We start from the raw sequence: 57,671 nt of genomic DNA, 5'->3' as shown, positions 1-57,671 counted from the left end.
AAGACCGAACCTGTGCCGGTGCGCCGGCTGGTGGGGATCGGCCCGCGGCGGGCCCTGGTCGGACGCGCGGAGGCCGGCCTGGTCGGTCGGTGCCGGGAGATGGCGGCGGTCGAGGAGATCGTGGACCGCGCCATCGGTGGCCGGGGTGGTGTGGTGAATGTGGTGGGAGCGCCGGGCATCGGCAAGTCGCGGATGGCGCGGGAGGCGACCGCGATCGCGGCCGCTCGGGGGGTCGAGGTGATATGGACGTTCTGCGAATCCCACGCCCGTGACATTCCGTTCCATGCGGTGACCGCCATGCTGCGTGAAGGTCTCGGCGTTGCCGACCTGGACGCGCCCCTGGCCCGCGCGCGGGTGAGGGAACGAGTGCCCGACGGCGACCAGCAGGATCTGCTGCTGCTCGATGATCTACTCGGCATCGCCGACCCCGAGGTGTCGCTGCCCCGATTCGACCCGGAGGCGCGGCGTCGGCGGGTGATCACGCTGATCAACGCCGTGTCGCTGGCCCGTACCGAACCGGTGCTGTTCGTCGTCGAGGATGCCCAGTGGATCGACGAGGTGAGTGAATCCATGCTGGCCGACTTGCTCGAAATCATCCCGCAAACCCTGTCGGTGGTGCTGATCACCGCCCGCCCCGAATATCGGGGAGCGTTGACGCAGGTGCCCGGCGTTCGGACGATAGCGCTTGCCCCGCTGAGTGATTCGGAGACCATGGAGCTCCTGAACGAGCTTCTGGGAACCGACGGCTCAATCGCGCCGGTCGGGACCCTCATCGCCGAGCGAGCCGCCGGGAACCCGTTTTTCGCCGAGGAAATGGTGCGCGAGTTGGCCGAGCGCGGCGTGCTGGTCGGCCGGCGCGGCAGCTATGTGTGTGGCGCCGATGTCGCCGATGTCGCCGATGTCTCGGTGCCCGCCACGGTGCAGGCCGCCATCGAGGCACGTCTCGACCGGCTGAGCCCACAGGCGAAGCAGACGATAAGCGCAGCGTCGGTGATCGGCGCCCGCTTCGACGCCGGGCTGCTGGCCGCGCTGGGCATCGATGCGCTGCCCGACGAGTTGCTGGGCGCGGAGCTGATCGACCAGGTGCGTTTCAGCCCCGATGCCGAATACGCCTTCCGCCACCCGCTGATCCGGTCGGTGGCCTACGAATCACAGCTCAAGTCCGACCGCGCCCGATGGCACCGGCTCCTGGCCACCGCGATCGAGTCGGGCAACCCGGACTCGGCCGACCAGAATGCCGGGTTGATCGCCGAACACCTCGACGCAGCAGGCGAACTGCACGCCGCGTATGGCTGGCACATGCGGGCCGCCGATTGGGCGACGACCCGCGATGTCTTCGCTGCACGGTTCAGTTGGGAACGTGCCCGAAAAGTCGCCGACGCTCTGCCCGGCGACGACCCCGGCCGATTGTCGATGCGCACCGCCCCCGCACCATGCTGTGCGCCACCGACACTTACAGCCCCGCACTCCAGGAATCTCGCGACCGCTTCGCGGAGCTGCGGGAGCTGTGCGAGGCGTCCGGGGACAAGCTCTCGCTGGCCATCGGCATGAGCGCGCCGGCAGTCGAGCTTTTGTACGCCGGGCGGGTGCGAGAGGGCTCGCGGCTGGTATCCGAACAGACGGAGTTGCTCGAATCGATCGGCGATCCCACCGCGACTGTGGGATTGGCGACCGTCGCGTTCGCCAACTGGTTGGAGGCCGGCGAATTCGGCAAGATCTTGCGTTGGTCGCAAACCGTCATCGACCTGGCCGCCGGCGAGCCCGCCATGGGCGCCGGCTTCGGCTTCGGATCACCACTCGCGGTCGCGGTGGCATTCCGTGGCACTGCTCGGTGGTGGCTGGGTCTTCCCGGGTGGCGTCAAGACCTGGACGACGCCGTCGCGATGGCCCGACACAGCACTCCGACAGCTCATTGCGTTGTCGTCATGTGGACCTACGGCTTCGCGTTCCTCTTCGGGGTGTTGCGGGCCGACGACACCGTGATGCGCGTGATCGAAGAGGCGGTGCAGACCGGCGAAAGCGATGGCAACGACGTCGTGAGCCTGGCCGAGTTCGCGCTGGGTGTCGGGCTGCTGAGCCGGGACACCGCGAGCGACCGCCGCCGGGGGCTGGAGGCGATGATGCAGGCCCGTGACGTATGGCGGCGCAGGCAGGTTGCTCGTCAAATGGCCCCGCTCGTCGAGATCCTGGCGGCCGGTGAGAGTGCCGGGCGCGGTGACCGCGATGCTGCGATACCGGTGCTGCGCCGAACTGTGAACGAGATGTTCGAGGCAGGACGGCCCTTCGTCGGCCTCGTCGGCACCGGCGTTCTGGTGGAGACGTTGCTCGAGCGAGGCACCGAGGACGACCTGGCCGAAGCCCGAGCCGCGATCGCCCGGTTGTCGAAGGTGCCGGCAACAGAACGCTGGGCGATCCGCGAGATCACCCAATTGCGGCTGCGTGCACTGCTGGCCCGGGCCCAGGGCGACGACGCCTACCGAGACCTGGTCGGCCGGTATCGCGCGCTCGCGGAATCACTCGGCTTCGAAGGACACCTCGCGTGGGCCCGGGCGATGTAGGCCCGACTCTGCCGGCCCGCAGCACCTCGACCGTCTCCCCGACGGTCCCCTCACAGCACTGGCTGTGGCGGATACATGCTGCGGTCACAGCCGATACATCTCGCGTGCCATGGCGGAGTGCTCTTCTGCGTCGGTCAGCAGCGGTGGATAGTGACGCCGTGCGGGCCGTGCATCCGTGGACGAACTCACGAAGATTGCGCGCAGAGCGCCGATCATCCTGCCGATCGGATTCGTATGTGGGAACGCCAGAGCCGACGGATCGGCGGATGCGGCCACGAATTCAGACATTGTGCGCCTCCTGTCTCCCACGCTGTGATCGATCGTCACTCCCGAGCGCTGGACAGAGCGCAGTAGCGAGCCACTGCAATTTCACGTGGTCCGGGCGGGGCACTACTCGACCGGCGGCGCCGTACTCTCCACCCTCAGGGGGCGGTGTTCACTTGGTTCGCGCCCTTCGGCGCGGCAACAGGGCGGCGAGTTCGTCGCGGCTGGTGGTTCCGGTCTTCGTCATGGCCCGGTAGATGTGGCTCTCGACAGTGCGTACGGAGAGGGTCAGTCGACCGGCGATTGCTCGATTCGACAATCCCTCACCGATCAGCATCACGATCTCTCGTTCGCGATCGGTCAGCGGCAACGACGTGGTGGCCAGACGGAGGGCCGGGGTATCGGCGCCGCCACATTGTTCGGCGAGGGCATCTGCGCGCGCCGAGCATCCCAAGGCCGATCCACGTCGTTCTTGGATGCGGTACGCGAGGGCGGCATGGGCGGCCGCATCGACAGCGGCAACCATATCGCCCATGTGCTCGAAGTCCGTTGACACCGACTCCAATTCAGCACCGTCGCCGCGCCGGAGGGCGGACGCGAACCGGGCTGCCAGACCGACACGTGGACCCTCGACGATCGACTCCAGTCTGTGCAATCGGGGTGCCCCGGTGTGGTCCCCGAACTGGACGGCCGTCTGCAGACAGATCACTTCGGCCCCGAATTGTCCTTTGGCTGCCGCAGTTTCGGCCGCCGACAACAAGACGGTGATCGCCTCGCTGACGGCGCCCTGGCATGCGGTTGCCCACGCCCGGGCAAGGCTGCGCTCGTAGTCCAGAGTCCGAAAGGAACGTCGTAGTTTGTCGAGCGCGGTGAGCGCCTCGCTCGACGAACCGCGCATCGCGAGTGCAGTTGCGAGCGGGACCCGATAGCGGTACCCCCAGCCGATGGCATGGCCCGAGGCGGACAACGATACGGCTGTCGGGTCCAGCGTCGAACATGCGGTGTCGAGGTGACCCGCCCCGAGGGCTGCCCTCGCCGCGATCGCAGCGCCGAGTAGATGAGCCGCCCCCGGAAGATCGGCCGCTTGTCTGCGTACCCGCTCGGCCACCTCGACGGCTTCGCTCACTCGGCCGGATAGCAGCAAGGCGCTGACGTGTGCGTCGGCGATGTTGAATCGCATATGCGGAGCGTCGAAAGAGCGAGCCGCAACGTCGTAGCCGTCCTCTGCGACCGCCACGGCGTCGCCGGTGCGCCCGGCGTCGGCATATATGGAAGCAAGCACCCAGGCAACCTCGGCGCCGACGACCGGAGGCAGGTCGTCCGGCGCCAGCCTCTCCGCAGCTTGCATTGCCCTGTCCGGCTGGTCCATCGCAAACCGGTACACCGTGAGGAACGCGTCGATGAAGTGGCGGGCCTGCGGTGGTGTCGTGCACGACGCATCGTCGATGACTTGCTTCGCGCGCGCCGGGTCGCCGAGCGTCCACAGAAGGTTGCTCGCCCGCAGGAATGCGAATCTGGCCTTCTCGCTGTCCGTCAACCGGCCGGTGTGAATTGCGGTGAGTACGGAATCGGCTTCCTCGCCGCGACCCGACCAGGAAAGTGCATGCGCCCGGACGAAGGCGGGTTCCGGTCCGGCCCCGGCACGAATCGCTGCCTCCGCGAGTCGATCGGCGAGGGGCAGGTCTCCCAACCAGACAGCGCCCCGGGCGGCCCTGACGAGCAGTTCGGCGTCCGATGCGACGTCGGAGTCGAGGCTCAATGTGCCGCGGCGCACAACCACTCGCATGTCGTCCCGGTCATCGGATTCGGCGAGTTCTGCGGCGACCAGTCCGCGTAGCCGTCGAAGCCGAGTGGGTGCCGTGCGCCTGCGCCGTACCTCGGCGTAAAGCGGGTGCGCCACCCGTACCGCCATACCACCACCGACGGGTTCGAGTGTGATGAGACCGCGGGTGTCGGCCTCCTCGACCGCCGCTGGGTCGGCGATCCGGTTCAGGGCCGCCAGTTCGATCGGCTCCCCGACAGCCAGCGCGTCGATCACGTCGCCAACCTTCGCGGGAAGGGTGCCGATCCGGGTTTCGATCAGCTGGATCAGGCCCGACGGCATGGTCGGTTCGCCGATCCACCGCCAGCATCCGTGTTGCTGCACAATTCGGTGGTCGGCGACCTCCTGCTCGACGATGTTACGTAGATACAGAACGTTGCCACGAGTAAGGTTCCACAGCCGTCGGACCGCATCCGGATCCACCGATCCGTCGAGGGCAGCCGACAGCAGCGTGCCGGTCTCGTCGAGTGTCAGCGGCTGCAGGTCGAGGTGGTCGAACCGGCCGACCTTCCATATGTCCTGTGCCGCGGCAGGAATCGGTTCACCGTCGAGAACGGTGAGCAATACTTTCGCTGCACCGCGGTGCACGATCTGATGTATCACGAATGTCGACAGATCGTCGAGAAGTTGCACATCGTCGACGGCCACTACCACCGTGGCGCCGAACGATGTGGCGGTCAGCGCTTCGATGACCCCCCGGAGCAACTGAACGGTGTCGGTGACGCCCGACTGCGCCCACGCCGTGACTGCGCCCAGCGGAATTGCCCGCCCCGAAGACGTGCCGACCACCAGACGGCTGATGCAACCCTTCGACTCAGCAGCCGACAAGGCTTCGCGGGCGAGCCGACTCTTGCCCACACCGGCCCCACCGTGGACGACGATCCCGGAAACATCCGACGCCTCGATGACGGCCTCGATGGTTCGCATCTGCTCCGAGCGGCCGATCAACGGCCACGACGCACGCACCCGAGAAGCCTATCCCGACCTCTGGCTTTCACGTCCGGAAACCTCCTCGATGATCCAGGGTGGCGAGACGGTGGCGTGGTCGGCAGGTGCGGATGAGGTCCCGACGGGGTGGAGGGTCCGCGGCTCAGCTCAGGGTGACGGTGCACCCGGGCTGCAGGGTGACGACCGTATCGCGGCACATGATCTCGATCGATTCCTGATTCCCGGGCTCGGCAGCGACTTCGACCGTGCGTCCGCTGACCGTCAACCACAGCTTGCGGCCGCGGTAGTAGATCGGAAACTCGAGGGCGCCCAGGGTATCCGGCCATTGCGGACCGAGGACGAGACGGTCGCCGCGGACTTCGAGTCCGGTGAAGCACCGCTGCAGCAGGTCGATGCTGCCGGCCATGGCCGCGAGGTGGATGCCTTCCGACGTCGTCCCGCCCTGGATGTCGGTGATGTCGGAGGCGAGGACCTGCTCGAAGTACTCCAACGCCCGCTCGCGGTGGCTACGGGCGAGCACCCACGAATGCACCACGGCGCTCAGCGTCGAACCGTGGGAGGTCCGGGCCAGGTAGTAGTCGATCGTTCGGTGGATGGTTTCGGATTCGAGGCGATACCCGAGTTGTTCGAACAGTTCCCGTAGTTCGTCGGCGGAGAGGAGATAGAACAGCATCACGACGTCGGCCTGTTTCGACGCCTGGTAGCGGTTGACGTCGTCGCCTTCCGCTTCGAGGATCCGGTCGAGGCGCCGGATGTCCGGGTACTTCGCGCGGTACCGGTCCCAGTCGAGTTCGGCCAGTTCGCCGTAGCCTTCGAACTGGCTGATGACCTCGTCGTGGAACGGCACGAACATGCGGTGCCCGAGATCCGACCACAGCGTCATCTCCTGGGCGTCCAGGTGGAGACGATCGACGAGTTCGGCGCGATTGTGCTGGGGGATGGCGGCGAGCGCCTCGATGGCCCGCCGGATCACCCAGACGGCCATGACGTTGGTGTACGCGTTGTTGTCGATGCCCGAGTACGGCGCGTCGGGGTAGCCGGAATGGAACTCGTCCGGTCCCATCGCCCCGCGGATCACGTAGCGGGACTTCGCCCGGTCGTACGACGCCAGACTGGCGAAGAACCGCGCGATCTCCACCAGCATCTCCGCTCCGAAATCGCCGAGGAACTCCACGTCCCCGGTGACCTGGTAGTACTGCCACACGTTGTAGGCGATGGCGATGCCGATGTGGTACTGGCGCCAACTCGGATCGGGCAGCCATCTTCCGGAATCCGGGTTCAGGTGCAGTTGCTGGCTCTCCTCGCGGCCGTCGCTGCCGGACTGCCACGGGAACATCGCGCCCCGGTATCCGGCGGCGGTCGCGGCGCGGCGCGCCTCGGGGAGGCGACGGTATCGGTACTGCAGCAGCGACCGGGTCAGGGCCGGTTCGCGCAGGTTCAGCACCGGGAAGACGAACACCTCGTCCCAGAAGATGTGGCCGCGGTAGGCCTCTCCGTGGAGTCCGCGCGCCGGAACCCCTACGTCGAGGTCGGCGGTGTTGCGCGAGACGGTCTGCAGCAGGTGCAGCAGGTGGAAACGCACGATCCGGGACGCTTCCTCGTGACCGGCGAGGTCGATGCCGACCCGGTCCCACAGGTGTTCCCACGCCAGGACGTGGCCGTCCAGGATCTCGTCGAATCGCCCGAGCCCCTCGAGCAGCCGGGTTGCCGCCTCGGCGGGGCCGGAGACCGCGTGGTCTCGGCCGGTGAACACGGTCACCGCCTTCTCCGCCGTGACCGAGGAGCCTGCCTCCACATCGACGGTGAGATGATGGCCGACGCTGCCGTCCTCGTCGAAGAATCGGTAGCTGCAGGTGTTGCGGTTCCCGTCGGACCAGACGGTGGTCCGGGCCGCCACCGAGACCGGGATGCGCGACTGGTTCGTCTGCACCGTCAGAACCACCGAGTCGTGTGCCGCCTCCCGCGCCTCGACGAGTTCGAGGTGGTCACTGGCCAGATCGCGATACCGCTCGACGAGCGTGTTGCGGACCGCGCCGTCGATCGCCGTGCGGAACTCCACGCTGCCGCTCCAGTCGTGGGCCACGATCGTGGTCTGCAGCGCCCCCACGTGGGGCAGGTGCATCGCGACGAACCGGCGCTGGATCACGGTCGTCGTCCGGCCCTGCGGGTCGCGGTACCGCACCCGACGGGTGAGAACGGCGCGGCGCAGATTCAGGTACTGGCGGTAGTCCATCAGTTCGACGGAGTCGATGTCGAACCAGGGCCCGCCGTCGATGCGGAAGGTCATCGGCAGCCAGTTCGGGGCGTTCACCAGGCTTTCGTTCGTGATCGCCGTACCCGCGCGGTCGTCGTGCAGCCGGTTGTACAGACCCGCGATGTAGGTGCCGGGGTAGTGCCACCGTCCGGCCACGGATTCCGGTGAGCACCCACGGGTGGCGAAGAATCCGTTGCCCACCGTGCACAGTGCCTCGCGCAGCTTTTCGCTCGGCGGATCGTAATCGTCGTAGTACAGCATCCATCCACCCGCGCGGGACGGGCTCGCGGGGTCGCGGTCGACCAGATCGGCCAGGCGCTGGAGCAATTCGCGAACCTGCACCGGATCGTTCACGGCGAACCGCGCGGCCGACCGGCGATTACCGGGCTCCTCGCTGCGGACCACGATCCCGATCCCCTCGGGAGACAACGCGTCGAACGCGTCCTCGTCCGAGGGATCGTCGCCGATGTACAGCGGCAGCAGCCCTTCCGCGCCGGTGACACGCCCGAGCACCCATCGCAGAGCCTCACCCTTGCCCCAGTCCGCGATGGGAAGAACCTCGAGCACCTTCCGGCCGCCGATGATCCGGAGAGAATCCTCGGCACCCGCGATCTCGTGCACGACGGCCGCGACCTCGTCGACGCGGTCGGCAGGCACGGCGCGATGGTGCACGGCGACCGAGAATCGTTTCCGTTCGATCACCACGCCCGGCACGGTGCGCAGACGCTCTTCGAGCAGCCCGGACACCCGGTCGAGGGCCGATCCGGCGGCCGGAGGCTCCGAATGCTCGTAGTGTCCGCCCGCCGGTCCGGCGACTTCGAATCCGTGGCTGCCCACATACCAGATACCCGGTATCCCGACCCGCGCCTGCAGGTCCGGCAGGTCGCGCCCGCTGACCACGACGACCGGGCATGCGTCCGCGAGCCGGCGGAGAACCTCGGCGGTGCCGTCGGTGAGCACCGCCGCTGCGGGGTCCGGCTCGAGGTCCGCCAGCGTGCCGTCGAAGTCGAGGAACAGCACCGGTGTGCGCACCCGCAGCAGCGTCGCCAGTTCGTGCCGGGAGGTCAGTGCATCGGGTATCTCCGAGAGCCGGTGGTCGCCCGCCCGGATGTCGATCTCGCCCGGATTCCGGATCACCAGGGCGAACCCGGCGCGCTGCGCCGCGGCCGCGATGTCCTCGTCGGCGGTGATCACCACGGTCGCCGTGAGCGGTGACCGGAGCCGGGCGGCGACCTCCGAGGGGGTGGTGTCGGTGGCCACGATCGGAAGCGAATCGTCGTCTCCTACTGTGTCGCCGGCCGCTGTGTCGACTCCTGCTGTGTCGAGCACCGACCGGGCGTCCCCGGTGGACGAGAACACCGCGACGTCGACGCCGAGATCGCGCAACCGGTGCAGCAGCGCAACCGTCGAGTCGACGGACCGGCCGTCTTTCAACACGCCCACGTCGACGACGACGGCGGCGTGATGGCGCAGGTCGATCAGGGGCAGGGGGCCGGTCTCCTGTTCCGACTGCACAGCGCCTCCCGGACGAACGAGCTCTACCCCTGGTGTTCTGATCATGGCACCGGAGAAGCCCGAAGAGTGGATACTTCGCGCAACACCGGCCTTCTGAGCAGCAGATCTCCGATCCGGGCCCTGTGGCGCGCCAATTCGGTTTACCGTGCACAGGGGGTGAGCCGTTCGCGGGGAACACCGTTCGCGGGGAGCACAGGGAGCCACCGATGGGTGAACACAAGGTCTGGGTACGACCGATCGAATCGGTGAGCGCGGACGACGCGCCCACCGTCGGCGGAAAATCCGCCAACCTGGGCGAGCTCACGCGGGCGGGTTTTCCGGTTCCCGCCGCGTTCGCCGTCACCACCGACGCCTACCTCGACGCGATGCAGGCGGCCGGTGTGCGCGAAAGGCTGGCGGCCGAGGCGGTCCCGCCCCCCGACATCGACGACGCCACGCTCATCCGCACCTCCGCCGAACTCGCCGCGCTGGTGACCGAGTCGACGATCCCGGACGAGATGCGCGCGGATATCGTCTCGTCGTACGAGGCCCTCGGAACGAACATGCCGGTGGCCGTGCGATCGTCGGCGCCTGCCGAGGACGCGGCAGACACCTCGTTCGCCGGCATCCACGAGTCCTACACCAACATCATCGGCGCCGACGCGCTGGTGCGCGCAGTGCAGGCGTGCTGGGCGTCGTTGTGGTCCGAGCGGGCTCGCACCTACCGCGGGCTGCGCGGGGTGGCCGACGAGCCGTCCATCGCCGTCGTCGTGCAGGTGATGGTCAAATCCGAGTCGTCCGGGGTGGCATTCACCGCCGACCCCCGCACCGGCGAACGCGATCGCATCGTGATCGAGGCGGCGCTCGGCCTCGGCGAGGTCGTCGTCGGCGGGCAGGTCGAGCCGGACACCTACGTCGTCGCCAAGGACAGCTTCGAGGTGCTCGACGTCCACCTCGGGCATCAGGAGTTCCGGATCGCCTCGACCGACACCGGCGACAGCCGGGTCGCGGTCGATCCGGCCCGCGGCACCCGCGTGCTCGACGAGGACCAACTCGAGCGGGTCGCGCGTCTCGCCGCCGGTGTTGAGCAGCACTACGGTTCCCCGCAGGATCTCGAGTTCGCGTTCGCGGACAACGAATTGTGGATCGTGCAGACTCGCCCGATCACCACGCTCGACACGTTCTCGTCCGGTGGGCCGTCCGGAAACGGTGACGCGACACCGTTGTTGACCGGCCTCGGTGCCGGCCCCGGCGTGGCCACCGGGCGGGTGCGGGTGCTCCACGAACTGGTCGACGGCAAACGCCTGACCGACGGCGAGATCATCGTCGCACCCATGACCCGGCCGGACTGGCTGCCCATCCTGCGCCGCGCGGGCGGCATCGTCACCGACGGTGGCGGCATCACCTGCCATGCCGCGATCGTCGGGCGGGAACTCGGCAAACCGGTGGTGGTCGGGGCCCGCACCGCGACCACGGACCTGCGCGACGGGCAGCTGATCACCGTCGACGGCGATGCGGGCGCAGTGTTCGACGGGAAGGTCCAACCCGAGACCCGTCCGGCCGCGGCGGCGCCGGCGGTCCCGACGGCCATGGGTGCCGCGCCGACCGTCACCGCGACCTCGGTGTACGTCAATCTCGCGACGCCGGATGCCGCGGAGGCGGTCGCTGCCACCGACGTCGACGGGGTCGGATTGCTGCGGGCCGAGTTCATGATCACCGAGGCCCTCGCGGGGGAGCATCCGGCGCGCTTGATCGGGCAGGGGCGGCGCGACGAGTACGTGGCGAAGATGTCCGAGGGGGTCGCTCGGATCGCGGCGGCGTTCGCGCCGCGGCCGGTCGTGTACCGGGCGATCGACTTGCGCAGCAACGAATTCGCGGATCTCGAGGGCGGCGAGATCGAGCCGGACGAGGAAAACCCGATGATCGGCTATCGCGGCTGCTTCCGCTACGTCCGCGATCCGGAGCTGTTCTCATTGGATCTCGATGTGCTGCACCGGGTTCGGGAACAGCATCCCAACGTGCACCTGATGATTCCGTTCGTGCGCACCCGGTGGGAGCTGAAGGAGTGCCTGGCGCAGCTCGATGCGCATCCGCTCGGCTCGGATCGCCGGATGCTGCGCTGGATCATGGCCGAGGTGCCGTCGGTGGTGTACTGGCTGCCCGAATACGCGAAGCTCGGCATCGACGGGGTGTCGATCGGCACCAACGACCTGACCCAGCTGATGCTCGGCGTGGATCGCGACTCGGAGGTGTGCCGCGACCTGTTCGACACCATGGATCCGGCCGTCCTCGACGCGATCGACCACATCATCGAGCGGGCTTCGGCGGCGGGGCTGACCACCTCGCTGTGCGGCCAGGCCGTGTCGACGAGCACCGCACTCGCCGAGCACCTGGTCCGGCGCGGCATCACCTCGGTGTCGGTGACGCCCGACGCGGCGCCGCAGACCAGGCGGACGGTGGCGCAGGCCGAACAGCGGATCCTGCTCGACCGCGCCCGCGGAGCCGGAGCGTGACGTCGTGACCGGCACCGCCCCGGCGGATCTGCTCGATACTCACCTGCCGGTGTACGACGTCGCCCTCACCGAACAACTGGTGGTGGATGCGGAGGTTCCCGCCGTCTTCCGCGCTGCGCACGATCTCGACTTCCTCACCGTGCGAACACCTTTGCTGACCGCGGCGTTCTTCGTGCGTGGCCTGCCGGCACGCCTGTCCGGCAAACCGTCTCCGGAACTGCCCGCACTGCGACTGTTCGCCGATCCGGCGTCGAGTGGTCTGCCGGGCTGGCTGGTACTCGGGGAGGTACCCGATCGAGAGATCGCCTTCGGTGCGGTCGGCAAGTTCTGGAAGCCCGACATCGAATGGCGTGATGTTCCGCTCGACCGTTTCCGCGGGTTCGACGAGCCCGGCTGGGGGAAGATCGGATGTCACTTCTCGGTTCGAGCGAACGGGCCGGGGCGCAGCGTCGTCTGCTACGAATGCCGGACGCAGACCACCGATCCGGATTCGCGGAAGAAGATGATGCGCTACTGGTGGATCATCCGGCCGTTCGTCGGGCACATCATGCGCGCGACGTTGCGCACCATCGCAGCCGACGCGTATTGACGTGAGTGACTGCACTTCACGGAGCCGACGAGAGAACCCGAGAACGCAATGGGGACACCAGCAGAGGGGACACCGGCGGAGTCCATGCCGGACCGTCGCACCCTCGAGTCCGCGGTCGCGCTGGCCTGCCGCGCACCGTCGCTCCACAACAGTCAGCCCTGGCGGTGGGTTCTCGGCGCGCACGCGCTGACGCTCTACAGCGACAACGACCGCATCCTGCCGGCCACGGACCCCTCCGGTCGTCAGATGGTGCTTTCGTGTGGGACTGCGTTGGACCACCTGCGGACCGCGCTCGCCGCGCAGCGGTGGTCCTCGGCGATCGAGCGGATGCCGCGCTCGCCGGACCGGCAGTGCCTCGCGGCACTGCGGTTCCGTCGGCTGGACGAATCGTCCGACGCAGAATCGTCCGACACCGGGGCCCGCCTGGCGGCGGCGATCGCCCTTCGACGCACCGAGCGGTTGCCGATGGCCGCACCGCCGGAGTGGCCCTCCGCCGTCACGCTCCTGCAGGAACTCGCCGAGGACGCCGGTGTGCACCTCGACGTGATCGGCGAGGACGAAAGAGCCGCCCTCGACGACGTGTCCCGCCGAATCAGCGGGGAGAAGCGCGCCGACCCCGCCTACCTGTCGGAACTGAACTGGTGGACCGGGCACGCGATGTTCCCCGAGGGCGTTCCCGCCGACACCCTGCCGGCCGCCGGGAGCGCGGTGGCGGTCGAGCGGGAGTTCCCGCCCGGTCGCGCGACGAGCGAGACCTCCGGCGAACAGGACCACGCGGCGATCCTGCTGCTCTCCACCGCCACGGACCGGCGGCTCGACTGGCTGCGGTGCGGCGAGGCCCTGTCGGCTGTGCTCCTCGCCTGCACCGACCGCGGACTGGCGACCTGCACGGTCACCCACCTGACCGAGTCCGAGGATTCGCGGGCGTTCCTCCGGGGGCTGACCGGGGACGGCGTCCCCCAGGTGCTGATCAGGGCCGGCGTCCGCACGCCACCCGGTCCGGAGACCCCGACGCCGCGCCGACCGCTCTCCGAGGTTCTGTTCCGGGAACACCCGAAAGCGGACTCGCGATAGCGGCGGCAGGGGTGGGCTACCGGCGATCGAAGCTCGCGTGCATCTCCCAGATCAGGATCTCGGCGTCGGTGACCGCAGTGACCCGCGGGCCGCCGGATCCGGTCAGCCGCAGCGCATCTCCGTGCTCGCGTGGTCCCGAGCCTTCGACGTCGACGGTGCCGCGTGCGACGAACAGGTGTCCGAACGGCGCGTCGGGGATCGTCACCGTCTGCCCCGGCTGCAATCGGGCGGCGTGCAGACCGGCGTACCTGTTGTGCAATCCGACGGCGGCGTCGTTGCGGTGGCGGGGCAGGCCGGACGCGACGACGACGAGTGCGCCCGCGTCGAGTTCGGCATCGATGGGCAGTTCCTGGTAGCTCGGCTCGATGCCGGGTTCGTCCGGCGGAATCCACATCTGGATCACGTGGACGGGTTCGGTGACCGACGATCCGTCCGCGCGGCTGTGGTCGTTGCGTTCGGAGTGCAGGATGCCGCGGCCCGCGCTCATCCGCGAGTCCCGTCAGCGACGGTGCGCCCGCTTCTTCTTCCTCTTGTTCTTCTTCCGGGTGCGGGATTTCGGCTCGGGCGGTGGTGTCGACACCGCCGCTTCCGCGGACGCCGCGGGCTCGGAGTCCGCGGAGTCGTCACCCGGCGCCGGCGGGGACAGCGACCGGGCGGCCTCCCGGCGCAGGCTGTCCATGAGTTCGGGGGAGCGCAGCAGGAACGTCGCCTCCCGCAACGCGGTGTACCGGGCCAGCGAGATCAGCACCGCATTGCCCTGGTCACCCACGATCTCGACTGCGACCGTGTCACGGTTGACCTCGCGGACCAGGCTTTTCAGATTCTTGCGTGCGGATTTCACCGTGGTAGCCGGCACCGGCATCGACTCCCTTCGCTTCGTGTCCGAATTCGCATCCTCGCATCGACGGGTCCGTTTCGGGCGGGGACACGACAATCGGATCAGGAGTCGGTGGTCCAGTTGACCCCGGTGCGCTCGATGTAGGCGGCGACAGCCTCCTCGACCGTGCCGAAGAAGTGCGCCGGTTCGATGGCCTCGGCCAGGCCGTAGCGGTCGATCTTCATCCGGACCGGGTGCTTGAGCTCGGCGAACACCAGTGACGTGCCCTGGGCGTCGAGCTCCCGATCGAGTTCGAACAGCACGTCCGCCGCGGTGGTGTCGACGTCCGTGATCGGTTCGGCGGCGATGAGGATCCACCGCGGTTTCGGGTCGCTGCGGGCCAGGCGTCGCACGTTGTCGCGGAACGTCTTGACGTTGGCGAAGAACAGGGGCGCGTCGAACCGGTAGATCTCGAGGCCGGAGAGGTGCCGGGCGCCGGGATGCACGGTGACGTCGTGGAATCCCTCGAGGCCGGGCACGCGGCCTAGGACCGTCTGATACGGCCACCATGCCCGCCGGAAGATGTTGAAGACCGACAGCAGCACCGCGACCGCGATGCCCGGCAGCACGCCCAGAATCGCGACACCCAGAAACGCGACGATCGACAAGGTGAACTCGGTCCGGCGCTGATGCCACAACCGGACGGTCCCGGGAATGTCGGCGAGCGACAACGAGGCGGTGATGACGATCGCGGCCAACGCCGGCTGGGGGAGATTGCGGAACAGGCCGGGCAGCAACACGATCATCACGAGGATCAGCACCGCACCGGTGACGCCGGTGAGCTGCGTCTTCGACCCCGAACGTTCGGCGACCGCGGTCCGGGAACCGCTCGTACTCACCGGGAAGCCCTGGAACAGCCCGGCGGCCACGTTCGCGGCACCGATCCCGATCATCTCCTGGTTGCCGCGGATCTCCTGTCCGGTGCGCGCCGCGAACGACGACGCGGTGGAGATCGTGTCGGTCAGCGACACCAGCGCGATCCCCACCGCACCGGCGAACAGCAACGCCAGGTCGTCCACTTCCACGTGCGGAATCGTCAGCGGCGGGAAACCCTGCGGCAGTTCCCCGACGAGCGACACGCCGCGGTCGGCCAGCCCGAATGCCGAGGCCGCCGCGATCGCCAACACCACCATCACCAGCACCGCCGGGATCTTCGGAACCCACCGCTGCATCGCGAGGATCAGGGCGATCCCGCCGATCCCCACCGCGACCGCCGCTCCGTTGGTCTCCCCGTTCGCCACACCCCGCACGAATCCGGTGACGTCCCCGAAGAAGTTCTCCGAGTCCACCGAGAACCCGAACAGCTTCGGCAACTGGCCGACCAGAATGGTCAGGGCCAGGCCGTTCATGTAGCCGATCATGGTGGGCTTCGAGATCAGGTCGGCGATGAAACCGAGCTTGGCGATCGACGCGAGGATCATGACGACACCCACCATGATCGCGAGCATCGACGCGAGCGCGACCGCCCGCGCCGGGTCGCCTCCGGCCGCGACGAGCGGCAGGATGGTCGCCGCGATCATCGGGCCCAGCGACGAATCCGGGCCGAGCACGAGAATGCGGGACGGGCCGAACACCGCGTACCCGAGCAGGCACAGGATGCTCGTGTAGAGGCCGGTGATCGGGGGCAGCCCGGCCAGTTCGGCGTACGCCATGCCCTGCGGGACGAGCAGAGTCGACAGCACGATGCCGGCGACGATGTCCTTCGCGAGCCAGTTCCTGCGGTAGGTTGCAACGGCCTCGAGTCCGGGCATCACACCGAACAGGGACGTCGCCGTACGCCGGTGCGTCATCGCTACATTGTGCGGTCGGCTGGGCGACAACTCATGCCGAATCGCCCGTACCGCCTTCGAACTGCTCGACCACCCACGAAGACGCTGCGCGCCCGTCGGATTCGAAAACGATTTGACGGCCGTCTCCGAACGGCAGGAGACTGGCACCTTCCGAATCGGCGGCGACAGTGGCGGTCGACCAACCATCCAGAAAGTTCCTCGACATGCAGACATCACAGGCGCAAGAGCACCTGGACGCCGACGCCGAGGAAAGGATGGCACCCGGAAGCGGACTGCTGATCGGTGTGCTGGTCGTCGCGACGTTCGTGATGATCCTCAACGAGACGATCATGAGCGTCGCCCTGCCGCGGCTCATGGTGGACCTCGACATCTCCGCGAGCACCGCCCAGTGGCTCACCACCGGGTTCCTGCTGACGATGGCCGTCGTCATCCCGACCACCGGCTATCTGTTCCAGCGCTTCCCGCTGCGGCCGATGTTCATGGCCTCGATGGGTGTGTTCAGCCTGGGCACGCTGTTCGCGGCGTCCGCGCCCGGATTCGGGCTGCTGCTGGCGGGCCGGATCACCCAGGCGGTGGGCACGGCCATCATGCTGCCGCTGCTGATGACCACCGTGCTGCGTGTCGTTCCGGCCGCCCGGCGCGGACGCATGATGGGCATCATCTCCATCGTCATCGCGGTCGCACCCGCGATCGGCCCCACCATTTCCGGCATCGTCCTCGACGCGTTCGACTGGCGCTGGATGTTCTGGATCGTCCTGCCGATCTCGCTCGTCGCGTTCGTCGCCGGATCGGTCCTGGTCAAGAATGTCACCACCACCGGCAAGGCGCCGCTCGACGTGATCTCGGTCGTGTTGTCGGCACTCGCGTTCGGCGGCATCGTGTACGGGCTGAGCAGCATCGGCCACTCCGCGGAGGACTCGCAGGTCCCGGCGTGGGTGCCGCTCGCCGTCGGCGTCGTCGCGCTGGCCGTGTTCGTGCTGCGGCAGATCTCCCGGCAATCCGACGGCCGCGCCCTGCTCGACCTGCGCCCGTTCTCGACGCCGGCGTTCAGCCTCGGTCTCGGCATGCTCGTGATCAGCATGATGGCGCTGTTCGGCGCCCTGATCCTGCTGCCGCTCTACCTGCAGAACGTCCGCGGCATCGACATCCTCACCACGGGTCTGCTGTTGCTGCCCGGTGGCCTCGTCATGGGCGTGCTGTCGCCGTTCGTCGGCCGGATCTACGACCGCACCGGCCCGCGCGTGCTCGTCATCTCGGGCGCAGCCGTCGTCGCCGCGGCGCTGTGGCTGATGGCGATGCTCGACACCGAGTCACCACTGCCGATGGTCGTGCTGATCCACTCGCTGCTGATGGGTGGACTCGCGTCGGTCATGACACCGCTGATGACCTCGTCGCTGGGGGCGCTTCCGGACGAGCTGTACTCGCACGGAAGTGCGATCTTCAGCACGATCCAGCAGCTGGCCGGCGCCGCCGGCACGGCACTGTTCGTCACGGTCATGACCTACACGGCGACGTCCCGCCTCGCCGAGGGGGCCACCGGGATCGACGCCGCCCAGGCCGGTATCCACACCGCGTTCCTGTACGGCGGGGTCGTCTCGCTCCTCGCGCTGGCCGTGTCGTTCTTCATCGGGCGGCCGGATCGCAGCCGGCCGGAGCGCAGCTAAGGGGACCGCACACACGAGCGAACCCGGCGCCGCCGCGTCAGCGGATAGCACGCGAAACCGATCAGGACGGCGCTGAAATGCCCGACATCGGTGAATGTCAGAGCCCCGAACAACGGGATCGCGTACACGATCACGACAACACCGGCATAGGCAAACCGCCACGGTGCCGGGATCCGGTACACCAGCACCGCGACGACCCCCGCCAACGCATAACTGACGCCCACATCGAGGGTGTTCACGGCGGAGGCGGGAGCGTCGCCGTGCCGGATCGCCAGATAGAGAAGGCCCTCGCTCAGATACGTCGCTCCGACGTGGGCGAGTACGCACACGCCCAGCCAGCGCGCGGTGCCGAGCCACCGTTCGGCCGCCACGTGGAAGAGGTTGTAGAGCGCGAAATACCAGATCCAGCTGCCTCCGGCGAGCCACAAGGCGCTGACGATCAGCACCCGGATCGGGTCCTCGGCCAGGTGATGCAGGTTCGTGGACCGGTCGCCGAGCACCTCCGTCAGCGCGGCCGGCGACAGCTGCCGCGCGATCGTGGAGGTGACGAGCAGGATCCCGAGCCACACGAACGTTCCCGGCGCGCGGCGAACGTATCGCCAGGCGCGGACACCGAACCCGGACAGGGCCCGGGAACCGATCTCGGGCACCTGATCATTGTGCCGGACGCGGTGGTGCGGCCGTGCCGACCGCGGGTGGGACGGAGCCGGCGGCGATCAGTCGCCGTCGGTGCCGGCGGTCTTGTACGCCTCGGCCAGCAGCGTCGCGACGTGGTCGTCGAGTTGGTCCGGCGAGGTGATGCTCAGCCGGTGGGTGGTCACCGTGTCCGTCGTCGGGAATGCCTCCCGCAGTTGCGGGTGATGGATGCGCCGCTGCAGATCGATCGCGACCTCGAGTCGCGTCGAGTACACGAACGCCGCCGCGAACACCCGGTCGCGGGCCCACGCGACATCCGACCGGCGCACGCGCTCGTCGACATCGGCGCCGAGTGCCAGCACCATGTCCCGGAACCGGAGGAACCCCTCGACGCCGGCGGGGTCCTTGTCGGCCAGATAGTCGTCGACGGACGCGTACATCGGATGCTCCTCGGGCGTTTCGCGGTTGTCGTGCGGTGCGCTCACCGCGACCGGCCGTAGCGGTCGGCCAGTTTCTCTTCTGTGGTGCGCGGCGCCGGCGGGGTCTCCGGGTCCGGTACCTCGGCGGTCTGCGCCTTCTCCTTGCGTCGTTCGCGCAGCTCCGCCCACACGACGTAGCCGAGCCCCAGCGGCGCCATGATGCCGAACGCCAGCCACTGCAGGCCGTACGACAGGTACGGTCCGGCGTCGAGCTGCGGCAGCGGGATGGTGCCGAGACCCCCGGGCTGCCCCTCGGCGAGCTGCAGGTAGCCGCCGGCCAGGTCGAGGCCCGTGGCCGCCGCGACCTGCGGGGTGTCGATGTAGTACACCTGCAGGAACCCGGCGTCCCGGAACGGTTCCTTGCCGGGCACGGTGCCTTCTGACATGCGGATGCGCGCCTCGAGGGTCACCTGCCCGGTCGGGGCCGGCTCGATCGCCGGAACCTCGGTGCCGAGTGCGGGACGGACGTAGCCGCGGTTGACCAGCACCGCGCGCCCGTCGTCCAGGGTGAACGGGGTGAGCACCTCGTACGCGGGCTGGGACTCGACGCTGCGCAACCGGACCAGCACGTCGGAGTCCGGAAGGTAGCTGCCGGTCGCGGTGACCCGTCGCCACTCGTCGTCCTGCGCGGGTTCCCCGTCGCCGACCAGCTCACCGACGGGAACCGGATCCTGCGAGAGCGATTCGGCGATCCGGTCGTTGCGTTCACTCGTGCTGGTGTTCTTGCCGAGCTGCCACGGCGCGAGGACCGTGAAGCATGCGTAGGCGAAGCCGACGACCACCACGGCCAGCAAGAACCAGCTCGGGCGCAGCAGAAACTTCAGACGTCGCACGTGTCCACGGTAGCCCGTGAGCTGTGCCTCACCGTTCCCGCACCCATGCGAGCAGCCCCGGAATCGCCGCCTCGATCTGCTCGCGCACCAGCTCGAACTCCGGCAGACCGCCGTAGTAGGGGTCCGGTACCGAATCGGTGTCGGCGTCCGGATCGAAGCTGCGGAGCAGGGCACGGCGCTCGGTGGGCACCCCCAGATGCGCGAGTGCGCGGTCGTGCCCGGTGGCCAGGGCCACCACGAGGTCGGCTTCGAGATGCTCGGCGCCGAGCTGCGCAGCCTGGTGACCCGTCGGGTAGCCGTGGCGTTGCAGCACCGCGTTGGTGCGCGGATCGGCCTCGGCGCCGATGTGCCAGCCGTGCGTGCCGGCGCTGCTCACCCGCACCCGTCCGTCGAGCCCCTCCTTCTGCAGATGGTGGGCGAAGATCTTCTCGGCCATCGGGGACCGGCAGATGTTGCCGGTGCACACGAACGTCACATGCAGAGCGTCAGCACTCACCGGTGAGGATCCTCCCCAGTTCGGCGACGCTGCCGACGGCCGTGTGCGCTTGTTCGGATTCGTCGGCGGCGCCGTAGCCGTACTCGACGAACACCGTCGGGATCCCGAACCGGCCGGCGCCGTGCACGTCGTGTTCGCGGTCGCCGACCATCACGACCCCGGCGGTGCCGCCGGCGTGGGCCTCGACCGGTTCGATGCCCAGTGCGGCGAGACTGTGCGCGACCACGTCGTCCTTTGCGCGGCGGCTGCCGTCGGGGCTGGCCCCGCCGATGAACTCGAACGCGTCCGCCACCCCGAAGTGCCGCAGGATCCGCTCGGCGAACACCTCGTTCTTCGACGTCGCGATCGCGAGCCGGCTCCCGGCGCCGCGCACCGCGTTCAGCATCGTCTCGACCCCGTCGAACAGGGCGTTCTCCGCCCAGCCGGTTGCCGCGTAGTACTCGCGGTAGGCGGCGGTGCCCCGATCCACCTGGTCGTCGTCGAGACCGAGCGCGCGCAGCGAATCGGTCATCGGCGGACCCAGCAGCCGCACGAGATTGCCGGTCGGTACCTCGACGCCGAGGGTCGCCAGCGCGTGCCGGAACCCGTTGATCACACCGGTCGCGGAATCGGTGAGGGTGCCGTCGAGATCGAACAGCACCACCGGCGACGGCAGCACCGGAGGGCGGGTGTCGACGAGGAGAGTCACCGGCCCATTGTCGCTGCTGCCCGCCGCGGGCGCCGCGTAGGGTCGTCTCGGAACGACGGACGACGGGCGAGGAGGGCACGTGTCGGCGGCGACTTTGCGTGAGGTGCGGCTGCGTGAGGTGATCGGGGTGCTGGAGGCGGCCTACCCGCCGTCGCTGGCCGAGTCGTGGGATTCGGTCGGCCTCGTCGCCGGTGACCCCGACGAACCGGCGAGCAAGGTGCTGCTGGCCGTCGACGCGACCGCCGCGGTCGTCGACGAAGCCCTCGCGTGGGGAGCGCAGCTGCTGCTTGTGCACCATCCGCTGCTGCTGCGCGGTGTCGACACCGTCGGTGCCCACACCCCGAAGGGCGCACTGATCCACAAGCTGATCCGCGGCGGCTGCGCCCTGTTCACCGCCCACACCAACGCGGACCGTGCCGACCCCGGCGTGTCCGACGCGCTCGCGCAGGCGCTCGGCCTGACCGGGCTGCGACCCCTGGAACCGAAGCCGGAACCGGCCACCGACAAGTGGGTGGTGATGGTTCCGTCCGAGGCCGCCGACACCGTGCGCGACGCCCTGTTCGCCGCGGGGGCGGGAGCGATCGGCAACTACCGGGAATGCTGCTGGACCGCCTCGGGCACCGGACAGTTCCGGCCGCTCACCGGCGCGGACCCGGCGATCGGCAGCGTCGGCGAACTCGAACGGGTCGCCGAGGATCGCATCGAGGTGATCGCGCCGCGCCGCGCCCGCTCGGCGGTCCTCGCCGCCCTGCGCTCGGCGCACCCCTACGAGGAACCCGCCTTCGACGTGTTCGAACTGGCCGAACTGCCCAGCTCCCGGGGCCTCGGCCGCGTCGGCGAACTATCCGAACCGCAGACCTTCCGCGCATTCACCGAGACGGTCGCGGCCGCGCTGCCCACCACCGAATGGGGTGTGCGCGGCGCCGGCGACCCGGACCGGCAGATCCGCACCGTGGCCGTGTGCGGCGGATCCGGCGACTCGTTCCTCGGGACCGTCGCGAAACTCGGCGTCGACGCCTACGTCACCGCCGATCTGCGGCACCACCCCGCCGACGAGCACCTGCGCGCCGGCGGCCCGGCGCTGGTCGACGTCGCGCACTGGGCCAGCGAATACCCGTGGTGCGAGCAGGCCCGCGGTGTACTCGATGCCGCGTTCGGGGATCGCCCGGGGTGGGCCGCGCGGGTCAGTGAGCTGCGCACCGACCCGTGGACGACCGCCGCCCGGTGACGCACCCGCGCGCGGTACCGTAATCAGCTACGACCGTCCCCTCCGAAGCCCCTACTCCGAGTTCTCGAAAGCAGGAACCACCCGCGTGAACGTCGAACCCGCCGTGCAGTCCAAGCTTCTGTCCCTCGCCGCCGTGGACGCCGAGCTGAACCGTCTCGCACACCGGCGTCGCACCCTGCCCGAGCAGCAGGAGGTCGAACGTCTCGAAGCCGAGCGCACCAGCCGCAAGGACGCGGCCGTCGCCGTCGAGATCGTCCTCGACGACCTCGACCGGGACATCCGTAAACTCGAGACCGAGGTCGATGCGGTCCGCCAGCGTGGTGATCGCGACCGCAAGCTCCTCGAGAGCGGAACGGTCGGCGCGAAGCAGCTCACCGAACTGCAGCACGAGCTGAGCAGCCTCGAACGTCGTCAGGCGGCACTCGAGGACGAACTCCTCGAGGTCATGGAACGGCGCGAGGCCACCAAGGCCGATCACGATCACGCGGGCGCGCAGGTCTCGAAGATCGACGAGGAGATCGCCGCGGCCGAGAGGCTGCGCGACGAAGCGCTCGCCGACATCGAGGTCGCCGAGCAGCGCTGCCGCACCGACCGTGCCACCCTCGTCGACTCGTTCCCCGCCGACCTCGTCGCCGCCTACGACAAGCAGCGCGAACGCGCCGGCATCGGCGCAGCGCTGCTGCAGGGCCGCCGCTGCGGCGCGTGCCGCCTCGAACTGGACCGCGGCGAGATCGCCCGGATCACCGCCGCGGCACCCGACGTGCTGGTGCGCTGCCCAGAATGCAACGCGATCCTGGTCCGCAAGGAAGCCGGGCAGTGACGACCGTCGTCGTCGAAGCCGACGGCGGCTCGCGCGGTAATCCGGGTCCGGCCGGCTACGGCGCGGTCGTGTTCGACGCCGACCGCCGCACGGTGCTGGCCGAACGCAGCGAGAGCATCGGCATCGCCACCAACAACGTCGCCGAGTACCGGGGACTGATCGCCGGTCTGACCGCGGCCCGTGAACTCGGCGCCGACGCCGTCGACGTGCGCATGGATTCGAAGCTCGTCGTCGAACAGATGTCGGGACGCTGGAAGATCAAGCACCCGGACATGATTCCGCTCGCTGCGCGGGCCCGGGAGCTCGCGGCCGGCTTCGACCGCGTCGACTTCACGTGGATCCCGCGCATGCAGAACGCGTACGCGGACCGGCTCGCCAACGAGGCGATGGACGCCGCGGCCGCCGGGGTGGTCGGAGCGGTCGACCCGGTGACGGTGGAGGCTCCCACGGCCGCACCGGCCGCGAACACCGCACCGGCCGAGAACACCGCACCCGGCTGGACCGGAGCGGTCGGCTCACCCACCCGGTTCCTGCTGCTGCGGCACGGCCAGACCCCGCTGTCGGTCGAACGGCGCTATTCCGGGCGGGGCAACCCGCAGCTCACCGATCTCGGTCGTGCGCAGGCCGAGGCTGCGGCGACCCGGATCGGGAAGCGGGGCGGCGTCGCGGCGATCGTCTCGTCGCCGCTGGACCGGGCACGCGCCACCGCCGCGGCGGCAGGCCGGGCCCTGGACCTGCCCGTGGCAGTGCACGACGGTCTCACCGAAACCGATTTCGGCGCCTGGGAGGGCCTGACGTTCCGCGAAGCCGCCGACCGGGACCCGGACCTGCACCGCGCGTGGCTCGGCGACACCTCCGTGCGGCCACCGCAGGGGGAGAGCTTCGACGAGGTCAACGCGCGCATCGCGAAGGTCCGCGACGAGCTGATCCGGGAATATCCGGGACAGACCGTGCTGCTGGTCTCGCACGTCACGCCGATCAAGACGATGCTGCAGTTCGCGCTCGACGCCGGGCCCTCGCTGCTCTACCGGCTGCACCTGGATCTGGCGTCGCTGTCGATCGCAGAGTTCTTCGCCGACGGCGGATCCTCGGTGCGGCTGGTCAACGACACCTCGCACCTGTGACGGTGCGGAGGTGACGTCGAACCGGTGGTGACGGGCGACTGAGACTCAGGCGCCGCAGTTGTTGCCGGTCGGTCCGCCGGCGAACTGCGCGTCGAGCCACTCCAGGCCTTGCGCGGCCGCGGGCAGCAACCCGACCCCGTGCCCGACGACGGTCTTCTCCAGGACCGGGGGTATGGGATACCGCTGATAGTCGACGGATACCCCTGCGGCGCACCATTTCCCGACCATCGTGTCGACGCCTGTCACGAGCACGAGATCGTCGGCGGCGTTCTGCCCGACGAACATCGGGACCGACGGAGGGGTGTTGCCCAGTTCCTGCCGTTTCACCGCGCTCGCCCACGGCTCCGCCGACAGATAGTCGGCGATGGGCCGCCCGTCGAGCGTGTACCGGGTGGTGGGCGCCAACGGATTCATCAGCGGGAAGTCGTACACGCAGGAGTCCGCGGCCCGGTCCAGGACCGCGCGACCCTCGGGATTGAACACCGCGAGCATCTCCTCGGCGTCGTCCGGGTAGGCCGCGACGAAGCCGTTGACGACCCAGCCGATCCCACCGGACAGGATGGAGCCGTCGCCGGCGACGGCGAGATCGGCCAGGGACGCGGGCGGGGATCCGGCGACCGCCCCGACCACCGGCAACTCGGGTGCGTAGCTGTCCTTCAATTCCGCGGCGGCCGCCGAGCTCATTCCGCCCTGCGAATATCCCCAGAACGCGAACCGGGTGTCCTCGGCGATGCCCAGCTCGGTCAGCGACCGTGCGGCCCGCGCCAGATCGAGCATCGCGTGACCCTGCGATTCCCGATTCAGGTACGGATGGATCCCCGGCGTGCCCAGACCCTCGTAGTCGGTGACGGCCACGGCGTAGCCGCGCGCGAGCAGCGGCGCGATCTGCAGGTACTCGTACTCCTGGCCGAAGACCATGAGCTTCGACGGCGCGCACTGGTCGCCCATGCCCTGCGTGCCCGGGCCGACGATCACCGTCGGGCGCGGTCCGGTCCCGGCCCACGGCAGGGTGGGGACCAGCACGGTGCCGGTGACCGCCACGGGGTCCCCGGCCGCGCCCACGCTCCGGTACATCACCCGGGTGACGGTGGCATCGATCGCGAGTGGGGTGCCGGGCACGATCGCCGCCACCGACGGCTCGACGCGCAGCACGTCCCCCGGGGAGCCCGCAGGCAGCGGATCGGGCGGCAGGTAGAAGTCGGTGTACTCGCCGGAGCGACCGGCCGGGTCGGCGGCGGCCACCGGCGCGGCGAGCGGCGCCGCGACGGTGATTCCCGCGACCGCGATCATCGCGAGATTCCTGAGCTTGCGGGGCATTCGGGTTCCTGTCTGTCTTCAGCGGTGCTGCCTCAGCGGCCGGAGACCGCGGGATGTGCCTGGTGCACGGACACGTCGACACGGTCCTGGTAGAACGCGACGTGCCCGCGCAGACGAGCGACCTGCTCGTACGGATCGTCGTAACTCCAGCACAGCGGTTCCCCGCCGTCGCCCTCGACGCTCCAGTAGGTGGCTTCCCCCTTGTACGGGCAGCGGGTCGACGGGGCGTCGGACGTTGCGAGATCGACGAGGACGTCGGCGCGGGGGAAGTAGAAGACCAGCCCGTGGTCCTGTTCGTCGACGAGCAGCGACCCGCTCGTCTCCGCGAGGCGCACGCCGTTCAGGGTTGCGCGCACCACGTTGCGGCGCGCGTGGATGTCGACGCGGTAGTCGGGCCGGGCCGCGAAGCCGGGGGAACGGGTGCTGTCGGTTCCTGTGCTCATGGGTGTCCTCGTTCGGATCGGTCGGGCACGGTTCGGGGTGTGCTCACAGCCGTGACGCGGCCGGAATCACCGCGTCCTCGGGCCGGATCGGCCGGATCATCGCCTCCTGCGTGAACGACGCGAGCAGGTCACCGGACTCGGTGTGCACCTGACCGCGCACGTACGACATGCCGGAGCCGACCTGCGTGCTCTCGTGCGAGTACAGCAGCCATCCGTCCCAGCGGACCGGTTCGTGGAAGGCGACCGTGACCGTCACGACCCCGGTCGAGATCGTCCGGTGCGCCTGGCTCGTGCCCACCCCCGCGTGCGCGCGCAGCGTCGCCGACACCGACAGGTGGTTCGTGAAGTGCGCGAGCAGCGCCTTGGCGAGGTCAGCGCGCTCGGGGACGGGGTCGTAGCGCAACCACGCGTGCAGTTCCGGGGGCCCGACCTCCTCCGGGCTGCGGACGTCCACCACGTCGACGACCCGCAGATCGCGGCCGGTCATGGGCATGTGTACCGGATGAGCGGTTTCGGGACCGGCGACCTGCGGCCGGGGAGCGTGGTGTCGGACGACGTCGCCGGTGGGCACGTCGGCGAGCACCGAGACCATCGCGTGCCGGCGGCCGTTCTGGCAGACGGCGACCTCCGCGTCGGCCATCGTGCGGCCCTCGTGCAGCACCTCGACCTCGAAGTCGACCGGAATCTCCGAGTCGACGGCGCGCACGAACACTGCCCGCGCGGACCGGATCTCCTTGTCGGGGAAACGCTTCGCGGTTGCGACGATCGCCTGGGCGAGCAACTGGGTTGCATCGGCGACGCGCCGGCCGCCGCCGTCGCTCTCACCGGTGAACCGATTCTCGCCGCTGGGTGTGACGTCGAAGATGCGGAGCATGCGCTCCACCGACGATCCCTCGACGGTCCTCACCGAATCCGGAGGTGTCGTCACGCCCGCCCCTTCGCCGAACCTCGTGAGAGCAGAGTTCTCCGAGGGCAGGAGCCGGATTACCCCTGCAACTTGCGGATCGTACGCATGTTCCGGGTCGTAGTCACGGACTTGTACCGGGCACGGCCCGCGACCTTCCCGAACGCACTGCTGAGTGTCGACCCCTTGACGACATGCCAGTAGACGACGCCCTCACCCGGCGCGACCTGCTCGATCTGCGGGTCCACGGCAATACCGAGCAATTCCTCGCGCACGACCGGGTCGGCCACGAAGACGACGTAGGTGTGCCAGCCGTCCCGGTTCTCCTCGAACGGGCAGGCATCGGCGAGACCGGCGAATCGGGCCTGCTCGAGCACGAACACGAACGCCTCGTAACCGAAGCGGGCACCCAGAGTCGCCTCGATCTCCGCCTTCAACGAGGCCGGGTCGGTCTTCTCCGAGCCGAACACGACGTTGCCGGAGGCGAGCACCGTACGCACGTCGCCGTAGCCGAGTCGGGTGAACACATCCTTCAGGTCGGCCATCTTGATGGTGATGCCGCCGACATTGATCCCTCGCAGCAGAGCCACGTAACGCGTCATGGACGGCACCGTAGTTCGCGTCACCGACAGGCGGGGCAGTATGGTGGTCGACGCGGACGAGTTGGCCGGGCGGCCGCGGATCGAGGAACCGGCACCGAATGGTGTCAGGCCCCGAGCCGAGGAAAGTCCGGACTCCACAGAGCAGGGCGGTTGCTAACGGCAACCCGAGGTGACTCGCGGGACAGTGCCACAGAAAACAGACCGCCTGCCCTTCGGGGCAGGTGAGGGTGAAACGGTGCGGTAAGAGCGCACCAGCACCCCGGGTGACCGGGGTGGCTCGGTAAACCCCGCCCGGAGCAAGGTCGAAGGCCGCACCACCACCCCCTCGGGGCGGCGGTGCGGCTGCGCAGGTGTTCGAGGGCTGCTCGCCCGAGCCTGCGGGTGGACCGCTCGAGGTACCCGGTGACGGTGTGCCCAGATGGATGGTCGCCACCCCGCCTCGGCGGGGGACAGGATCCGGCTTACAGGCCGACTCGTCCGCCCTTCACGGGCACCGCCGGGTGACCGGAGCGGGTCCGGTCAGAGCGGGCCGACCACCAGCAGCTGCGCCCAGTAGGTAGCCGCGTCGGCACCCAGGTAGGGCAGCAGGTTGTCGAAGATCAGGTAGGACATGTGGTTCTCCTCGGCTCTCGTATCGGGTTCGGGGGACCGGACGCGACGGTACCAGCCACGCCCGACCGGCGGGTTCGGCCCGTTCTCGCCCACCGTTGCGGCAGACTGTCGATATGAGTGACGACGGTTGGTACTACGACGTGAGCACCGGCAAGGTCTCCCAGGGCAAGGATCCCAACGCACTGAATCGGATGGGTCCCTATCCGGACCGAGCCACCGCCGAGCGCGCGCTCGAGATCGCGGCCGAACGCAACAAGGCCGCGGACGCCGCCGACGAAGAGTGGAACAACTGAGGAGCCTCACGCGCCCGTGGTGAACACACGCATTGTCGTCGCGCCCGCGATCGACTTCGGTGCCGTCCGCGCCGAATTCGCGCTCGACGACCGCTACCCCGCGTCCGCGATCGCGGAAGCGGAGAAGACCGTCGACCGTTTCGCGGCCGAGCGCGAGGACCGCACGGACCTGCCGCTCGTGACGATCGATCCGCCCGGGTCGATGGACCTCGATCAGGCGCTGCATCTCGAACGCACCGCCGACGGCGGGTTCGTCCTGCACTACGCGATCGCCGATGTGCACGCCGTCGTCGAACCGGGTGGTGCGATCGACAAGGAGAGCCACAAACGCGGCCAGACCTACTACCTGCCGGACGGTTCGGTCCCGCTGCATCCGCGGGAGCTGGCGGAGGGCTCGGCGAGTCTGCTGCCCGGTGAGATCCGGCCCGCGGCGCTGTGGCGGATGGAACTCGACGCGGCCGCCGAACCCGTCTCCGTGACGGTGAGGCGGGCGCTGGTGCGTTCGGCGGCGCGGTTGGACTACGCCGGGGTGCAGGCCGACGCGGTGGCCGGGACGCTGCATCCGTCGATCGCGGCGCTGCCCGAGTTCGGTCGCCTGCGTCAGGCCGCGGCGCGGGCGCGCGGCGCGATCGAGTTGCGGTTGCCGGAGCAGGACGTCGTCGCCGACGGTAAGGGCTGGACGCTGCAGATCGAACCGCGCACCGCGGCCGACGACTGGAACTCTCAGGTGTCGCTGCTGACCGGCATGTGCGCGGCGTCGATGATGATCGAGGCGAAGGTCGGGCTGCTGCGCACGCTGCCGCCCGCCGACCCGGAAGCGGTTGCCGCGTTGCGGCACACCGCCGCCGCGCTGAACGTTCCGTGGCCGGCGGAGGTGTCCGTCGGCAACTTCCTGGCGGGCCTGGACGCGAACCTGCCCACCACGCTGGTGCTCATGAGCGAGGCACCGGCACTGCTGCGCGGCGCATCGTATCGACCGCTCGACGGGTCGCTGCCGGATCTTCTCGTGCACGGCGCGATCGGCGCACCCTACGCGCACGTCACCGCGCCGCTGCGCCGGTTGTCGGACCGCTACGCCACCGAGGTGTGCCTGGCCGTCAGCGCGGGCGAGCCGGTGCCGCAGCAAATCCGGGACGAGCTGGCCGCGATGCCCGACATCATGTCGGCGTCGGATTCGATCGCCGGGAAGATCGCCCGCACCTGCATCGACCTGACCGAGGCGACGGTGCTGGCGCCGCGGGTGGGCGAACAGTTCGACGCGACCGTCATCCGGGGCGCGAACGGCCGGCGCGACGCGCAGGTGTTCGTCCCGTCCGAGACCGTCATCGCCCCGTGCAGCGGCGAGCCGGACGACGGCACCCACGTGCGGGTCACGCTCGACGTGGCCGACCCGGTGACGCGGAAGGTGCAGTTCGCGTACTCGAGGTGACGGTACCGTCGACGGCGTGACCGACACCCGATCCGACACCCCGACCGGTTCCGGCCGATCCCGGAACCGCCGTCTCGCCGCCGTTTTCGTCGCCGTCGTCGCGGTGCTCGCGGCCGCGGCCGGGTTCGTGCTGTGGCTCGCGCCGAGCCGCTATCTGCCGTGGGACACCGAACCGTTCCCGAAGATCGACACGACCGCGTTGTCGCCGCAGCAGGCCCGCGTCGTCGAGCTGCTCGAGCAGGAACACGACGCGCAGCGGCCCGGCACCTTCTATTCCGAGGGCGTGAAGGAACCGTGGTGCGCCGACTTCGTCAGCTGGATCATGCGCGAAGCCGGAATGCCGCTGTCCAACCCGAATTCGGGGCACTGGCGGATCCCCGGCGTGTACACGCTGCAGGAGTACTACGAGCAGGAGGGCCGATTCGTGCCCGCCGGCTCCGGCCGTGGTCCCGAGGTCGGTGACGTGGTGCTCTACGACAACACCAGCTGGGTCGGTCAGCACACCAACATCGTCGTCGCGGTCGACGGCACCACCGCGATCACGGTCGGCGGCAACGAGATGGGCCGGATCCGGGTGCACAGCCTGGACTGGGCATCGGACCCGGCCGTCGTCGGATTCGGTCTCCTCGCCGGCTGAGGAGACCGAACGGGGCTCACCGGAACCGGTCGGTGGCCTCGACGAGGTGGTGGGTGATGCCGGGCTCGTTCGCGGCGTGTCCGGCGTCGTCGACGATCTGCAGCGTCGACTCCGGCCACGCCCGGTGCAGTGCCCACGCGCTCGTCGCCGGGCACACCACGTCGTAGCGTCCCTGCACGATGACCCCGGGAATGCCGTTCAGCAGGTGCGCATCCCGCAGCAACTGACCCTCGTCGAGGAATCCGCGATGGTGGAAGTAGTGGTTCTCGATGCGGGCGAACGCCAACGCGAAACGCGGCTCCCCGGTTTCGGCGACGTGTTCCGGCCGCGGCAGCAGCGAACTCGTCGCGCCCTCCCAGGTCGACCACGCGACCGCCGCCTCGAGCGCGACCTCGGGATCGGGGGAGTGCAGCAGCCGATGGTAGGTGTCGACCGGATGCTCGCCGGGCTCCGCACCCGCCAGCGGGGCGCAGAACTTCTCCCACAGGTCCGGGAAGATCTGCCCGGCCCCGCCGTTGTAGTACCAGTCGATCTCGCTGCGCCGCAGCAGGAACACCCCGCGCAGGACGAGTTCGGTGACCCGGTCGGGATGTTTCTGCGCGTACGCCAGCGCGAGCGTCGATCCCCACGATCCGCCGAAGACCTGCCAGCGATCGATCCCGAGCCGGGTGCGCAGCAGTTCGATGTCCCCCAACAGATGGCCGGTGGTGTTCGTCGAGAGGTCCGCGCCGTCCGCCACGTGCGGAAGAGACCGGCCGCAGCCCCGCTGGTCGAACAGCACGATGCGGTATGCGCCGGGATCGAAGAACTGCCGATGCAGCGGGGACGTGCCGCCACCCGGGCCGCCGTGCAGGAACACCACGGGCTTGCCGTCCGGGTTTCCGCTGATCTCCCAGTACACCTGCTGGCCGTCGCCGACGTCGAGCATGCCCTGCTCGTACGGCTCGATCGGCGGATAGGGCTTGCGCAACTCGGTCATCAGTAACCCACGAGCGCCGACGCGAAGTCGGGGATCTCGAGCGCCCTCAGCGCCTCGTCGCGAACGTCCGGGCACTGCGCGGTGGTGATCTCGTCGATGCGGGCGCGGTCCCCGGCCAGGGCGATCAGATCGATGCCGTTGTTGGCGGCCCACTCGCCGACGAGCAGGTTCAGGCCGGGCTTGCTCATCGACGGGGTGTAGGTGCGCCAGCTCTGCAGCTCCCCCTCCATCCGGGTGCACAGATCCGCCGCCTGCGTCTCGGTGACCCCACCCGGCAGCGCCGCCGGGGCAGTGGTCTCGGCGGTCGGCGGCGCGGGGTTGGTCGAACCACTCGGCGCGGGTTCGGATCCCGGGGCGCAGGCACCGAGCACGGTGATCGTGGCAGCAGCGACGACGGCCGCGGTCAGCGTGCGTCGGAGTCCGGTCATGGAGTCACCTCGGAGGTCGAGCGGTCGATGTCGACACCGAGTCTGCCACCCGCGGACCGCACGACGGCGGTGCCGTTCGTCACCACTGCGATGGTGCCGTCCGTCACCCGTCAGCCGCGCTCGGCGATGATCCGCGCGATGTTGCGTTCGGCGAGCGCGGCGATCGTCAGCGACGGATTCACCGTGCCGGTGCTGCCCGGGATCAGAGCGCCGTCGACGACGTACAGGCCCGGATGACCGTGCACGCGACCGTAGCCGTCGGTGACCTCGCCGAGGACGGCACCGCCCAGCGGATGGGCGGTGAAGGACGCATTGACATCCGGAGCCATCGGCCGCGCGCCCGGCACGGTGCCGCCGGCCTCGGCCATCGCGTCGTGGACGGCGCGCAGGGCTTCCACGCTCTCCCGTTCCCCGCCCGCCGGCCAGTTCACGACGGCGCGGCCGGCGCCGGCGTCGTAGGTGACCTCGGCGCGGCGCGGGTCGAGGGTCATGCCGAGCGAGGCCAGCATGCCCACGTCCTTCGCGGTGCCCGCGACGAACCAGTTCTCGAGGCTCAGCGGCATGCCCGACTCGTCGACGATCCGGGAGGCGGACGGGGCGCCCTGGTCGCCGGCGAATCCGTCGGTGAGCGCGAAGGAGCGGACCAGCACGGCGTCGCCGTTGGTGCCCCAGCCACGACCGACGCGGTCGTCGAGGTTCGCCAGTGCGCCGGTGTGGCGGGCGCGCAGCAGCAGTTCGGTGGTGCCGATCGAGCCGGCGCCGAGCACCAGCCTGTCGCAGGTCAGCGTCCGCGTCCGCAGCACGGTGCCGAAGGGGTCGACGATCTCGACGTCGACGCGGTAGCGGCCGTCGGGTTCCTGACCGACGGCGAGCACGCGATGCGCGTGGCACACGAGTGCGCGCCCGGTGGCCTCGGCGGCCGGAATGTAGTTCTGTGTGAGGTCGAACTTGGCGCCGTTGGAATTGCCGAGGTTGCTCTCGCCGGCGATCGCCGAGCGCCGCACCCGCCCGGCGAGTTCGTCGCGCACGACGTCCCAGTTCCAGATCCCGTCGATGCGATGCGGGGTGTAGCCGGCCGCGCGGGCGTCCGCGTCCCACCGGCGCGAGTGCGTGAACTCGGGGGCGCCGTAGATGTCGTCGGGCATCGCATCGAGGCGCAGCATGGAGCGCACCTTCGGATACCAGGTGGAGGTCATCTCCCGGTAGTCGAGCCGCGAGCCGAACACGTGCTCGAAGAAGCGCTGCTCGGGCGCGATCATCACGCCGGTGAACACGACGGAGCCGCCGCCGACCGCGGCGCCGCGCCACACCGACAGGTTGGGGTAGTCGACCACGTCGAGGACCCCGGCGAAGTCGTCGCAGGTCACCGGGACACCGGTGGGGCCGATGAACGCCACACGGTGATACAGGCCGCGGCCGTCGGCGAGCAGGTCGGTGGTGAAGATCTCCCGCTGCGGATCGCGCGGCCAGCGCAGGCCGCGCTCGAGGACGGTGACGCGGCTGCCGGACTCGGCCAGGCGCAGCGCCGCGGCGCTGGCCCCGAAACCGGATCCGACGACGATGACCTCGGAGTGGTCGGGTGCGGTCGGGGGAGCGGCGAACAGTTCGGGCACCAGGCGCAGGTAGGTGTCGGTCCCCACGGGCAGCGCGGACGCGGACCGCGATCCTGCGAGCCCCGGCCCGAACGCGACGGCAGCAGCCGCCAGGGTCGATGCCTGCAGGAAACGACGCCGCTTCATCCCAGAGCCCCCAAGGATGTCCGTGATACCCCCCGGACGTGACCGACCGGCCCGCCCGCTACCGGCGGTTACTGTAACCGGAGGACGCGTCCGGAGGCCATCCCGGGTGAATTGCCGGCCCCGAATGCCGACGACGGGTGCCACGGCATGGCCGTGACACCCGTCGGACCGGGATCAGGGAAGTGGGATCAGAAGGAGTGCTCGGGGCCCGGGAAGGTACCCGCGGCAACCTCGGCGGCGTAGTCGGCCGCGGCGCGGCGCAGTTCGTCGCCGACGTTGCCGAACTTCTTGACGAACTTGGCGGTCTTGCCGCTGGTGTAGCCGGCCATGTCCTGCCACACGAGCACCTGCGCGTCGCACTCGTTGCCCGCGCCGATGCCGACGGTGGGGATGGTCAGCTTGCGGGTGACCTGACCGGCCAGCTCGGCCGGAACCATCTCCATCACGACGGAGAACGCACCGGCTTCCTGGACCGCGATCGCGTCGAGGATCAGCTGCTCGGCGCCGTCGCCACGGCCCTGCACCCGGAACCCGCCGAGGGTGTTGACGGACTGCGGGGTGAAGCCGATGTGGGCCTGCACCGGGATGCCGGCCGCAGTGATCGCCGCGATCTGCGGGGCGACCCGTTCGCCACCCTCGAGCTTCACCGCGTGGGCGCCGCCCTCCTTCATGAACCGGATCGCGGTCGCGAGCGCCTGCTCGGGGGACGCCTCGTACGTGCCGAACGGCAGGTCGGCGATCACCAGCGCGTGCGGTGCGCCACGGACGACGCCGCGTACCAGCGGCAGCATCTCGTCGACGGTGACCGGGACGGTGGTGTCGTAGCCGTAGACGACGTTCGCGGCGGAATCGCCGACGAGCAGCACCGGAATGCCCGCATCCTCGAAGATGCGTGCGGACGAGTAGTCGTAGGCGGTCAGCTCGGCCCAGCGTCGGCCCTCGGCCTTCATCGCCTGCAGGTGATGCACGCGAGTCTTGCGCTTGGGGGCATCGGACGCGGCAGCGCCGCCGTACACGGAAGTCATGTTGTCGGACATCGCTGTCCCTTTCTGCCTCGAGGCCCGTGCGGGGTCCCCGGGTTGGTGATGACGATCTCGAGTCTGCCACCGCACGCTCCGCGCGTGTACCGGGCGCGTCGTGCGATTGGTCACATTCCCGCTCGTCGCAGCCGCCCGGCCGCGGTCGCTCGCGGCGGCGCCGGACCGCGCGTCGCTAGCATCGCTGGAGTGCCGATCCTCACCCCCGGACTGCGATCCCGTGTCCTCACCGGCCTGGCAGTCGCCGGTCTCGCGCTGGCCACCGCCTGCGGCTCCCCGTCGGACACCACGAGGGCGGTCCCGGCCGAACCGGTCGGAGTTCCGGACGGATTGGAGCAGTTCTACACCCAGCCCGTGACCTGGGAGTCCTGCGCGGGCTACGGCACGGACGGTCCCCGCCTCGGGCGCGAGGGCGCGGAATGTGCCCGCATCACCGTTCCCCTCGACTACGACGACCCGGACGTTGCGACCGCGAAGATCGCGATCTCGCGTGTGCGCGCGGGCGGGGACAGGATCGGATCCCTGCTGGTCAACCCGGGCGGACCGGGGGCATCCGGTCTGGGCATGGCCACCGTCGCCGCGTCCACCGAACTCGCGGAACGATTCGACGTCGTCGGTTTCGATCCGCGCGGGGTCGGTGCGTCCGAGCCCGCGGTGCGCTGCCTGACCGACGCGGAGGCCGACGCGGAACGGGCCCGCGACGACGGCGACATGTCCCCCGAGGGCATCGCCGCGAGCGAGAAACACAGCCAGGAGTACGCGGACGCGTGCGTCGAGCGGTCCGGACTCGATCTGCTCGCCCACGTCGGTACCCGCGAGGTGGTCCGCGACATGGACGTCATCCGCGGCGTGCTCCGCGACGAGAAGCTCAACTACCTGGGTTTCTCGTACGGAACCCGGCTCGGCACGGTCTACGCCGAGACGTTCCCCGACCGGGTCCGCGCCCTCGTCCTCGACGGCGCGCTCGACCCCGAGCAGGAACCCGTCGAGGAGGTGGTGCTACAGGCCGCCGGTTTCCAGCGGGCGTTCGATGCGTTCGCCGCGGACTGTGCCCGCTACGACACCTGCGCGCTCGGCACCGATCCGACGCAGGCCGTCGCGCGGTTCCGGGCGCTGGTCGACCCGCTGATCACCGCCCCGGCCCGGACCACCGACCCGCGCGGACTCAGCCACCGCGACGCGATCACCGGTGTGCAGCAGGCCCTGTACTCGCCGAGTCTGTGGGGGTCGCTGCGCGGCGGCCTGCGGTCGCTGGCCGACGGCAACGGCGACACGCTGCTGTTGCTGGCGGATATGTACGAGGGGCGGGGCGAGGACGGCACCTACAACAACGTCAACGACGCGTTCAACGCGATCCGGTGCGTCGACGACCCGCGGATCACCGACCGGGCCCTGGCCGGCGAGGCCGACACCCGGTTCCGGGAGGCGGCGCCGTTCCTCGACGACGGCCGCGGAACCGGGCAGGCCCCGCTGGATCTGTGTGCGTTCTGGCCGGTGCCGAACACCGGCGAGCCGCACACTCCGGAGGTTCCGGGATTGCCTCCGGTGCTGGTGGTCTCGACCACCGAGGATCCCGCGACCCCCTATCAGGCCGGCGTGGATCTGGCCCGTCAGCTCGGCGGCGCGCTCATCAGTTTCACCGGGACCCAGCACACCGTGGTGCTCGACGGGCAGCGGTGCGTCGACGACCCGGTGATCCGGTATCTGGTGTCCCTCGAGGTGCCGGAATCCGACCCGCACTGCTGACCCGTAGCGGTTGTGAGCGACACGCCGCATCGATAACTCACCGATGTAACACGGAGTTAACTCCCAGTGCCTAGTCTCGCCACTATGGATCGCCAGAAGGAGTTCGTGCTCCGCACCCTCGAAGAGCGCGACATTCGGTTCGTGCGCCTGTGGTTCACCGATGTCGTCGGGACGCTCAAATCCGTGGCGATCGCCCCGGCCGAACTCGAAGGAGCCTTCGAGGAGGGCATCGGTTTCGACGGCTCGGCCATCGAGGGTTTCTCCCGCATCTCCGAGGCCGACATGGTCGCGCGGCCGGACGCCACGACCTTCCAGGTGCTGCCGTGGATGGACGATCGCGGACACCAGTACTCGGCGCGGATGTTCTGCGACATCACCATGCCGGACGGCACCCCCAGCTGGGCGGACCCGCGGCACGTGCTGCGCCGCCAGCTGAACAAGGCGTCGGATCTGGGTTTCAGCTGCTACGTGCACCCCGAGATCGAGTTCTTCCTCGTCGAGAACGGTGAGCCCGGCCAGCCCCCGGTCCCGGCCGACGACGGTGGCTACTTCGACCAGTCCGTGCACCGCTCGGCCCCGAACTTCCGCCGGCACGCGATCGACGCGCTCGAGTCGATGGGTATCTCGGTCGAGTTCAGCCATCACGAGACCGCCCCCGGCCAGCAGGAGATCGATCTGCGCTACGCCGACGCGCTGTCGATGGCCGACAACGTGATGACCTTCCGCTACGTGGTCAAGGAGATCGCGATGGCGGAGGGTGTGCGCGCGACCTTCATGCCCAAGCCGTTCCGTGAGCACGCCGGTTCGGCGATGCACACGCACATGAGCCTGTTCGAGGGCGAGAACAACGCCTTCCACGATCCGGACGATCCGCTGCAGCTCTCCGCGACCGGCAAGGCGTTCATCGCCGGCATCCTCGAGCACGCCAACGAGATCAGCGCCGTCACCAACCAGTGGGTGAACTCCTACAAGCGCATCGTGCACGGCGGAGAAGCCCCCACGGCCGCGTGCTGGGGTCCGTCGAACCGTTCGGCGCTCGTGCGCGTGCCGATGTACACGCCGAACAAGGCGTCGTCGCGCCGCGTGGAGATCCGCACCCCGGACTCGGCGTGCAACCCCTACCTGACGTTCGCGGTGCTGCTGGCCGCCGGTCTGCGCGGCATCGAGAAGGGCTACGAGCTCGCCCCCGAGGCCGAGGACGACGTGTGGTCGCTGACCTCCGCCGAGCGGCGCGCGATGGGCTACCGCGAGCTGCCCACCGATCTCGACATCGCGCTGCGCGAGATGGAGAAGTCCGAGCTGGTCGCCGAGGCGCTCGGCGAGCACGTGTTCGACTACTTCCTGCGCAACAAGTGGCGTGAATGGGAGAACTACCGCAGCCAGGTCACCCCGTACGAGCTGGAGCAGTACCTGGGTCTGTAGTCGGCGATAGGGTGAATGGCGTGCGGACGCGGACAGAGGAGATCGCGGCAGATCCGACCGGCGTGGGACCGGGGGTGGGTGCGTGGTGAAACCGCCACCCGCCCGGTCCGCGATTCCCGGACCGGGCCGGCTCGGGCTCGTCGAGCCCACGGCCGCAGCCCACCTCGAACAGCTCGCCTGGAACGACACCGACAGCATCGAACTGCTGTGGTCGTTGTCGCGCGCCCCGAACGCCGATCTGGCGTTGCGGAACCTGGTTCGGCTGCAGGAGGCACTCGACGAGGCCGGGTGGGCCGAACTCGACGGCGCGCTGCGTTTCGACAAGGGACTGCGGGGACGGCTGTTCGGGTTGTTCGGGGCCTCCGCGGCGTTCGGCGACCATGTCGTCGCCCACCCGGACCGCTGGCGCATGCTCGCCGGGAAACTCGAGCTGCCGGACCGGCACACGTTCACCGCGCGCATGCTCGACTGCGTCGGAGCGGTCGCCGAGCCGGGGGGCCGCACCGACACGCTCGTCTACCGGGCGCAGCTCACCGGCCCCGCGGCGATACCGGCGCTGCGCACCTCCTATCGCGATCAGCTGATGCTCATCGCCGCCGTGGATCTCGCGGCGACCGTCGAGAACGAGCCGGTGCTGCCGTACATCGAGGTGGGACACAAGCTCGCGGATCTCGCCGACGCGGCCTTGACCGCCGCGCTGGCCGTCGCGGTCGCGACGATCGTCCCCGAGGGACCGTGCCCCGTCGATCTCGCGGTCATCGCGATGGGCAAATGCGGTGCGCGCGAACTGAACTACGTCAGCGACGTCGACGTCGTGTTCGTGGCGGAGCCCGCCGACGCGCGCGCGAGCCGCATCGCCGGGGAGATGATGCGAATCGGCACGTCGGCGTTCTTCGACGTCGATGCCGCGCTGCGTCCGGAAGGTAAACGCGGCGAACTGGTCCGAACCCTCGACTCGCACATCGCCTACTACACCCGGTGGGCCAAGACGTGGGAGTTCCAGGCGCTGCTCAAGGCCCGGCCGATGGCCGGCGATCTCGAACTGGGCCGCCGCTACATCGAGGCGTTGAGCCCGATGGTGTGGACCGCGTCCGAGCGTGAGGCGTTCGTTCCGGAAGTGCAGGCGATGCGCCGGCGCGTCGAGGAACTCGTCCCCGCGGAATTGCGCGAACGCGAACTGAAACTCGGACGCGGGAGCCTGCGCGACGTCGAATTCGCGGTCCAGCTGCTGCAACTCGTGCACGGCCGCGCCGACGAATCGCTGCGGGTACCCAACACGGTGGAAGCGTTGTCGGCGCTCGCGGAAGGCGGGTATGTCGGCCGCGACGACGCCGCGAACCTGCGGGCGTCGTACGAGTTCCTGCGATTGCTCGAACACCGGCTGCAACTGCAGAAGCTCAAACGCACCCATACCCTGCCGCCCGCCGAGGACCGGGAGGCACTGCGCTGGCTGGCCCGTGCCGCGCACATGCGGCCGGACGGCCGCAACGACGCGCTCGGGGTGCTCGAGGCCGAGATCAAGCGGAACTCGGCCCGGGTCCGCAAGCTGCACGCCAAGCTGTTCTACCGTCCGCTGCTCGAATCGGTGGCCCGCCTCGACGCGGAGGCGGTGCGGCTGTCCCCGGAAGGTGCGGTGCGTCAGCTCGCGGCGCTCGGCTACAGCGCACCGGAACACGCGCTCGGACACCTGACCGCGCTGTCCGGTGGTGCCTCGCGCAAGGCGCGGATCCAGGCACTGATTCTTCCGCAGCTGCTCGAATCGCTGAGCGACACAGTCGATCCCGACGCGGGCCTGCTGGCGTACCGGCGGCTGTCCGACGCGATGTACAACGCGGTGTGGTTCCTGCGGACACTGCGCGACGAACCCTCGGTCGCCGAACGGCTGATGACGGTGCTCGGATCGTCGGCGTTCGTGCCGGACCTGCTCATCAACGCCCCCGACGTGGTGCGCCTGTTCGCGGACGGCCCCAACGGTCCGCGCCTGCTCGAACCGCAACCCGAGGAGGTCGCGAAGGCGATCGTCACGTCGTCGGCGCGGTACGACGATCCGGTGCGCGCGATCGGGGCGGCCCGATCGCTGCGGCGCGCCGAACTCGCCCGTGTCGCCAGCGCCGACATCCTCGGCATGCTCGACGTGCCCCAGGTGTGCCGGGCCCTGTCGAGCGTGTGGTCCGCGGTGCTCGAGGCGGCGCTGGGCGCCGTGATCCGCGCATCCGAACAGAAGCAGGGCCCTGCGCCGGCGCGCATCGCGGTGATCGGCATGGGCAGGCTCGGCGGCGCCGAACTGGGCTACGGGTCCGATGCCGACGTGCTGTTCGTGTGCGAGCCGCTACCGGACGCCGACGAAACGGTGGCCGTCAAGTGGGCCAACCAGATCGCCGAACAGGTCCGCAAGCTGCTCGGCGCGCCGAGCACCGATCCGCCGCTGGAGGTGGACGCGGGTCTGCGGCCCGAGGGTCGCAGTGGGCCGTTGGTGCGCACACTCGCCTCGTACCAGGCGTACTACGCGCAGTGGGCGCAGGCGTGGGAGGTGCAGGCGCTGCTGCGTGCGCACCCCGCCGCCGGCGACCCCGATCTCGCTGAACGGTTCCTGCGCATGATCGACGCGGTCCGTTACCCGGAGGGTGGGGTGTCGCAGGAGGCGGTGCGCGAGATCCGGCGGATCAAGGCGCGCGTCGACTCGGAGCGGCTGCCGCGCGGTGCGGATCCGGCGACCCACACCAAGCTCGGCCGCGGTGGCCTGGCAGACATCGAATGGACCGTGCAGTTGCTGCAATTGCAGCACGCCCACCGGATTCCGGCGCTGCACAACACCTCGACGCTCGAGGCGCTCGATGCGATCGGTGCCGCGGAACTGGTCAGCCAGGAGGATGTCGCGCTGCTGCGGGAGTCCTGGCTCCTGGCGACGCGGGCCCGCAACGCGCTCGTGCTGGTGCGGGGCAAACCGACCGATCAGCTGCCCGGGCCGGGTAAGACGCTGACCGCCGTCGCGCGGGTCGCGGGATGGGAGGGGGACGCCTCCGAGTTCCTGGACCACTACCTGCGGGTCACGCGGCGAGCCCGGGCCGTCGTCGAGCGGGTCTTCGGGGGAACCGACAACGGTTACGGAAGCGCGCACGGATACGACGGGCACGGGTAGTGGCCACGGGGTAAGGCGACCCCGGTAGGGGAGCGGTCAGCTCTGCGCGAAGAGGCGGATGCGTTGTTCGCGGCTGCGCTCGAGATGTGTGCGCATGTGCTCGCGGGCGGCGCTTTCGTCGCGGGCCCGCAGGGCGGCCAGGATCTGCTCGTGCTCGGCGTTGAGGAGGTCGGGTTCGCCGTAGTTGGACGGCGGCCCCGAGTCGTAGATGCGCAGCTGGGTGGTAAGGCGCACCAGCAGCGCGGTGATGGTCGAGTTGTGCGCGGCCTGCCACAGGGCCTCGTGGAACCGGAAGTTTCCGCTGCGTACCTCGGCGTCATCGGTTGCGGCGCAACAGAATCCGTGGAGCTGTTCGAGGCGTGCCATGTCGAGTTCGGTGTGCCGGACGGCGGCGGCCCCGGCGGCTTCGGATTCGAGCGCGACACGTGCCGCGTAGATCTCGATGACGTCCTCGGCGGTGCCCGAGCGCACCCGGAAGCCGCGGGTGGCGCGTTCGAGCAGCCCGTCGTGGGCGAGCCAGTTGAGCGCTTCGCGGATCGGGGTGCGGGAGGCCCCGTAGGTCTCGCTGAGCTGAGTCTCGTGCAGGGCGGCGCCGCGGGGGAACTTGCCGGCGAGGATGTCCGCGCGCAGACGCAGGTACTGCTTCGACGTCTGGTCGTCGCGTCCGGTCGGGGGCTCGGAGAGCAGGGAACCGGTCAGGTCCGCGGTGGTGTCGCCGTGGGTCATGGGTCAGATTATGCCATCGACGACATCCGGATACTTGCGTATACGTTATTCGTCGTTTAGCGTCGCTGCGGTGAGCGACGACAGGCGAGACGTACTGATCAGGGCCGAGGACCTGGCCCGGAATCCGGGTACCTACACGATCCTCGACGCGACCGTCTCGTTCCCCAAGCCCCGCTTCGACGGCGACTACCGGCCCGAATCCGGTCTCGCCGATTGGGAGCGCGCCCACATTCCCGGCTCGCTGCACGCGAACCTGCTCGGCGATTTCAGTGCCGTCGACGCGAACCTGCACTTCACCCGTCCGGCACCCGCCCGGCTCGCGCACGCTCTCGGGAACCTCGGTATCGCACCCGACGCCGAGATCGTGGTGTACGACCAGGGCACGAACACCTGGTCCGCGAGACTGTGGTGGATGCTGCGCAACATCGGGATCGCCGCGCGGGTCCTCGACGGCGGACTCGCCCGCTGGACTGCACTCGGACTGCCCGTCGAGACCGGTGCGGCGGAGCCGCGCCCGGCGACCGAACGGTGGGCACAGCCGACCGATCACGGCCTGTGGCGCGACCGCGACGCCGTACTGTCCATCAGCGCGGGCGATGCCCCCGGCACGCTGGTCTGCGCGCTCGACCCGGAACAGTTCGCGGGCACCGCGACGACTCGCTACTCGCGGCGCGGCCACATCCCGCGCAGTCTCAACCTGCCGGCGAAGGGTCTGCTCGACGACGGGCTGCTGCGGCCGGACGAGGAGGTGTCCGCGGAGGCCGAGGCGGTGCTCGCCGATTCCGAGCGCCCGGTGGTCCTCTACTGCGGCGGCGGTGTCTCGGCCTGCCTGGTCGCCCTCGCGCTGGTGCGCGTGGGGTTCGACGACCTGGCCGTGTACGACGGATCGCTCGAGGAATGGACGGCGGATCCCGCACTGCCCATGGTCACGGCCGCGCCTTCCGAGGACCGGGAGGGTGACACATGACGCGATGTCGCCGCTCCTGATCGTCCCGAAACCGACTTCCCCTCTCCGACAGGAACTTCTGTGACTACCACGACGAACGCCCCCACCGTCGACGATGTGGCCGCCGCGCTCGAGGCGCTGCGTGCCCAGGTGCCGCTGGTGCAGTCGCTGACGAACATCGTCTCCGCCAACTTCCTGACCAACGTGCTGCTCGCGGCCGGTGCCAGCAACGCCCACATCGACAATGCCCACGAGGCCGGTGGATTCGCCCGGATCGCCGGCGGTGTGCTGGTCAATCTCGGCACCCCGGACGACGGCACCGCCGCCGCGTTCACCGAGGCCGCCGGTGCCGCCCGCGAGGCCGGAACCCCGTGGGTCCTCGACCCGGTCGGCGTCGGCGGGTTGCCGTGGCGCACCGGTCTGGCCGCCGATCTGCTTGCCCTGCACCCGACTGCGATCCGGGGCAACGCCTCGGAGATCATCGCGCTCGCCGGGTTGGGCGGCGACACCCGCGGCGTCGACAGCGCCGACGAGGCTGCCGCCGCGGTCCCAGCGGCGCTGGCGCTGCTCGAGCACGCCGACGCCGTCTCGGCCTCCGGACCCGTCGACTACCTGGTCGGACGTGACCGCGAGGGTGGGATCACCGGGGTGCGCATCGCCGGAGGCAGCGCGATGCTTCCGCGCGTGACCTCCACCGGCTGCTCGCTCGGCGGCCTGGTCGCGGCCTACCTGGCGGTGGCGCCGACCCCGTTGATCGGTCTGGCCGCCGCGCACGCCCATGTCGCGGTCGCCGCCGAGATCGCCGAGGAGAACTCCACGGGCCCGGGATCGTTCGCCGTTGCCTATCTCGACGCGCTGTACGCGGTCGATGCCGACACGCTGCGGGCCCGCGCCCGCATCGAGGCGCTCGAACTTTCGAACTGAGGACGAAAACCGATGGGCATCAAGACTTTCTGGTATCTCACCCAGGCCGACGGGGACTACCCGTGGAGCCCGGGCGGGCTGTATCCGGTCGACGGGCAGCGGCAGATCGAACTGGCGAAGACGATCGACAACGGCGGGTTCGACGGCGCGCTCGTCGCGACGTGGCCGAACGATCCGTTCATCTCGGCGACCTGGGCGGCCGCGCACACCACGCGCATGAAGTTCCTCGTCGCGATCTACGCGAACATGACGCCGGCGCGTCTGCTCGCGGAGAAGGCGCTGACGTTCGACGCGTTCAGCGGTGGCCGCCTGATGATCAACTCCGTCAACGGCCGCGAGAACATCCTCACCAAGTACGACATGAACGTCGAGCACGACCGGCGGTACGAACTGGGGGAGAAGTACTGGGCGGACTTCCGGCGGATCTACGCCGAGGGCACCGAGTCGAACTTCCCGAACACGCCGCTGCGGATCGACGCGCCGAGCGAGGACCACAGCGTTCCGCTGTGGGGGACCGGGGATTCGCCTGCGGGACTGCAGAATTCCGGCAAGGTGCTCGACGCGTACCTGGTCATGCTGCGTGAGACGGCGTTCGTCGAGTCCAAGTTCACCGCGGCACGAGAGTCCGCGGCCGCCGAGGGGAGGGAGTTCACCGACTTCGGTGCCCTCTCCGGCGTCATCGTCCGGCCGACGCAGGCCGAGGCCCTGGACCGGTTCCGGTCCCTGTTCGAGAAGGCCGGGATCGATCGGATCACCGACGTCCTGGACAAGGCGGTACGCCGTCGCACGGGCGGCAAGCAGGACCTCAAGACGTTCACCGCGCGCGACGCGCAGCGGCAGGGCTGGGTCGACACCATCAACGCCGGCCGCCTGCCCGAGCCGAAGGACCTGTATCTCGGTGACGGCCTGTACGCCGGCATCACGGCGTGGTCGCCGCTCGACATCTTCGCGACCGGGTCGTCGGCGGTGTACTACGCCGGAACGCCGGACGAGATCACGGGGCACGTGCGGGCGCTGCACGACCGAACGGGTCTGACGACGCTGATCCTCGCCGGCTGGCCTCTGATCGACGAGGCGAAGAACGTTGCCGAGCATCTGATTCCGCGCTTCCGCGAACTCTGAGTCGCGCTGCGACGAGGCCACCACGGCTGGGACCCCGGTCCCGGTAGTGGTGGCCTTTTGGGTTGCGGAAATTCGGACTGGTCAGTAATTGATTGTTAATGTAGGTTGCCCAAAGTAAGGTAAGCCAGACCTCAGTCCGAATCAGAGAAGAGTGACATTCAGTTGACGCGCACCGTTCGGCGCTCTCACGCCTTACCCCTCGTTCTTGCGCCCGCGCTCCTCGTGGCCGCCTGCGGCTCCGGCGACACCACGGACGCCGCGTCCGGTCCGGCAACCGCGGACTCGCTCACCGTCGCCGTCGCCAAGGACAGCGGTCCGCTGAACATCTTCGTCGGCCAGACCGACCAGATGACCGAGCTGGTCTACGACAAGCTCCTCTCGCCGTCGCCGTACGTCGCGGAACCGCAGCCGTGGCTCGCCACCGACGTGCGCCAAGTGAACCCCACGACTTGGGACGTCGACCTGCGCGACGACGTGACCTGGCACGACGGTGAGGCGTTCACACCCGACGACGTCGTGTTCAGCTTCCACTTCATGCACGCCGCGCCCACCGGGCGGTTCACCCACCACGTCAACGATGTTCCGTCGATCTCGACGATCGACGTCACCGGAGAGCACTCGGTGCGGTTCGTCTGCGACTACTCGTGCCCGGAACTCGGCACCGTGACGCTCGCCGACCTGCCGATCCTGCCCGAACATGTGTGGGCGAACGTCGACCCGGCCAAGGTCAAGGAAGTCACCGATCTGCCGGTCGGCACGGGCCCCTTCAAGCTCGTCGACTACAACCCCACGACCGGATACCGCTTCGAGGCGAACGCCGACTACTTCGCGGGCGCACCGACCGTCGACGAACTGATCATGCCGGTGATCGCCGACTCCTCCGCCGCATTCACCGCGCTTCGCTCCGGGCAGGTCGACGCCGTCGACCGGGCGCTGCCTCCCGAGCTGGTCGATCAGTTCAGCGCGTCGAACGACATCGGCACCATCGACGTGGATCCGCTGGGTTTCACCGAGTTGCGAATCAACTTCACCCGTGAACCCTTCGCCCAGGCCGATTTCCGCACGGCTCTGAGCTTCGCGTTCGACCGCGACAAGATGCTCGACATCGTCGCGCTGGGGAAGGGGCGACCCAGCACCCAGGGCTACGTGCACCCGGATGCACCGTTCGCCGATCCCGACGCCGACACCCCGTACGACCCTGCGCAGGCCGCCGCCTTGATCGACTCCCTCGGATGGAAGGACGTCGACGGAGACGGCCTCCGCGAGAACCCGGCCGGTGAGAAGCCTGCTCCGTTCAAGTTGGTCGTCAACGGCGGCAATCCGCAGCATGTCCGTGCCGCCGAACTGTTCGTCGAGGACTTCGGCGAGGCCGGATTCGCCGTCGTCGTCGAGCCCCTCGAGGCGGGTTCGCTGTCGAGTGCGTCGTCCAACAAGGAATACGACTTCCTGATCAACGACATCGTCCCGCACGGGACCGCCGACCCGACGCAGCTGATCATGTCGCACCGCTCCGGCTACCTGTGGGATTCCCCGAAGATCGCCTACCCGGAATACGACGCTCTGTACGAGAAGTGGCGTGCCACCGACAACTACGACGACCGTGTTGTGGTCCTGAAGGAGATCCAGAAGCTGATCAACAGTCAGCCCACGACCCTTCCCCTGTACTACGCAGAGGAGACCTGGGCCTACGACGCCGAAAGCTTCTCGGGCTGGGTCGAGACCCCCGGTTACGGCATCGTCCACAAGTGGTCGTTCCTGCCGGCGGACGTCGTCGCCGCCGCGAACGCGGAAGCGCCGCAGGACTGATCGATGGTTATTCTGCGCCGAGCAGGGCAGTACGCCCTCGTGCTGTGGGCGGCGGTGACGCTGAACTTCGCACTGCCGCACCTCGCACCGGGTGATCCGGTCGGCTACCTCTACGTCGGCGAACTGCAGGGCCTCGGCGAGAAGTACCTCGCGGAACTCCGCGCCGGCTACGGCCTGGACAGGCCGATCCTCGAGCAGTACCTCTCGTTCTGGTCGGGGCTGCTGCGGGGAGATCTCGGGATGTCCGTGCAGTACAACAGGCCTGTTCTCGACGTGTTGGGGGAGAAGCTGTCCTGGACGGTCGCGTTGGTCGGCATCTCGATGGTGCTGGCCTTCGTGATCGGCACCCTGCTCGGCGCGTGGGCCGCGTGGCGACGCGGCACCGCGAAGGAGACCGGCACGGTTGTCGGTGTCCTCGTGGTGGATTCGATGCCCGCATTCTGGGTGGGCATGATCCTCATCGCCGTGTTCTCGGTGACGCTCGGCTGGTTCCCGTCCTACGGGGCCGCGACGATCACCGCGACCGGCGGGCAATGGCTCGCAGAAGTCGCCTCGCGGATGGTCCTTCCCGTCGCGACGCTGACCATCGCGAACATCGGCGGATTCTTCCTCATGACCCGGGCCTCGATGATCGGCGTGCTCGACGAACCGTTCATCCGGCTCGCCCGGGCCAAGGGACTCAGGGAGTTCCGGGTGGCGATCCGGCACGCGCTGCGCAACGCGGTGCTGCCCGTCTACACGACCCTGACCCTGACGGTCGGTGTGCTGCTGTCCGGCGCGGTCGTCGTCGAGTCGGTGTTCGCGTATCCGGGGCTGGGCAAACTCACCTACGACGCGGTGACCGCCCGCGATTATCCGTTGCTGCAGGGTGCGTTCCTGCTCGCGACCGTCGGCATCGTCGCGGCGAACCTGCTGGCCGATCTGACCTATCCGCTGCTCGATCCGCGGGTGCGCCGCGACCGGACCGCGGCCGAAGGACGCACCGAGGTAGCCGTATGAACGTCAACCGCTTGACCATCGTCGGAACCCGAACCCGGTCCCAGCGCCTCGCGCTCGTCGGCGCGGTACTGCTCGGTGCGCTGCTGCTGTGCGCGATTTCCGCACCGTGGCTCGCGCCGTTCGACCCCACCGAACGGGTGACGCGCCCGTTCGCGGCGCCGTCCGCCGAGCACTGGCTCGGCGCCGACGACGTCGGCCACGACCTGCTGTCGATGCTGATCCACGGCGCCCGCATCTCGCTGTTCGTCGGGATCGTCGCGGCCGTGATCGCCACCGCCGTCGGCACGATCGTCGGGGTCGTCGCAGGATATGCGCGCGGCGTCGTCGACACCGTGCTGATGCGCATCGTCGACGTCGTGCTGGCGCTGCCGGTGCTGCCGCTGACCATCGTCATCGGCGTCTTCGCCGGACCCGGTCTGCGCACTCAGATCATGGTCATCTCGGCGGTGTTGTGGGCGGGTTTGGCCCGCGAATTGCGCGCACAGGTCCTCACACTGCGCGAACGCGATCACATCCAGGCCGAACGCGCCATGGGCGCCGGTCCCGGGTACGTGCTGTGGCGTCATATCGCCCCGTCGGTCGTGCCGCTGGTGGTCCCGCAGTTCGTGCTCACCATCAAGACTGCGGTGCTGCTCGAAGCATCGCTCGCGTTCCTGGGACTCGGCGACATCTCCGCCGCGAGCTGGGGATCGATGCTGTCGATGGCGCACGCGCGCAGTGCCTTCCTGACCGACGCCTGGATCTGGTGGGTGATCCCGCCGGGTGTGGCCATCGCCGTCACCGTGCTCGCATTCGCGTTGCTCGGCAATGCCATCGAGGAGCGATCCCACCCGATCCTCCTGCCGGCGAAGCGATCCCGGAAGAAGGCCGCCACCGCACCGGCTCCGGTCGATCCGGATGTCGATGCGGGAGCACCGCTGGTGATCGACGACCTCACCGTCGTCTACGGCGAGGACGGGCGCGGCGCCACGGGAGTCGGATTCACCGTCGGCGCAGGAGAACTCGTCGCCCTCGTCGGGGAATCCGGCAGCGGCAAGTCGACGGTCGCGGCGGCCACGATGGGGTTGCTGCCCCCGGCCGCGCAGATCGTTTCCGGGGCGGTGCGGGTCGACGGCCGCGACGTGGCCGGGATGAGCCCCGCGGAACTCCGGGGCCTGCGCGGCAACCGCATCGCCCTGATTCCGCAGGAGGCGCTGAGCGCCCTCGACCCCGTCTACACGATCGGCTCCCAGATCGACGAAGCCGTCCTCGCCCACCGCTCGTGCACGAGAGCCCAGGCGCGGGAACGCACCCTCGAGCTCCTGGCCGACGTGGGTCTCGAGGCCGACAGGGTCGACGCCTACCCGCACCAGCTCTCAGGCGGTATGCGTCAGCGCGTCGTGATCGCGATGGCGCTCGCCAACGAACCGGACGTGCTCGTGGCCGACGAACCGACCAGCGGACTGGACGTGCTGCGCGAGGCCGAGGTTCTTGCGCTGCTCGACGAGCTGCGGGTGCGCCGATCCCTCGCGTTGCTGATCGTCACCCACAATCTGCCGGTTGTCGAGCGAATCGCCGACCGTATCGCGGTGATGAAGGACGGCGAACTCGTCGAGATCGGTACCGCCGAGCAGGTCGTCGGGTCGCCCACGCACCCGTACACCCGCAAACTCGTCGAATCGGCGCCCCGGCTGCGTCCGTCACTTCAGGAGGTCTTCTCGTGAGTGGACTGCTCGACATCGCATCGCTTTCGGTCGCATTCGACGGCAAGCCCGCGATCACGGACGTGACCCTGCAGGTCGCCGCCGGTGATTCCGTCGCGCTGGTGGGTGGCTCCGGAGCCGGGAAATCCACCGTCGCACGGGCGGTCGCCGGCCTGGTGACCCCGACCGCGGGACGGATCGTCTTCGACGGAGTCGACCTGACCGCGGTGCCGCAGCGCCGGCGCCGCGCGGCGCGCAAGGGGATGCACCTGGTTTTCCAGGACCCGTACGCGTCGCTGCCGCCGACCCTGCGGGTGGGGGACATCGTCGCCGAGCCGATGGTGATCCACCGTATCGGTGACCGGGACAGCCGCCGGCAGGCCGCGGTCGCGGCGCTCGAATCCGTGCACCTGCGTCCCGCCGAGAGCTTCCTGCAGCGCTACCCGCACGAGCTGTCCGGTGGGCAGCGTCAGCGGGTGGCGTTCGCACGGGCGCTGGTGACCAGGCCGAAACTGCTGCTCGCCGACGAACCGACCAGTGGTCTCGACGCGTCGCTGCGACTCGAGATCGTCGACCTCATGGGCGAACTCGCCGTCTCCGAGAACATGGCCGTCGTCCACATCACCCACGATCTGGCGCTGGCCGCCCGTAGTTGCCGCGACATCGTCGTGATGCAGGGCGGGCGCATCGTCGAAGCCGGCCGCGCCGACACCGTTCTCGCCGACCCGGCACACGAATACACCGCCGCCCTCGTCGGTGCCGTGTCCGGTGTCTGAACCCGATTCCGCTGCAACCCGACTCACACCAGGAGATGTCCCGATGTCCGAAACCATCGCCGTCGCCGAGAACGGCACCGTCATCGATTTCACCGTCGACGACGTCATGAAGTACCACGGCCCGGGATTCCCGGGCGGAGTTGCACACGCGGTGAAAGTCCTCGAACGCGCGCTGCCGGTGCTGAGTCCCGACGCGCCCGCGGAGCGCCGCGAGATCAGCGTCGCCACCGCGCACCGCGGTCCCGGCGTGCGCGACACGTTCGAGGCGGTGACCCGGGCTGTGACCGACGGGCGGTTCACCGTCGACGCGGAACTCGAGCGCCGCGATCGCGGGCAGACGCTGGAGCGGTACGTGTTCGTGCTGACCTACCGCGACCGGACCGTGCGGCTCGAGATCCGCGACGGCTTCGTCACCGACGAGTTCATCACCCTCGGGCGCAAGGCCGACCGCACCGACGACGAGGAAGCACGCCTGACGGTGCTCAAGCAGGAGATGGCCGATCGGCTGCTCGCTGCACCCGCGGACGAGGTCTACGACATCGTGAACTGACGTGCACCGCGGTGGATTTCACCGATCGGGCCGACGATGTCCGACGGTCCCGTTAATCTTCGCCCATGACCGAGAAGGCGAAAGGCCCGGAGTCGTACTTTCCGTCGATCGAGAAGAAATACGGTCGCCCGATCGAGGAGTGGAAGACGATGATCCGCGAGTCGGATCTGACCAAGCACATGGAATTGGTGAACTGGCTCAAGGTCGACCACGGCATGGGCCACGGACACGCCAACGCCCTCGTCGCCCACACCCTGAAAGAGAACGCGGGCTGAACCGACCGGGCCCGCCACCGCAGTGCGGTGGCGGGCCCGATCGTGCGCGGAGCGTCAGGTGTTGTCGACCCAGCGCAACAGCGAGTACAGGAACCGCGTCGCGCCCGGCATGAAGTTGCTGCCGTGGTGGTACGTCGGATCGAGGGTCGTGACGATGAGACGGCCCGCAGTCGAAGTGGTGTCCTCGTAGAGCATCATGCCCGCGTCGTGCGGATTGCCCTCGGCATCGGGTTCCTCGGAGACCACGAGCGGGACCACGTCCGCTTCGGTGCGGAGCAACCCGTGGTGATGCCAGATGACGGATTTGGTGCTCAGGTACGCCCATGCCCCGTGGTCGTGGCTGCGGGTGCGGATCAGCGGGTCCTCACCGTGGAGCCACCACCAGAAGTTCGTCGGCCGCGGTTCCCATTCCACGCCGGGAAGCCAGGTGTGGACGCCGTTCTCGCCGAGGACGACGAGCGTGTCGCCGCGCTCGGCGACCGCGCGGAACCGATCGGCGTGGCGGGCGACGAGTCCGGGATGCAACCGGTCGGCGACGATCACCGTCGAGTAGCCGTCGAGATCGCCGTCGGCGAGGTCGGCCAGGTAGTGGAAGTCCGGCTGGTAGGCAAGCACCGCCGGGTCCTTCATCGTCTGCAGATGGGGGTAGGACCCGCCGTGGACGATGGCCAGGCGCCGGCTCCGCAGGGGTGCGATGTCGGTGCGGGAGAAGGGTTCGGCGGTGGTCATCGCTGCGTCAGCCAATCGATCAGTTGCGGTGTCATCCGCGCGGACGTGTTCGGGTCGTTCTTCCAGCCGGTCAGGTCGTTCCCGCCGTGGACGAGCACCTGGCCGTCGCCGAGCGGGTAGACGAAGTCGAGGGGCAGCGCGTGTCGGCCGATGCGGGTCGTGACGATCGCATCGTCGGGGATCTTGTCGACGTAGCCGCGCGCGTAGAAGCCGGTGACGCCCTTGCGAAAACTCAGGTCGGCAGGGTCGACACCGTCCCACACCGGGTGCGGATCGCCGAGCGTGATCGCGAGGTCCTTCGGGCCGGTGTAGGCGAGCTTGCGCCACACCCCGAGGCCGGGAAGGAAATCCGTCAACGCGTGACCCATGACGGCGACGCGGCCGCCGCGGGTGACGAATCCGGTGAGCAGATCTCGGTTGCGCTCGAGGAAGATCTGGTCGACACCGCCGCCGATGATCAGGCCCCGCACTGTCGTGAGGTCGACGTAGGGGAGGTTGTAGACGTCGACCTGACCGACGCGGGGTCCGGTTCCGGGTTCGCCGGCGAGGTTTTCGGTGCCCATCGTCACGTGCAGGACAGCGGCGATCGCGGTGGGCTCGTCGGTGCTGGAGGGCGGCCGGTTCGATTGGGGCACTGTTGCTTCCTGGTGTTGGCTTCCGGGGCACGGGTCCGGTCTCCGCGACGGTGTCGCGGGCCGGGCTCGCCGGGTTCGTCCGAATAAGGTGAACCTTAAGTAGTAAAGGTAAACCTAACCCGCTCACCCAGGCAAGCTGCCCACGCCGAAAGGCGCCGGCAGCCGTGTGCTGCCGACGCTGCAAACGTGGCGTGCGCCCGTCAGTTACAGACGACGGTGAGACCGAGACCCCGCCAGATCTTGTACTCGACGTAGTCCCATTCCTGGTCCGTCGAATCCCATTCGGGACGGATCTCGGTGTAAAACCCCTTGTCCCGCTGCTCGGTGACGTTGCACACGGTCAGCGCGCTGCCGGACTTGTTGGTGATGGTGTACGGGATGTCCTGTGATTCGAGGGTGGCGACGGCGTCCTGCTCGCTCATGCCTACGACGTTGGGGATTCCGACGACGAGGATGTCCTCGTACAACCACTCGGCGGATGCAACTCCGGTGCCGAGGGTGAGTGCGGCGGTGGCCGCGAGAACCGCGGCGGTCAGGGTTCTGCGCATGACAACGTCCTTCCGGAGACGATGCCGGTTCGAAATGCGGACCCGGCAAGGAAAGCCGGGCGACGGGGCGGGTCGCCGCAGTGCCCCGCGCTGTGCGGCGAACCGGATGCGCACCGAAGGATCGGGTCACGCCTGTCGACGTGGCCGCCGAGGTGTGGACGCGATCCGGTGCTCATCGGGGTGTATTCGTCGCGGGCCGTTGCGACGAATGTGCGTTACGTCACAAATCGTACCTCCGGGTCTGTGGAGGTGGCGGGGACTTCGGCAACTTGTTATTGACAGCACCCTGTCTAATTGACAGGATGCTGACATATCGATGAACGACATCGGAGGTTGCCATGACACCCACGCTCGGCACAGTGTTCCTCGCCGTCTACGACACCCTGGCCGACTGGGAACCCGGCCATGCCGTCGCTCACCTGGCCCGGGCCGGCTACACGATCCGGGCCGTCGGGCCGAGTCGTGAGCCGGTCACGACCATGGCCGGCATCCGCATCGTCCCGGATCTGGCCCTCGACGAGGTCAGCCCCGACGCCGCCGCCCTGCTCGTGCTTCCCGGCGCCGACCTGTGGGATACCGGCGACGAACTGGCCCCGTACGCACGCCTCGCCCGCGAATTCCTCGACACCGGCGTGCCCGTCGCGGCGATCTGCGGCGCCACCGCCGGACTCGCCCGCGAAGGCCTGCTCGACGACCGCGATCACACCAGCAACGTGTCCTTCTACCTCGCCGCCACCGGCTACGGGGGCGCGGGTCGCTATGTCGAGGCCGATGCCGTCACCGACGGCATCCTCGTCACCGCCGGTGGGACCGAACCGGTGGCGTTCGCCCGCGAGATCTTCGGCCTTCTCGGCGTGTACGAGGGTGAGGTCCTCGACGCGTGGTACCGCCTGTTCCACGACTCCGACGCGTCCGCCTTCCCGATCCTCGAGGCGGCCGAAGAGGCGGCGGGCGGCGACCGGTGAGCCGTGCCGAACAGGATCTGCTCAGCCGGGCCGCGCTGAGCGTCTTCCGTCTCAACGGCCAGTTCCTCTCGGCCGCCGAGGAACTCGCGAAACCGGCCGGTTTGACCGCGGCCCGCTGGCAGGTGCTCGGCGCCGTCCTGCACGAGCCGCTTCCGGTCGCCGGAATCGCTCGCGCGATGGGCATCACGCGGCAGTCGGTACAGCGCATCGCGGATCTGCTCGTCGATCAGGGGCTCGCGGAGTACACCCCGAACCCGGCGCACCGCCGGGCCAAGCTGGTCGCACCCACGGCGGCGGGCCGCGCGGCGATCGAACGTATCGGTCCGGCACACGCCGAACTCGCCGCGCGGCTGGCCGGCGCGCTCGGTGCCGAGGGCTTCGCCGAGACGGTGCGAGTCCTCGAACGGCTCTCCTCGACACTCGACGCGATCGGCGTCGCCCGGTAGTGCTCTGAGCACCGTGACCACCACGGGGGTGTGGTACGCGTCACAATCGATCAAAATGCTCAGTTGTTCTCGATGCTGTTGACGGATTGAATCAGGAATGGAGATTATTGCTGCACCAATTGATGTGACTCGAGCGACACTGCACAACGGATGTCGCAAAGGAACGGTGGTGTGCGATGACCGAGATCGCGGTCCGTGAAAGCGACAGCCTTCCCTATGATCTGAACGACCGATACCGCTCCGGCTCCGGAACGGTCCTGCTCACGGGTGTGCAGGCCATTGCCCGGCAGCTCGTCGAACAGCACGTGCGGGACATCCGCGAGGGCCGTCGCGTGGCGACCTTCGTCTCCGGGTATCCCGGAAGCCCGCTCGGCGGCCTGGACAAGTTGCTGCACGGCATGCCGAAGGTGCTCGCCGAACACGACATCACGTTCACCCCGGGGTTCAACGAGGAACTCGCCGCGACGGCGGTGTGGGGCAGCCAGGCGGACCTCGGAGCGGGCACGCCGACGCACGACGGCGTCGTCGGCGTCTGGTACGGCAAGGGCCCCGGCCTCGACCGCGCCACCGACGCGCTGCGGCACGCCAACATGTACGGCGTCTCACCGACCGGCGGTGTGCTGCTGATGGTCGGTGACGACCCCGCGTCCAAGTCCTCGACCGTGCCCGCCGTCAGCGAGCGGTCCCTGGCCGCCCTCGGCATCCCGGTGCTCTTCCCGCGCAACGCCGCCGAGATCGTCACGATGGGCCTGCACGGCGTCGCCCTCTCGCGGGCCTCGGGGTGCGTCGTCGCACTCAAGATCGTCGCGGATGTCGCCGACGGCGCCTGGAGCGTCGACGGGTCGGTCGCGGACACCGAGATCACCGTTCCCGAAATCTCCTGGGAAGGGAAGCCGTTCGTCTACAAGCAGCGCCCGATGGCCGCGCCGGTCGACAGTGTGATCGCCGAAGCCGACCTGTACGGGCCGCGCTGGGCGATGGTCCAGGCCTACGGCAAGGCCAACGCGCTCGACGTCATCGAGGTCGATCCCGCCCATGCCCGCATCGGCCTCGTCGCGACCGGCACCACCTTCGACGCGCTGCGGCAGGCCCTGCTCGACCTGTCCGTCACCGACGCCGACCTGCACAAAGCCGGCATCCGGCTGATGCGCATCGGCATGCCGTACCCGATCGGACCCGACATGGTCCGTGAGTTCGCCGACGGGCTCGAGCGCATCGTCGTCGTCGAGGACAAGACCGCCTTCGTCGAAACCCAGATCCGCGAGATCCTCTACGGAACCGAATCGGCGCCGGTCATCGTCGGCAAGAAGGACGCCGACGGACGGCGACTCGTCCCGGTGGACGGCGAACTCACCGCCGGCCGGATCCGCGGGCCGCTGCGCCGCGTCCTGAAGGGGCATGTGGACCTCGGCCCCGCGCCGCTGCCGCAGCTCCCGCTCGAGGTGCTCTCGGCCACCCGCACTCCCTACTTCTGCAGCGGCTGCCCGCACAACCGTTCCACCGCGCTGCCGGAAGGATCGATCGGCGGCGGCGGCATCGGCTGCCACGCGCTCGTCACGATGTCCGGCCGCGCCGACAGTGCGGTCACCGGGCTGACCCAGATGGGCGGTGAGGGCACCCAGTGGATCGGTCAGGCCCCGTTCACCGACGTCGGTCACATGTTCCAGAACCTCGGTGACGGAACGTATTTCCACTCCGGTCAGCTCGCCGTCCAGGCGTGCGTCGCGGCCGGCGTGAACATCACCTTCAAGCTGCTCTACAACGACGTCGTCGCCATGACCGGCGCGCAGGACGCCGAGGGTGCGCTGACCATTCCCGCGCTCACCCACAAGCTCACCACCGAGGGCGTCAAGCAGATCATCATCTGCTCCGACGAACCGAAGCGGCATCGCAAGCGCAAGCTCGCCCGCGGCGTCACGGTCTGGCACCGCGACCGCCTCGACGAAGCACAGCGCGTGCTGCGCGAGGTTGCTGGCGTCACCGTGCTCATCTACGACCAGCACTGCGCCGCCGACGCGCGACGTCAGCGCAAGCGCGGCACCCTGCCGACCCGCACGACCCGCGTCGTGATCAACGAGGCGGTGTGCGAGGGCTGCGGCGACTGCGGCGTCAAGAGCAACTGCCTGTCGGTGCAGCCCGTCGACACCGAGTTCGGTTCGAAGACCCGCATCGACCAGACCTCCTGCAACACCGACTACTCGTGCCTCGACGGCGACTGCCCGTCGTTCGTCACCGTCGAGATCGACCCCACCCGCAAGACCGAGAAGCGCACCGCACCGACACCGCCCGCCGTGCCCGACGTCGAGACGGCGGTCGCCGGCACCCGCAACGTGTTTCTCGCCGGAATCGGCGGAACCGGCATCGTCACCGTCAACCAGGTTCTCGCGACCGCGGCGATGCGTGCCGGCTTCGAGGTCGAATCCCTCGACCAGATCGGTATGAGCCAGAAGGCCGGACCGGTGGTCTCGCACCTGCGGTTCGCCCCCGACGAGCTCGAACCGGGCAACCGCGTCGGCACCGGCGGTGCGTCCTGCCTGCTGGCCCTCGACCTGCTCACCGCGGCCGATGCGAAGAACCTCGCCTACGCCGATGCGGCCACCACCGTCGCGGTCGCGTCGACGAGCCGCACCCCCACCGGGGACATGGTGTACGACCGGTCGATCCGCCACCCCGACGAGGAGCAGCTGCTGTCGCGGCTCGAGGCCGCCACCGCCCGGCTCGCCTCGTTCGACGCCCTCGCCGCCGCACAGGCCCTGTTCGGGAACACTGCCGCCGCGAACTTCCTCGTCGTCGGTGCCGCGCATCAGCTCGGCGGCCTGCCGATCCCCGCGGAGGCCATCGAGGAGGCCATCGAGCTCAACGGTGTCGCGGTCGCGGCGAACATCGCGGCGTTCCGCTGGGGACGCGCGGCGGTTGCCGATCCCGACGCGTTCGCCGCGGCGACCGAGCCGGTCCGCGCGCAGCGTTCCGGGACCGTCGTCCCGGAGGAGCTGCTGGCCGGCACCACGTTCGACGGTGAGGTGCTGCGCCTGGTCCGGATCCGTGCCGCCGCGCTGATCGACTACCAGGGCCGCCGCCTGGCCGCCCGGTACATCGAGCAGGTGCAGTCCGTCTGGGAAGCCGAGCGTCGCGTCACCGACCGCACCGAGTTCTCCGAGGCGGTCGCCCGCGGGCTGTTCAAGTTCACCGCCTACAAGGACGAATACGAGGTCGCGCGGATGCTCGTCGATCCGGCCTTCCTCGACGAGGTGAACGCGCAGGTGCCCGACGGAGCGGACCTGACCTACCGCCTGCACCCGCCGGTCCTCCGGGCACTCGGCCGCAAGAAGAAGGTCGGTTTCGGACCCAGAACCCATGTGGCACTGCGTCTCCTGGCGAAGGGCAAGAGGCTGCGCGGAACCCGGCTCGATCCCTTCGGCTACGCCCACGTGCGCAAGGTCGAACGCGAGCTGCTCGCGCACTACACCGACACCGTCCTGGGTCTCGCCGCAGACCTGAACGAGGACACCTACGACCGCGCGGTCCGCATCGCGGACCTGGCCGACACCGTCCGCGGCTACGAGGACGTCAAGCTGCGCTCGATCGAGCGCTACCGCGCCCAGCTCGCCGAACTCGGCATCGACGCCCCGTCGGCACAGACCCCCGAAACCTCCCAGATCCCCAC

At 69.3% G+C, this 57,671-nt stretch carries 49 protein-coding genes, 1 other RNA gene and 1 pseudogene (1 of these 51 running past the window's edge); 28 read left to right on the top strand and 23 right to left on the bottom strand.

Annotation, left to right across the window (positions count from 1 at the left end):
* Together M1M07_RS33050 and M1M07_RS33045 are read left to right on the top strand one after the other, a co-directional pair.
* Window positions 1-1,551, top strand: partial view of an AAA family ATPase gene (locus M1M07_RS33050; protein WP_308200818.1) — the 3' portion only. It extends 465 nt beyond the left edge of the window; the window shows 1,551 of its 2,016 coding nt (coding positions 466-2,016); the start codon falls outside the window, past its left edge; it ends in the stop codon at window positions 1,549-1,551.
* Window positions 1,548-2,558, top strand: a complete 1,011-nt coding sequence (locus tag M1M07_RS33045) for a hypothetical protein (protein WP_308200817.1) — start codon at window positions 1,548-1,550, stop codon at window positions 2,556-2,558. Before M1M07_RS33050 ends, M1M07_RS33045 begins: the two co-directional genes overlap by 4 nt.
* 84 nt (window positions 2,559-2,642) lie before the next feature.
* Here M1M07_RS33045 and M1M07_RS20165 read toward each other — a convergent pair whose 3' ends face one another.
* From M1M07_RS20165 to otsB, 3 genes are all read right to left on the bottom strand, one after another.
* Window positions 2,643-2,846, bottom strand: a complete 204-nt coding sequence (locus M1M07_RS20165) for a hypothetical protein (RefSeq protein ID WP_197250970.1) — start codon at window positions 2,844-2,846, stop codon at window positions 2,643-2,645.
* A 148-nt stretch (window positions 2,847-2,994) separates the two neighbouring features.
* Complete coding sequence (locus M1M07_RS20160) at window positions 2,995-5,610, bottom strand: LuxR C-terminal-related transcriptional regulator (RefSeq protein WP_368862569.1); 2,616 nt, start codon at window positions 5,608-5,610, stop codon at window positions 2,995-2,997.
* A 124-nt stretch (window positions 5,611-5,734) separates the two neighbouring features.
* Window positions 5,735-9,361, bottom strand: coding sequence for a trehalose-phosphatase (gene otsB / locus M1M07_RS20155; protein WP_248675318.1), 3,627 nt, complete (start codon window positions 9,359-9,361; stop codon window positions 5,735-5,737).
* A 206-nt stretch (window positions 9,362-9,567) separates the two neighbouring features.
* Between otsB and ppsA the strand changes: the two genes are divergently transcribed.
* The 3 genes from ppsA to M1M07_RS20140 all read left to right on the top strand — a co-directional run bounded on the left by ppsA (window position 9,568) and on the right by M1M07_RS20140 (window position 13,516).
* Complete coding sequence (ppsA, locus tag M1M07_RS20150) at window positions 9,568-11,853, top strand: phosphoenolpyruvate synthase (protein ID WP_248675317.1); 2,286 nt, start codon at window positions 9,568-9,570, stop codon at window positions 11,851-11,853.
* 4 nt (window positions 11,854-11,857) lie between these two features.
* The gene (locus M1M07_RS20145) at window positions 11,858-12,442 is read left to right on the top strand and encodes a hypothetical protein (protein WP_248675316.1); all 585 of its coding nucleotides are present in this window, start codon (window positions 11,858-11,860) and stop codon (window positions 12,440-12,442) included.
* An 84-nt stretch (window positions 12,443-12,526) separates the two neighbouring features.
* Entirely contained in the window at window positions 12,527-13,516 is a 990-nt protein-coding gene (locus M1M07_RS20140; protein ID WP_248675315.1) for a nitroreductase family protein, read from the top strand.
* A gap of 16 nt (window positions 13,517-13,532) precedes the next feature.
* Here the strand turns inward: M1M07_RS20140 and M1M07_RS20135 are convergent.
* The 3 genes and pseudogenes from M1M07_RS20135 to M1M07_RS20125 form a co-directional block, all read right to left on the bottom strand.
* Window positions 13,533-14,006: pseudogene (locus tag M1M07_RS20135) on the bottom strand (pirin family protein); the annotation flags it as partial.
* 9 nt (window positions 14,007-14,015) lie between these two features.
* Window positions 14,016-14,372 carry a prevent-host-death family protein gene (locus M1M07_RS20130; RefSeq protein WP_248675314.1) on the bottom strand — a complete coding sequence of 119 codons (357 nt, stop codon included), beginning with the start codon at window positions 14,370-14,372 and terminating at the stop codon, window positions 14,016-14,018.
* An 83-nt stretch (window positions 14,373-14,455) separates the two neighbouring features.
* Entirely contained in the window at window positions 14,456-16,183 is a 1,728-nt protein-coding gene (locus tag M1M07_RS20125; protein ID WP_231610065.1) for a SulP family inorganic anion transporter, read from the bottom strand.
* Window positions 16,184-16,386: 203 nt separating this feature from the next.
* Between M1M07_RS20125 and M1M07_RS20120 the strand changes: the two genes are divergently transcribed.
* Complete coding sequence (locus tag M1M07_RS20120) at window positions 16,387-17,847, top strand: DHA2 family efflux MFS transporter permease subunit (protein WP_248675313.1); 1,461 nt, start codon at window positions 16,387-16,389, stop codon at window positions 17,845-17,847.
* Here M1M07_RS20120 and M1M07_RS20115 read toward each other — a convergent pair.
* From M1M07_RS20115 to M1M07_RS20095, 5 genes are all read right to left on the bottom strand, one after another.
* Window positions 17,844-18,497: a rhomboid-like protein gene (locus M1M07_RS20115; protein ID WP_248675312.1), complete on the bottom strand. Its 654-nt coding sequence runs from the start codon at window positions 18,495-18,497 to the stop codon at window positions 17,844-17,846. The two genes, M1M07_RS20120 and M1M07_RS20115, sit on opposite strands and share 4 nt — an antisense overlap.
* A 66-nt stretch (window positions 18,498-18,563) precedes the next feature.
* A complete protein-coding gene (locus tag M1M07_RS20110; RefSeq protein WP_197251015.1) occupies window positions 18,564-18,923 on the bottom strand; it encodes a DUF5655 domain-containing protein in 360 nt (119 codons plus the stop codon).
* Window positions 18,924-18,964: 41 nt separating this feature from the next.
* Window positions 18,965-19,795, bottom strand: a complete 831-nt coding sequence (locus tag M1M07_RS20105) for an SURF1 family protein (RefSeq protein WP_248675311.1) — start codon at window positions 19,793-19,795, stop codon at window positions 18,965-18,967.
* Window positions 19,796-19,823: 28 nt separating this feature from the next.
* Window positions 19,824-20,291, bottom strand: a complete 468-nt coding sequence (locus tag M1M07_RS20100; protein ID WP_197250978.1) for a low molecular weight protein-tyrosine-phosphatase — start codon at window positions 20,289-20,291, stop codon at window positions 19,824-19,826.
* Entirely contained in the window at window positions 20,281-20,979 is a 699-nt protein-coding gene (locus tag M1M07_RS20095; RefSeq protein ID WP_197250979.1) for an HAD hydrolase-like protein, read from the bottom strand. The genes M1M07_RS20100 and M1M07_RS20095 overlap by 11 nt, the downstream gene beginning before the upstream one ends.
* 94 nt (window positions 20,980-21,073) lie before the next feature.
* Here M1M07_RS20095 and M1M07_RS20090 point away from each other — a divergent pair, with 94 nt between their 5' ends.
* From M1M07_RS20090 to M1M07_RS20080, 3 genes are all read left to right on the top strand, one after another.
* Complete coding sequence (locus tag M1M07_RS20090) at window positions 21,074-22,207, top strand: Nif3-like dinuclear metal center hexameric protein (protein ID WP_197251016.1); 1,134 nt, start codon at window positions 21,074-21,076, stop codon at window positions 22,205-22,207.
* Between the two features lie 85 nt (window positions 22,208-22,292).
* Window positions 22,293-23,027, top strand: a complete 735-nt coding sequence (locus tag M1M07_RS20085) for a zinc ribbon domain-containing protein (protein WP_197250980.1) — start codon at window positions 22,293-22,295, stop codon at window positions 23,025-23,027.
* On the top strand, window positions 22,988-24,151 hold the full coding sequence (locus M1M07_RS20080) for a bifunctional RNase H/acid phosphatase (RefSeq protein ID WP_248675310.1): 1,164 nt from the start codon (window positions 22,988-22,990) through the stop codon (window positions 24,149-24,151). Before M1M07_RS20085 ends, M1M07_RS20080 begins: the two co-directional genes overlap by 40 nt.
* A gap of 45 nt (window positions 24,152-24,196) precedes the next feature.
* On the opposite strand, the gene M1M07_RS20075 is transcribed toward M1M07_RS20080, so the two are convergent.
* The 4 genes from M1M07_RS20075 to M1M07_RS20060 form a co-directional block, all read right to left on the bottom strand.
* Window positions 24,197-25,468 (bottom strand): lipase family protein, encoded by a 1,272-nt coding sequence (locus M1M07_RS20075; protein WP_248675309.1) that lies wholly within the window; start codon window positions 25,466-25,468, stop codon window positions 24,197-24,199.
* A gap of 32 nt (window positions 25,469-25,500) precedes the next feature.
* The gene (locus M1M07_RS20070; protein ID WP_197250982.1) at window positions 25,501-25,911 is read right to left on the bottom strand and encodes a DUF427 domain-containing protein; all 411 of its coding nucleotides are present in this window, start codon (window positions 25,909-25,911) and stop codon (window positions 25,501-25,503) included.
* Between the two features lie 43 nt (window positions 25,912-25,954).
* Entirely contained in the window at window positions 25,955-26,785 is an 831-nt protein-coding gene (locus M1M07_RS20065) for an acyl-CoA thioesterase II (RefSeq protein WP_197251017.1), read from the bottom strand.
* A 110-nt stretch (window positions 26,786-26,895) separates the two neighbouring features.
* Complete coding sequence (locus M1M07_RS20060; protein ID WP_197250983.1) at window positions 26,896-27,417, bottom strand: DUF1697 domain-containing protein; 522 nt, start codon at window positions 27,415-27,417, stop codon at window positions 26,896-26,898.
* A gap of 57 nt (window positions 27,418-27,474) precedes the next feature.
* Here M1M07_RS20060 and rnpB point away from each other — a divergent pair.
* From rnpB to M1M07_RS20040, 4 genes are all read left to right on the top strand, one after another.
* Window positions 27,475-27,897: RNase P RNA component class A (rnpB, locus tag M1M07_RS20055), an RNA gene on the top strand.
* 245 nt (window positions 27,898-28,142) lie between these two features.
* The gene (locus tag M1M07_RS20050) at window positions 28,143-28,322 is read left to right on the top strand and encodes a hypothetical protein (RefSeq protein WP_197250984.1); all 180 of its coding nucleotides are present in this window, start codon (window positions 28,143-28,145) and stop codon (window positions 28,320-28,322) included.
* A gap of 16 nt (window positions 28,323-28,338) precedes the next feature.
* Window positions 28,339-29,751 carry an RNB domain-containing ribonuclease gene (locus M1M07_RS20045; RefSeq protein ID WP_197250985.1) on the top strand — a complete coding sequence of 471 codons (1,413 nt, stop codon included), beginning with the start codon at window positions 28,339-28,341 and terminating at the stop codon, window positions 29,749-29,751.
* A gap of 103 nt (window positions 29,752-29,854) precedes the next feature.
* Window positions 29,855-30,388: a CHAP domain-containing protein gene (locus M1M07_RS20040; RefSeq protein ID WP_248675325.1), complete on the top strand. Its 534-nt coding sequence runs from the start codon at window positions 29,855-29,857 to the stop codon at window positions 30,386-30,388.
* Between the two features lie 16 nt (window positions 30,389-30,404).
* Here the strand turns inward: M1M07_RS20040 and pip are convergent, their stop codons facing one another.
* The 4 genes from pip to panB all read right to left on the bottom strand — a co-directional run bounded on the left by pip (window position 30,405) and on the right by panB (window position 34,571).
* Complete coding sequence (gene pip / locus M1M07_RS20035; RefSeq protein WP_197250987.1) at window positions 30,405-31,367, bottom strand: prolyl aminopeptidase; 963 nt, start codon at window positions 31,365-31,367, stop codon at window positions 30,405-30,407.
* Window positions 31,367-31,795 (bottom strand): hypothetical protein, encoded by a 429-nt coding sequence (locus M1M07_RS20030; protein WP_197250988.1) that lies wholly within the window; start codon window positions 31,793-31,795, stop codon window positions 31,367-31,369. The genes pip and M1M07_RS20030 overlap by 1 nt, the downstream gene beginning before the upstream one ends.
* A 110-nt stretch (window positions 31,796-31,905) precedes the next feature.
* Entirely contained in the window at window positions 31,906-33,534 is a 1,629-nt protein-coding gene (locus M1M07_RS20025) for a GMC oxidoreductase (RefSeq protein WP_248675308.1), read from the bottom strand.
* A gap of 188 nt (window positions 33,535-33,722) precedes the next feature.
* A complete protein-coding gene (gene panB / locus M1M07_RS20020; protein ID WP_197250990.1) occupies window positions 33,723-34,571 on the bottom strand; it encodes a 3-methyl-2-oxobutanoate hydroxymethyltransferase in 849 nt (282 codons plus the stop codon).
* A 255-nt stretch (window positions 34,572-34,826) separates the two neighbouring features.
* Here panB and M1M07_RS20015 point away from each other — a divergent pair, with 255 nt between their 5' ends.
* The 3 genes from M1M07_RS20015 to M1M07_RS20005 all read left to right on the top strand — a co-directional run bounded on the left by M1M07_RS20015 (window position 34,827) and on the right by M1M07_RS20005 (window position 40,878).
* Window positions 34,827-36,317 carry an alpha/beta hydrolase gene (locus tag M1M07_RS20015; RefSeq protein WP_282582184.1) on the top strand — a complete coding sequence of 497 codons (1,491 nt, stop codon included), beginning with the start codon at window positions 34,827-34,829 and terminating at the stop codon, window positions 36,315-36,317.
* An 84-nt stretch (window positions 36,318-36,401) separates the two neighbouring features.
* Window positions 36,402-37,739, top strand: a complete 1,338-nt coding sequence (locus M1M07_RS20010) for a glutamine synthetase family protein (RefSeq protein ID WP_197250991.1) — start codon at window positions 36,402-36,404, stop codon at window positions 37,737-37,739.
* Between the two features lie 82 nt (window positions 37,740-37,821).
* The gene (locus tag M1M07_RS20005; protein WP_197250992.1) at window positions 37,822-40,878 is read left to right on the top strand and encodes a bifunctional [glutamine synthetase] adenylyltransferase/[glutamine synthetase]-adenylyl-L-tyrosine phosphorylase; all 3,057 of its coding nucleotides are present in this window, start codon (window positions 37,822-37,824) and stop codon (window positions 40,876-40,878) included.
* Between the two features lie 36 nt (window positions 40,879-40,914).
* Here the strand turns inward: M1M07_RS20005 and M1M07_RS20000 are convergent, their stop codons facing one another.
* A complete protein-coding gene (locus M1M07_RS20000) occupies window positions 40,915-41,604 on the bottom strand; it encodes a GntR family transcriptional regulator (protein ID WP_197250993.1) in 690 nt (229 codons plus the stop codon).
* Window positions 41,605-41,674: 70 nt separating this feature from the next.
* Here M1M07_RS20000 and M1M07_RS19995 point away from each other — a divergent pair, with 70 nt between their 5' ends.
* The 9 genes from M1M07_RS19995 to M1M07_RS19955 all read left to right on the top strand — a co-directional run bounded on the left by M1M07_RS19995 (window position 41,675) and on the right by M1M07_RS19955 (window position 50,684).
* On the top strand, window positions 41,675-42,571 hold the full coding sequence (locus M1M07_RS19995) for a rhodanese-like domain-containing protein (RefSeq protein ID WP_248675306.1): 897 nt from the start codon (window positions 41,675-41,677) through the stop codon (window positions 42,569-42,571).
* A gap of 60 nt (window positions 42,572-42,631) precedes the next feature.
* Window positions 42,632-43,474 carry a hydroxyethylthiazole kinase gene (thiM, locus tag M1M07_RS19990; RefSeq protein ID WP_197250995.1) on the top strand — a complete coding sequence of 281 codons (843 nt, stop codon included), beginning with the start codon at window positions 42,632-42,634 and terminating at the stop codon, window positions 43,472-43,474.
* Window positions 43,475-43,486: 12 nt separating this feature from the next.
* Entirely contained in the window at window positions 43,487-44,596 is a 1,110-nt protein-coding gene (locus M1M07_RS19985) for an LLM class flavin-dependent oxidoreductase (RefSeq protein WP_197250996.1), read from the top strand.
* A gap of 222 nt (window positions 44,597-44,818) precedes the next feature.
* The gene (locus M1M07_RS19980) at window positions 44,819-46,402 is read left to right on the top strand and encodes an ABC transporter substrate-binding protein (RefSeq protein ID WP_248675305.1); all 1,584 of its coding nucleotides are present in this window, start codon (window positions 44,819-44,821) and stop codon (window positions 46,400-46,402) included.
* Between the two features lie 3 nt (window positions 46,403-46,405).
* On the top strand, window positions 46,406-47,401 hold the full coding sequence (locus M1M07_RS19975) for an ABC transporter permease (protein WP_248675304.1): 996 nt from the start codon (window positions 46,406-46,408) through the stop codon (window positions 47,399-47,401).
* The gene (locus M1M07_RS19970; protein WP_248675303.1) at window positions 47,398-49,104 is read left to right on the top strand and encodes a dipeptide/oligopeptide/nickel ABC transporter permease/ATP-binding protein; all 1,707 of its coding nucleotides are present in this window, start codon (window positions 47,398-47,400) and stop codon (window positions 49,102-49,104) included. Before M1M07_RS19975 ends, M1M07_RS19970 begins: the two co-directional genes overlap by 4 nt.
* Window positions 49,101-49,859, top strand: coding sequence for an ABC transporter ATP-binding protein (locus M1M07_RS19965; protein ID WP_248675302.1), 759 nt, complete (start codon window positions 49,101-49,103; stop codon window positions 49,857-49,859). Before M1M07_RS19970 ends, M1M07_RS19965 begins: the two co-directional genes overlap by 4 nt.
* Before the next feature lie 43 nt (window positions 49,860-49,902).
* The gene (locus M1M07_RS19960; RefSeq protein ID WP_197251000.1) at window positions 49,903-50,409 is read left to right on the top strand and encodes a hypothetical protein; all 507 of its coding nucleotides are present in this window, start codon (window positions 49,903-49,905) and stop codon (window positions 50,407-50,409) included.
* A gap of 65 nt (window positions 50,410-50,474) precedes the next feature.
* A complete protein-coding gene (locus tag M1M07_RS19955) occupies window positions 50,475-50,684 on the top strand; it encodes a DUF4287 domain-containing protein (RefSeq protein ID WP_248675301.1) in 210 nt (69 codons plus the stop codon).
* 54 nt (window positions 50,685-50,738) lie between these two features.
* On the opposite strand, the gene M1M07_RS19950 is transcribed toward M1M07_RS19955, so the two are convergent.
* The 3 genes from M1M07_RS19950 to M1M07_RS19940 form a co-directional block, all read right to left on the bottom strand.
* Window positions 50,739-51,413 (bottom strand): hypothetical protein, encoded by a 675-nt coding sequence (locus M1M07_RS19950; RefSeq protein WP_197251001.1) that lies wholly within the window; start codon window positions 51,411-51,413, stop codon window positions 50,739-50,741.
* Window positions 51,410-52,048, bottom strand: a complete 639-nt coding sequence (locus tag M1M07_RS19945) for a hypothetical protein (RefSeq protein ID WP_248675300.1) — start codon at window positions 52,046-52,048, stop codon at window positions 51,410-51,412. Before M1M07_RS19945 ends, M1M07_RS19950 begins: the two co-directional genes overlap by 4 nt.
* A 200-nt stretch (window positions 52,049-52,248) precedes the next feature.
* The gene (locus tag M1M07_RS19940) at window positions 52,249-52,596 is read right to left on the bottom strand and encodes a PASTA domain-containing protein (RefSeq protein WP_197251002.1); all 348 of its coding nucleotides are present in this window, start codon (window positions 52,594-52,596) and stop codon (window positions 52,249-52,251) included.
* A gap of 338 nt (window positions 52,597-52,934) precedes the next feature.
* Here M1M07_RS19940 and M1M07_RS19935 point away from each other — a divergent pair, with 338 nt between their 5' ends.
* The 3 genes from M1M07_RS19935 to M1M07_RS19925 form a co-directional block, all read left to right on the top strand.
* Window positions 52,935-53,561, top strand: coding sequence for a DJ-1/PfpI family protein (locus tag M1M07_RS19935; RefSeq protein WP_197251003.1), 627 nt, complete (start codon window positions 52,935-52,937; stop codon window positions 53,559-53,561).
* A complete protein-coding gene (locus M1M07_RS19930) occupies window positions 53,558-54,007 on the top strand; it encodes a MarR family transcriptional regulator (protein WP_197251004.1) in 450 nt (149 codons plus the stop codon). The genes M1M07_RS19935 and M1M07_RS19930 overlap by 4 nt, the downstream gene beginning before the upstream one ends.
* A 176-nt stretch (window positions 54,008-54,183) precedes the next feature.
* The coding region (locus tag M1M07_RS19925) for an indolepyruvate ferredoxin oxidoreductase family protein (RefSeq protein ID WP_248675299.1) at window positions 54,184-57,671 on the top strand (3,488 nt) is incomplete at its 3' end.

The sequence above is a fragment of the Rhodococcus sp. HM1 genome (genome assembly GCF_023218075.1).
In the GTDB taxonomy this organism is placed as follows: Bacteria; Actinomycetota; Actinomycetes; order Mycobacteriales; family Mycobacteriaceae; genus Rhodococcus.
The sequence above is the reverse complement of the archived record's forward strand: the minus strand, read 5'-3'. Positions and strand labels throughout refer to the sequence as shown.

Coding starts and splice junctions, on each gene's coding strand:
- M1M07_RS33045 (WP_308200817.1), top strand. CDS start 1,548: ATGAGCGCGCCGGCAGTCGAGCTTTTGTACGCCGGGCGGGTGCGAGAG.
- M1M07_RS20165 (WP_197250970.1), bottom strand. CDS start 2,846: ATGTCTGAATTCGTGGCCGCATCCGCCGATCCGTCGGCTCTGGCGTTC.
- ppsA (WP_248675317.1), top strand. CDS start 9,568: ATGGGTGAACACAAGGTCTGGGTACGACCGATCGAATCGGTGAGCGCG.
- M1M07_RS20140 (WP_248675315.1), top strand. CDS start 12,527: ATGCCGGACCGTCGCACCCTCGAGTCCGCGGTCGCGCTGGCCTGCCGC.
- M1M07_RS20125 (WP_231610065.1), bottom strand. CDS start 16,183: ATGACGCACCGGCGTACGGCGACGTCCCTGTTCGGTGTGATGCCCGGA.
- M1M07_RS20120 (WP_248675313.1), top strand. CDS start 16,387: ATGCAGACATCACAGGCGCAAGAGCACCTGGACGCCGACGCCGAGGAA.
- M1M07_RS20110 (WP_197251015.1), bottom strand. CDS start 18,923: ATGTACGCGTCCGTCGACGACTATCTGGCCGACAAGGACCCCGCCGGC.
- M1M07_RS20080 (WP_248675310.1), top strand. CDS start 22,988: ATGCAACGCGATCCTGGTCCGCAAGGAAGCCGGGCAGTGACGACCGTC.
- M1M07_RS20075 (WP_248675309.1), bottom strand. CDS start 25,468: ATGCCCCGCAAGCTCAGGAATCTCGCGATGATCGCGGTCGCGGGAATC.
- M1M07_RS20070 (WP_197250982.1), bottom strand. CDS start 25,911: ATGAGCACAGGAACCGACAGCACCCGTTCCCCCGGCTTCGCGGCCCGG.
- M1M07_RS20065 (WP_197251017.1), bottom strand. CDS start 26,785: ATGCTCCGCATCTTCGACGTCACACCCAGCGGCGAGAATCGGTTCACC.
- M1M07_RS20060 (WP_197250983.1), bottom strand. CDS start 27,417: ATGACGCGTTACGTGGCTCTGCTGCGAGGGATCAATGTCGGCGGCATC.
- M1M07_RS20050 (WP_197250984.1), top strand. CDS start 28,143: ATGAGTGACGACGGTTGGTACTACGACGTGAGCACCGGCAAGGTCTCC.
- pip (WP_197250987.1), bottom strand. CDS start 31,367: ATGACCGAGTTGCGCAAGCCCTATCCGCCGATCGAGCCGTACGAGCAG.
- M1M07_RS20030 (WP_197250988.1), bottom strand. CDS start 31,795: ATGACCGGACTCCGACGCACGCTGACCGCGGCCGTCGTCGCTGCTGCC.
- M1M07_RS20025 (WP_248675308.1), bottom strand. CDS start 33,534: ATGAAGCGGCGTCGTTTCCTGCAGGCATCGACCCTGGCGGCTGCTGCC.
- panB (WP_197250990.1), bottom strand. CDS start 34,571: ATGTCCGACAACATGACTTCCGTGTACGGCGGCGCTGCCGCGTCCGAT.
- M1M07_RS20010 (WP_197250991.1), top strand. CDS start 36,402: ATGGATCGCCAGAAGGAGTTCGTGCTCCGCACCCTCGAAGAGCGCGAC.
- M1M07_RS20000 (WP_197250993.1), bottom strand. CDS start 41,604: ATGACCCACGGCGACACCACCGCGGACCTGACCGGTTCCCTGCTCTCC.
- M1M07_RS19985 (WP_197250996.1), top strand. CDS start 43,487: ATGGGCATCAAGACTTTCTGGTATCTCACCCAGGCCGACGGGGACTAC.
- M1M07_RS19975 (WP_248675304.1), top strand. CDS start 46,406: ATGGTTATTCTGCGCCGAGCAGGGCAGTACGCCCTCGTGCTGTGGGCG.
- M1M07_RS19970 (WP_248675303.1), top strand. CDS start 47,398: ATGAACGTCAACCGCTTGACCATCGTCGGAACCCGAACCCGGTCCCAG.
- M1M07_RS19960 (WP_197251000.1), top strand. CDS start 49,903: ATGTCCGAAACCATCGCCGTCGCCGAGAACGGCACCGTCATCGATTTC.
- M1M07_RS19955 (WP_248675301.1), top strand. CDS start 50,475: ATGACCGAGAAGGCGAAAGGCCCGGAGTCGTACTTTCCGTCGATCGAG.
- M1M07_RS19950 (WP_197251001.1), bottom strand. CDS start 51,413: ATGACCACCGCCGAACCCTTCTCCCGCACCGACATCGCACCCCTGCGG.
- M1M07_RS19940 (WP_197251002.1), bottom strand. CDS start 52,596: ATGCGCAGAACCCTGACCGCCGCGGTTCTCGCGGCCACCGCCGCACTC.
- M1M07_RS19935 (WP_197251003.1), top strand. CDS start 52,935: ATGACACCCACGCTCGGCACAGTGTTCCTCGCCGTCTACGACACCCTG.